General features: G+C 71.0%; 52 protein-coding genes and 2 tRNA genes (1 of these 54 only partly in view). 18 read left to right on the top strand and 36 right to left on the bottom strand.

The window, feature by feature from the left end:
• Positions 1–136 precede the first annotated feature (136 nt).
• The 9 genes from J2X60_RS05230 to J2X60_RS05190 all read right to left on the bottom strand — a co-directional run bounded on the left by J2X60_RS05230 (position 137) and on the right by J2X60_RS05190 (position 10,427).
• Positions 137–1,093 carry an aldo/keto reductase gene (locus tag J2X60_RS05230; RefSeq protein ID WP_309886686.1) on the bottom strand — a complete coding sequence of 319 codons (957 nt, stop codon included), beginning with the start codon at positions 1,091–1,093 and terminating at the stop codon, positions 137–139.
• Complete coding sequence (locus J2X60_RS05225) at positions 1,090–1,416, bottom strand: L-rhamnose mutarotase (RefSeq protein ID WP_309886685.1); 327 nt, start codon at positions 1,414–1,416, stop codon at positions 1,090–1,092. Before J2X60_RS05225 ends, J2X60_RS05230 begins: the two co-directional genes overlap by 4 nt.
• Positions 1,416–2,741 (bottom strand): alpha-L-fucosidase, encoded by a 1,326-nt coding sequence (locus J2X60_RS05220; RefSeq protein ID WP_309886684.1) that lies wholly within the window; start codon positions 2,739–2,741, stop codon positions 1,416–1,418. Before J2X60_RS05220 ends, J2X60_RS05225 begins: the two co-directional genes overlap by 1 nt.
• Before the next feature lie 32 nt (positions 2,742–2,773).
• Positions 2,774–3,694 (bottom strand): carbohydrate ABC transporter permease, encoded by a 921-nt coding sequence (locus tag J2X60_RS05215; protein ID WP_309886683.1) that lies wholly within the window; start codon positions 3,692–3,694, stop codon positions 2,774–2,776.
• On the bottom strand, positions 3,687–4,655 hold the full coding sequence (locus J2X60_RS05210; RefSeq protein WP_070417844.1) for a carbohydrate ABC transporter permease: 969 nt from the start codon (positions 4,653–4,655) through the stop codon (positions 3,687–3,689). Before J2X60_RS05210 ends, J2X60_RS05215 begins: the two co-directional genes overlap by 8 nt.
• Before the next feature lie 105 nt (positions 4,656–4,760).
• The gene (locus J2X60_RS05205) at positions 4,761–5,999 is read right to left on the bottom strand and encodes a sugar ABC transporter substrate-binding protein (RefSeq protein WP_254790869.1); all 1,239 of its coding nucleotides are present in this window, start codon (positions 5,997–5,999) and stop codon (positions 4,761–4,763) included.
• Positions 6,000–6,123: 124 nt separating this feature from the next.
• Positions 6,124–7,458 (bottom strand): enolase C-terminal domain-like protein, encoded by a 1,335-nt coding sequence (locus J2X60_RS05200; RefSeq protein ID WP_309777024.1) that lies wholly within the window; start codon positions 7,456–7,458, stop codon positions 6,124–6,126.
• Positions 7,459–7,722: 264 nt separating this feature from the next.
• On the bottom strand, positions 7,723–8,307 hold the full coding sequence (locus J2X60_RS05195; RefSeq protein ID WP_309777025.1) for a TetR family transcriptional regulator: 585 nt from the start codon (positions 8,305–8,307) through the stop codon (positions 7,723–7,725).
• Positions 8,308–8,366: 59 nt separating this feature from the next.
• On the bottom strand, positions 8,367–10,427 hold the full coding sequence (locus J2X60_RS05190; protein ID WP_309886682.1) for an MDR family MFS transporter: 2,061 nt from the start codon (positions 10,425–10,427) through the stop codon (positions 8,367–8,369).
• A 184-nt stretch (positions 10,428–10,611) separates the two neighbouring features.
• On the opposite strand from J2X60_RS05190, the gene J2X60_RS05185 reads away from it, so the two are divergent.
• Together J2X60_RS05185 and J2X60_RS05180 are read left to right on the top strand one after the other, a co-directional pair.
• Entirely contained in the window at positions 10,612–11,592 is a 981-nt protein-coding gene (locus tag J2X60_RS05185) for a phosphotransferase (protein ID WP_309886681.1), read from the top strand.
• A gap of 25 nt (positions 11,593–11,617) precedes the next feature.
• Positions 11,618–12,037, top strand: coding sequence for a hypothetical protein (locus J2X60_RS05180; RefSeq protein ID WP_309777029.1), 420 nt, complete (start codon positions 11,618–11,620; stop codon positions 12,035–12,037).
• 33 nt (positions 12,038–12,070) lie between these two features.
• Here J2X60_RS05180 and J2X60_RS05175 read toward each other — a convergent pair whose 3' ends face one another.
• From J2X60_RS05175 to J2X60_RS05160, 4 genes are all read right to left on the bottom strand, one after another.
• Positions 12,071–13,519 (bottom strand): flotillin family protein, encoded by a 1,449-nt coding sequence (locus tag J2X60_RS05175; protein ID WP_070417837.1) that lies wholly within the window; start codon positions 13,517–13,519, stop codon positions 12,071–12,073.
• 145 nt (positions 13,520–13,664) lie between these two features.
• Entirely contained in the window at positions 13,665–14,492 is an 828-nt protein-coding gene (gene nadE, locus J2X60_RS05170) for an ammonia-dependent NAD(+) synthetase (RefSeq protein ID WP_139199207.1), read from the bottom strand.
• Between the two features lie 39 nt (positions 14,493–14,531).
• Positions 14,532–14,711 (bottom strand): hypothetical protein, encoded by a 180-nt coding sequence (locus J2X60_RS05165; RefSeq protein ID WP_070417835.1) that lies wholly within the window; start codon positions 14,709–14,711, stop codon positions 14,532–14,534.
• Positions 14,712–14,894: 183 nt separating this feature from the next.
• Positions 14,895–16,991 (bottom strand): choice-of-anchor G family protein, encoded by a 2,097-nt coding sequence (locus tag J2X60_RS05160; RefSeq protein ID WP_309886680.1) that lies wholly within the window; start codon positions 16,989–16,991, stop codon positions 14,895–14,897.
• Between the two features lie 417 nt (positions 16,992–17,408).
• Here J2X60_RS05160 and J2X60_RS05155 point away from each other — a divergent pair, with 417 nt between their 5' ends.
• Positions 17,409–17,852 (top strand): MarR family winged helix-turn-helix transcriptional regulator, encoded by a 444-nt coding sequence (locus tag J2X60_RS05155; protein WP_070417833.1) that lies wholly within the window; start codon positions 17,409–17,411, stop codon positions 17,850–17,852.
• Positions 17,853–17,992: 140 nt separating this feature from the next.
• Positions 17,993–19,426 (top strand): MATE family efflux transporter, encoded by a 1,434-nt coding sequence (locus tag J2X60_RS05150; protein WP_309777036.1) that lies wholly within the window; start codon positions 17,993–17,995, stop codon positions 19,424–19,426.
• Between the two features lie 109 nt (positions 19,427–19,535).
• On the opposite strand, the gene J2X60_RS05145 is transcribed toward J2X60_RS05150, so the two are convergent.
• Positions 19,536–19,703: a hypothetical protein gene (locus tag J2X60_RS05145; protein ID WP_309777037.1), complete on the bottom strand. Its 168-nt coding sequence runs from the start codon at positions 19,701–19,703 to the stop codon at positions 19,536–19,538.
• Between the two features lie 364 nt (positions 19,704–20,067).
• On the opposite strand from J2X60_RS05145, the gene J2X60_RS05140 reads away from it, so the two are divergent.
• On the top strand, positions 20,068–21,207 hold the full coding sequence (locus J2X60_RS05140) for an AI-2E family transporter (RefSeq protein ID WP_309777039.1): 1,140 nt from the start codon (positions 20,068–20,070) through the stop codon (positions 21,205–21,207).
• 275 nt (positions 21,208–21,482) lie between these two features.
• Here the strand turns inward: J2X60_RS05140 and argG are convergent, their stop codons facing one another.
• The 6 genes from argG to J2X60_RS05110 form a co-directional block, all read right to left on the bottom strand.
• Positions 21,483–22,925, bottom strand: a complete 1,443-nt coding sequence (gene argG / locus J2X60_RS05135) for an argininosuccinate synthase (RefSeq protein ID WP_070417830.1) — start codon at positions 22,923–22,925, stop codon at positions 21,483–21,485.
• Between the two features lie 57 nt (positions 22,926–22,982).
• Positions 22,983–23,057 (bottom strand) — tRNA-Arg (locus J2X60_RS05130).
• A 13-nt stretch (positions 23,058–23,070) separates the two neighbouring features.
• A complete protein-coding gene (locus J2X60_RS05125) occupies positions 23,071–24,174 on the bottom strand; it encodes an alpha/beta fold hydrolase (protein ID WP_309886679.1) in 1,104 nt (367 codons plus the stop codon).
• A gap of 139 nt (positions 24,175–24,313) precedes the next feature.
• A complete protein-coding gene (locus J2X60_RS05120) occupies positions 24,314–24,808 on the bottom strand; it encodes an HNH endonuclease (protein WP_070417828.1) in 495 nt (164 codons plus the stop codon).
• 391 nt (positions 24,809–25,199) lie between these two features.
• Entirely contained in the window at positions 25,200–26,135 is a 936-nt protein-coding gene (locus J2X60_RS05115; protein WP_309886678.1) for an NlpC/P60 family protein, read from the bottom strand.
• Between the two features lie 272 nt (positions 26,136–26,407).
• Positions 26,408–27,103 carry a metal-dependent transcriptional regulator gene (locus tag J2X60_RS05110; RefSeq protein WP_022906596.1) on the bottom strand — a complete coding sequence of 232 codons (696 nt, stop codon included), beginning with the start codon at positions 27,101–27,103 and terminating at the stop codon, positions 26,408–26,410.
• A 186-nt stretch (positions 27,104–27,289) separates the two neighbouring features.
• Here J2X60_RS05110 and serC point away from each other — a divergent pair, with 186 nt between their 5' ends.
• On the top strand, positions 27,290–28,405 hold the full coding sequence (gene serC, locus J2X60_RS05105) for a phosphoserine transaminase (RefSeq protein ID WP_071302082.1): 1,116 nt from the start codon (positions 27,290–27,292) through the stop codon (positions 28,403–28,405).
• A gap of 81 nt (positions 28,406–28,486) precedes the next feature.
• Here serC and J2X60_RS05100 read toward each other — a convergent pair whose 3' ends face one another.
• On the bottom strand, positions 28,487–29,254 hold the full coding sequence (locus J2X60_RS05100; protein ID WP_309886677.1) for a DUF3027 domain-containing protein: 768 nt from the start codon (positions 29,252–29,254) through the stop codon (positions 28,487–28,489).
• Entirely contained in the window at positions 29,254–29,631 is a 378-nt protein-coding gene (locus J2X60_RS05095) for a cold-shock protein (RefSeq protein WP_022906598.1), read from the bottom strand. Before J2X60_RS05095 ends, J2X60_RS05100 begins: the two co-directional genes overlap by 1 nt.
• A gap of 56 nt (positions 29,632–29,687) precedes the next feature.
• Here J2X60_RS05095 and J2X60_RS05090 point away from each other — a divergent pair, with 56 nt between their 5' ends.
• From J2X60_RS05090 to J2X60_RS05070, 5 genes are all read left to right on the top strand, one after another.
• The gene (locus J2X60_RS05090) at positions 29,688–29,987 is read left to right on the top strand and encodes a hypothetical protein (protein ID WP_309777048.1); all 300 of its coding nucleotides are present in this window, start codon (positions 29,688–29,690) and stop codon (positions 29,985–29,987) included.
• Between the two features lie 28 nt (positions 29,988–30,015).
• Positions 30,016–31,776 (top strand): helicase-associated domain-containing protein, encoded by a 1,761-nt coding sequence (locus tag J2X60_RS05085; protein ID WP_309886676.1) that lies wholly within the window; start codon positions 30,016–30,018, stop codon positions 31,774–31,776.
• Between the two features lie 57 nt (positions 31,777–31,833).
• Positions 31,834–33,531 (top strand): DNA repair helicase XPB, encoded by a 1,698-nt coding sequence (locus J2X60_RS05080; protein ID WP_071302086.1) that lies wholly within the window; start codon positions 31,834–31,836, stop codon positions 33,529–33,531.
• A gap of 51 nt (positions 33,532–33,582) precedes the next feature.
• Positions 33,583–34,278 (top strand): response regulator transcription factor, encoded by a 696-nt coding sequence (locus J2X60_RS05075; RefSeq protein WP_017888045.1) that lies wholly within the window; start codon positions 33,583–33,585, stop codon positions 34,276–34,278.
• Positions 34,279–34,358: 80 nt separating this feature from the next.
• A complete protein-coding gene (locus tag J2X60_RS05070; RefSeq protein ID WP_309777100.1) occupies positions 34,359–36,068 on the top strand; it encodes a HAMP domain-containing sensor histidine kinase in 1,710 nt (569 codons plus the stop codon).
• A 267-nt stretch (positions 36,069–36,335) separates the two neighbouring features.
• On the opposite strand, the gene J2X60_RS05065 is transcribed toward J2X60_RS05070, so the two are convergent.
• The 7 genes from J2X60_RS05065 to J2X60_RS05035 all read right to left on the bottom strand — a co-directional run bounded on the left by J2X60_RS05065 (position 36,336) and on the right by J2X60_RS05035 (position 42,208).
• Positions 36,336–37,223, bottom strand: a complete 888-nt coding sequence (locus tag J2X60_RS05065) for a hypothetical protein (RefSeq protein ID WP_309886675.1) — start codon at positions 37,221–37,223, stop codon at positions 36,336–36,338.
• A gap of 274 nt (positions 37,224–37,497) precedes the next feature.
• Positions 37,498–39,117, bottom strand: a complete 1,620-nt coding sequence (gene groL / locus J2X60_RS05060) for a chaperonin GroEL (RefSeq protein ID WP_070417818.1) — start codon at positions 39,115–39,117, stop codon at positions 37,498–37,500.
• A 238-nt stretch (positions 39,118–39,355) separates the two neighbouring features.
• On the bottom strand, positions 39,356–39,559 hold the full coding sequence (locus J2X60_RS05055; protein WP_022903461.1) for a cold-shock protein: 204 nt from the start codon (positions 39,557–39,559) through the stop codon (positions 39,356–39,358).
• A gap of 203 nt (positions 39,560–39,762) precedes the next feature.
• Positions 39,763–40,344, bottom strand: coding sequence for a LytR C-terminal domain-containing protein (locus tag J2X60_RS05050; protein ID WP_309886674.1), 582 nt, complete (start codon positions 40,342–40,344; stop codon positions 39,763–39,765).
• Positions 40,341–40,637, bottom strand: a complete 297-nt coding sequence (locus J2X60_RS05045) for a DUF3263 domain-containing protein (protein ID WP_229085283.1) — start codon at positions 40,635–40,637, stop codon at positions 40,341–40,343. Before J2X60_RS05045 ends, J2X60_RS05050 begins: the two co-directional genes overlap by 4 nt.
• A gap of 96 nt (positions 40,638–40,733) precedes the next feature.
• Complete coding sequence (locus J2X60_RS05040; protein WP_309886673.1) at positions 40,734–41,735, bottom strand: DUF2332 family protein; 1,002 nt, start codon at positions 41,733–41,735, stop codon at positions 40,734–40,736.
• The gene (locus J2X60_RS05035) at positions 41,735–42,208 is read right to left on the bottom strand and encodes a GNAT family N-acetyltransferase (RefSeq protein ID WP_309886672.1); all 474 of its coding nucleotides are present in this window, start codon (positions 42,206–42,208) and stop codon (positions 41,735–41,737) included. The genes J2X60_RS05040 and J2X60_RS05035 overlap by 1 nt, the downstream gene beginning before the upstream one ends.
• Before the next feature lie 57 nt (positions 42,209–42,265).
• On the opposite strand from J2X60_RS05035, the gene msrB reads away from it, so the two are divergent.
• The 3 genes from msrB to J2X60_RS05020 all read left to right on the top strand — a co-directional run bounded on the left by msrB (position 42,266) and on the right by J2X60_RS05020 (position 44,200).
• The gene (gene msrB / locus J2X60_RS05030; protein ID WP_070417813.1) at positions 42,266–42,670 is read left to right on the top strand and encodes a peptide-methionine (R)-S-oxide reductase MsrB; all 405 of its coding nucleotides are present in this window, start codon (positions 42,266–42,268) and stop codon (positions 42,668–42,670) included.
• A gap of 36 nt (positions 42,671–42,706) precedes the next feature.
• Positions 42,707–42,782: transfer RNA gene (locus J2X60_RS05025), tRNA-Thr, on the top strand.
• 62 nt (positions 42,783–42,844) lie between these two features.
• The gene (locus J2X60_RS05020) at positions 42,845–44,200 is read left to right on the top strand and encodes a CHAP domain-containing protein (protein WP_309886671.1); all 1,356 of its coding nucleotides are present in this window, start codon (positions 42,845–42,847) and stop codon (positions 44,198–44,200) included.
• 211 nt (positions 44,201–44,411) lie between these two features.
• Here the strand turns inward: J2X60_RS05020 and J2X60_RS05015 are convergent, their stop codons facing one another.
• Positions 44,412–45,443: an aldo/keto reductase gene (locus J2X60_RS05015; protein ID WP_309886670.1), complete on the bottom strand. Its 1,032-nt coding sequence runs from the start codon at positions 45,441–45,443 to the stop codon at positions 44,412–44,414.
• A 53-nt stretch (positions 45,444–45,496) separates the two neighbouring features.
• Positions 45,497–46,297 carry an alpha/beta hydrolase gene (locus J2X60_RS05010; protein ID WP_309886669.1) on the bottom strand — a complete coding sequence of 267 codons (801 nt, stop codon included), beginning with the start codon at positions 46,295–46,297 and terminating at the stop codon, positions 45,497–45,499.
• A gap of 34 nt (positions 46,298–46,331) precedes the next feature.
• On the opposite strand from J2X60_RS05010, the gene J2X60_RS05005 reads away from it, so the two are divergent.
• On the top strand, positions 46,332–47,093 hold the full coding sequence (locus J2X60_RS05005) for an NAD(P)H-hydrate epimerase (RefSeq protein ID WP_309886668.1): 762 nt from the start codon (positions 46,332–46,334) through the stop codon (positions 47,091–47,093).
• 21 nt (positions 47,094–47,114) lie between these two features.
• On the opposite strand, the gene J2X60_RS05000 is transcribed toward J2X60_RS05005, so the two are convergent.
• Positions 47,115–48,056, bottom strand: a complete 942-nt coding sequence (locus tag J2X60_RS05000; protein WP_309886667.1) for a 2-deoxy-5-keto-D-gluconate 6-phosphate aldolase domain-containing protein — start codon at positions 48,054–48,056, stop codon at positions 47,115–47,117.
• Between the two features lie 64 nt (positions 48,057–48,120).
• Between J2X60_RS05000 and J2X60_RS04995 the strand changes: the two genes are divergently transcribed.
• Positions 48,121–49,023 (top strand): neutral zinc metallopeptidase, encoded by a 903-nt coding sequence (locus tag J2X60_RS04995; protein ID WP_309886666.1) that lies wholly within the window; start codon positions 48,121–48,123, stop codon positions 49,021–49,023.
• Between the two features lie 19 nt (positions 49,024–49,042).
• Here J2X60_RS04995 and J2X60_RS04990 read toward each other — a convergent pair whose 3' ends face one another.
• Complete coding sequence (locus J2X60_RS04990; RefSeq protein WP_070417807.1) at positions 49,043–49,987, bottom strand: thioredoxin domain-containing protein; 945 nt, start codon at positions 49,985–49,987, stop codon at positions 49,043–49,045.
• Positions 49,988–50,230: 243 nt separating this feature from the next.
• On the opposite strand from J2X60_RS04990, the gene J2X60_RS04985 reads away from it, so the two are divergent.
• Together J2X60_RS04985 and J2X60_RS04980 are read left to right on the top strand one after the other, a co-directional pair.
• Positions 50,231–51,331: an ABC transporter ATP-binding protein gene (locus J2X60_RS04985; protein WP_070417806.1), complete on the top strand. Its 1,101-nt coding sequence runs from the start codon at positions 50,231–50,233 to the stop codon at positions 51,329–51,331.
• Positions 51,332–51,491: 160 nt separating this feature from the next.
• On the top strand, positions 51,492–52,799 hold the full coding sequence (locus tag J2X60_RS04980; protein ID WP_092385133.1) for a DUF4032 domain-containing protein: 1,308 nt from the start codon (positions 51,492–51,494) through the stop codon (positions 52,797–52,799).
• A 138-nt stretch (positions 52,800–52,937) separates the two neighbouring features.
• Here the strand turns inward: J2X60_RS04980 and rlmB are convergent, their stop codons facing one another.
• The 3 genes in view from rlmB to ispD are tightly spaced (at most 28 nt apart) and all read right to left on the bottom strand, a layout consistent with a single transcriptional unit that may run on beyond the window.
• Positions 52,938–53,948, bottom strand: coding sequence for a 23S rRNA (guanosine(2251)-2'-O)-methyltransferase RlmB (rlmB, locus tag J2X60_RS04975; protein ID WP_309886665.1), 1,011 nt, complete (start codon positions 53,946–53,948; stop codon positions 52,938–52,940).
• 28 nt (positions 53,949–53,976) lie between these two features.
• Positions 53,977–55,386, bottom strand: coding sequence for a cysteine--tRNA ligase (gene cysS, locus J2X60_RS04970; RefSeq protein WP_071295881.1), 1,410 nt, complete (start codon positions 55,384–55,386; stop codon positions 53,977–53,979).
• Between the two features lie 17 nt (positions 55,387–55,403).
• Positions 55,404–55,607, bottom strand: partial view of a 2-C-methyl-D-erythritol 4-phosphate cytidylyltransferase gene (gene ispD, locus J2X60_RS04965; RefSeq protein ID WP_309886664.1) — the end only. It continues 972 nt past the right edge of the window; the window shows 204 of its 1,176 coding nt (coding positions 973–1,176); its start codon lies off the right edge, out of view; it ends in the stop codon at positions 55,404–55,406.

Below are 55,607 nucleotides of genomic sequence, written 5' to 3'. Positions count from 1 at the left end.
CGTGGCCGGGCACGACCCGGCGCACAACCGAAGTCACCCCGAACCGCGCATCCGCGTGGCTCGGGGTGACTTTCGTTGTGCGCACGCGATCGGCGCCGGCGATCGGCGCGGGCCGCCGCGCGGCGGGGCGCCCGCGTCAGGCGGCGAGCAGGCCCGCCGCGCGCAGGTCGTCCCAGAGCGCCTCGGGTACCCTCGCTGCCGCTCGAGCGACGTTCGAGCGCACCTGCTCCGCCGACTGCGCACCGAGGGCGATCGCCCGGACGGCAGCCGCACGGCGCGGGAACGCGAGCGCGGCCTCCGGCAGCGTGACACCGTGCCGCTCGCACACGTCGGCGATCGCGTTCGCCCGTTCGACGAGCGACGCCGGCGCCACCGCGTAGTCGTACGTCGCCGAGGCGTCCGGCCGGTCCCGGCCGAGCAGCCCCGAGTTGTAGACGCCGACCGCGACCACGGCGACCCCGAGGTCCTCGCACCGTGCGACCAGCGACGCCGCCGGCTGCTCGAGCAGCGTGTACCGCCCGGCGAGCATGACCACGTCGCACATGCCGGTGGAGACCGCTGCCTCGAGGGCCTCGACAGAGTTCGACCCGACGCCCACCGCTCGGACGACCCCCTCGTCCCGGAGCTCGACGAGCGTCGGCAGCGCCTGCGTCAACCCGTCCCGCAGTGAGTACACGTCCGGGTCGTGCAGGTAGGCGATGTCCACGTGGTCGAGCCCGAGCCGCCCGAGGGACTCGTCGAGGGACCGCCGCACGCCCGACGGCGAGGGGTCCCACTGCCGGACCAGGTCGTCCGGCACCGCGAACCCGCCGGAGTCCAGGTCGTCCCCGTCGCCTCGCCCGGGTACGAGCAGGCGTCCGACCTTCGTCGACACCAGGTAGTCGGACCGCGGCCGTTCGGCGAGTGCCGCTCCGAGCCGCCGCTCGGACAGCCCGAGCCCGTAGTGCGGCGCAGTGTCGAAGCCACGGACCCCGGCCTCCCACGCGGCGTCGACCGTGGCCCGCGCCTCGTCGTCGGACACCTCGCGCAGCAGGTTGCCGATCCCCGCACCACCGAACCAGAACGGTCCGCGGTCGAGGTCCGGGGCCGTCACGCGTCCACCTGGTCCGCGAGCGACCACACCCGGGGGATGCCGTCGTCGTCGCCGGAGTAGTCGTCGTCCGCCTCGAGCAGCGGGTTCACCACGGCCTGCCAGTCGGCGTTCACGGGGTCGTCGGCGAGCGCCCTCCGCATCACCCGGTAGTCGTCGACCTCGACGAGGTGCACGAGGTCCTGCCCGTCCCGCCAGATCGTCCAGTCCTGCACGCCGGCCGCGCGGAGCCGTGCCGCCAGCGCGGGCGGGACCGAGGCGTGCACGCGTTCGTACGCCGCCTCGCTCCCCGCCCGCAGCCGGGTCCTCGTCAGGATGCGCTGCATCAGTCGCGCAGGAAGAGCTCGACCACGGGCACCGCCACGTCCGGCCGGACGATCGGCAGGGTGAGCGTCAGCGTCCCCGCGGGCTGCCCGCCGAGCCCGGTGTTCTGCGCCCGGGTGCCGGGCGCGATCTCGCGGTAGTGGATCTCCGACGCGTCGTTCAGGAGCTGGGCGTACTCGACCCGGCCGGCGAGGTCGGCGAGGTGCACGTGCTCGAACGGCCACGTGAAGAGGTGCAGGTACAGCCGGTTCCCGTTCTGCGTGTAGACGGTGCCCGCCGGCGCCCGGAACGACGACGGTCCGGCGCCGTACACCGACCGCGCGTGCTGGTGCATCCACGTACCGATCCCGGCGAGCGCCGTCCGGGCGACCCTGTCGAACTCGCCACGACCGGTCGGCCCGACGTTGAGGAGCATGTTCCCGTTGTTCGAGACCCCGTCGACGAGCATGCGCACGAGCAGGTCGGTGCTCTTGACGTTCAGGTTGTCGCGGTCGTACCCCCACGAGCCGTTGAGGGTCTGGCAGGCCTCCCACGGCACCTGCACGCCGTCGACCTCCATCGGCTTGTCCGGCTGGTACTGCTCCGGCGTGACGATGTCCCCGGGCAGGTCGAGCCGGTCGTTGACGATGATGCCGGGCTGGAGCCGCTTGGTCAGCGCCAACAGCTCCTCGGACCCCCAGTCGTCGCGGCCCTTGCCGCCCCAGATGTCCTCGTGGTCGTTGTCGCGGTACGAGAAGTCGTAGAACAGGTAGTCGATCCGCCCGTAGTCGGACAACAGCTCCGTCACCTGCCCGTGCAGGTAGTCCCGGTAGCGCGCCATGTCCCGGCCCTCGTTCAGCGCGGCGATCGCCTCGTCGCCATCGTCCCGCCTCGGGTGCACGCCGTCGATCGTGAAGTCCGGGTGGTGCCAGTCGATGAGCGAGTGGTAGAACCCGACCCGCAGTCCCTCGGCGCGGACGGCGTCGACGAACTCGCGCACGATGTCGCGGCCGAACGGGGTGTTCGTGGACTTGTAGTCGGTCAGTGCGCTGTCCCAGAGTGCGAAGCCCTCGTGGTGCTTCGTGGTGAGGACGACGTACTTCATGCCCGCCTCACGTGCTCGTCGCGCCCAGTCGGCGGCGTCGAACAGGTCCGGGTCGAAGTGGTCGAAGTACTTCTGGTAGTCGGCGTCGGTGATCCGCTCGCGGTTCTTCACCCACTCGTGCCGTGCCGGCAGGGCGTAGAGCCCCCAGTGGATGAACATGCCGAACCGGTCGTGGGTGAACCACGCGGGCAGCCCGGAGGGGTCGGTCGCGGTCTGCGGCTCTGCAGGTGCGGTGATGGTCATGTGGCCAGTGTTCCTTTCAGGAGTACAGCACGTCACCGGCCGCCGAGGCCGCTGGTGACGATGCCCTTGACGAGGTGCTTCTGCAGCAGGACGAGGAGGATCACGGTGGGGAGCATCGAGATCACCGAGGCCGCCATCACGAGGTTCCACTCGGACCCCTGCTGCCCGAAGAACTGCTGCAGGCCGAGCGGGATCGTGCCGTGGGCCTCGACGTCGTTGACCACGACGAGCGGCCAGAGGAACGAGTTCCAGTAGGAGATGAACGAGAAGACCGCGAGCACAGCCATCGTCGGCCGGGCGAGCGGCAGCATCACCGAGACGAAGGTCCGGACGGCGCCGGCGCCGTCGACGCGTGCTGCGTCGTCGAGCTCCTGCGGCACGGTGAGGAAGAACTGCCGGATGAGGAACGCGCCGAGCGCCGTGAACGCCCACGGGACGATGAGCGCCTGGAAGGTGTCCACCCACCCGAAGCCCTGCATCATCACGTACATCGGGATGACGAGGACGTCCTGCGGGATCATCAGCGTCACGAGGAAGAGCAGGAACACGGTGTTCCGTCCCCGCCAGCGCAGCCGCGAGAACGCGTACCCGGAGAGCACGGCCACGACGACGTTGATCACGGTGCCGGCAGCCGCCACGAAGATCCCGTTCAGGATGAATCGGGCGAACGGCAGGTAGGTGAACGCCTGGACGTAGTTGTCCCACTCGAGCGAGCGTCCCCAGAGCGTCGGCGGCGTGGTGAACACCTGGTCCGCCGGCTTGAGGCTCGTCGCCACCATGTAGATGAGCGGCGAGACGAAGAGCAGCGCGACGAGGCAGAGGAGCGCGTAGCCGATCGCGTGCCGGAGCCGTCCGGGCCGGGGTGCCGAGGCGGTCCGGGGCACGGACCGCGGGTTGACCGTGCGGTTCGACGTCGTGAACCCGCTCGTGCGGGGCTTGGTCAGCTCACTCATAGTGCACCCACCGCTTCTGCCCGAGGAACTGGACGGCCGTGATCCCGAGGATGATGACGAACAGCACCCAGGCACCGGCAGAAGCCAGCCCGAGCTGCTGGTTCTGGAAGCCCGTGTTGTAGATGTACTGCACGAGGGTCTCCGTCGCCGTGCCCGGTCCGCCCTTGGTGAGGACGAACGGCTGCACGAACACCTGGAACGAGGTGATCAGCGTCATCATCGTGGCGAAGAACACCGACGGCGAGATGAGCGGGAACTTGATCGCCCAGAACGTCTGCCACGCGTTCGCGCCGTCGAGCTGCGACGCCTCGATCTGGTTCTCGGGCACGGCGTCGAGGGCCGCCGAGAAGATGAGCATGTTGTACCCGAAGCCCTGCCAGACGCTCATGGCGACGATGGCCAGCATCGCCCAGTGCTCGTCGGCGAGGAAGTTCGGCGCGTGCACGCCGACCGTCGACTGCAGGGAGGCGTCGATCGCGCCGCCCGGCTGGTAGAGCATCCGCCAGACCACGACGTTCGCGACGATCGGCGTGATGGTCGGGATGAAGAACAGCACGCGGAAGACGTGTCGACCGGCGATCCGCGGCGTGAGCCAGGCGGCGAGCCCGAGCGACACGACGAGGTTGAGCGGCACGTACAGCACCACGAACAGGGCCGTGTTGAGCGTCACCGTCCGGAACACCGGGTCGGCGAAGAGCCTGGCGTAGTTCTCGATGCCGGCGAAGCTGCGCTCGCCGAGCATCGGCCAGTTCATGAAGCTGACGACGAGGGAGGCGATGATCGGGAACGCCGTGAAGACGACCAGCCCGATCGAGTGCGGCGCGGCGAAGGCGGCGCCCCACCACGAGCGCCGACCGACGACGCCGTCGGCGTCACCGCCCTTGGGCCGGGGCGTCGCGGTGCCCGTCGCGACCGCGGTCGCGACGGCGGGGACCGCCGGTGGATCCTGGATGGTGGTCATGCGACGACCTCCTCGTCGTTCGCGGGTGCTTGCTGTCGGGGTGGCGGACTGGAGGCGCGGGGCGGGGTCGACCCGCGCCTCCAGTCCGTCAGTCGGTCGCGTCGGTCACTGCGTGCCGAGCTGGCCGGCGATCGAGGACATCGTGTCCTTGCCGGACGTCTGTCCGTTGACCGCCTGGAGCGCGTACTGCGTGAAGAGCTGGCCCAGCTGGTCGCTCTGCTTGTTGCCCGGGAGCGGCGAGGACTTGGCGAGGGCCGCCTTGAGCGCGGTCTCGGCCCCGTCGATGCCGGCGCTGGAGTACCACGCGTCCTGCGCCGCGGTGCGGGCCGGGAAGGCACGCCCCTGCTCGGCGAGGGACGTCAGGACCTTCTCGCTGGTCATCGTCTGGACGGCCTTGAACGCCTGCTCCGGGTACTTGCACTGCTTCGAGACGCCGAAGCCGGAACCGGCGGCGAAGGTCGACGGGCCCGAGGTCCCGGCCGGCAGCGTCGTGACGCCGAGGTCGAACTTCACCTTGGCCTTCTGGCTGATCAGCGACCACGGACCGTCCGTGTACATCGCGACCTTGCCGGCGGCGAAGTCGTTGCCGGGGGTCGACGCGTCGGACGACGCCTGGGTCGCGTAGCCCTTCTTCACCAGGCTCGCGAGCCAGTCCAAGCCGTCCGCGAACTTCGTGTCGGTGGCGTCGATCTTGCCGGCCTTCGTGATCACCCGGCCGCCGTTGTAGCCGTAGATCATCGACTCGAGGTTGAGGTCGCCCACGGTCGAGCCGAACTCGGTGATGCCCTTCGCCTTGAGCGCCTCGCCGGCCTGCTCGAAGTCGTCGGTGGTCCACCCGGGCTCGGGGTCCGCCACGCCGGCCTGCTTGAAGAGGTCCTTGTTGTAGAACATCAGGATGGGCCCGGTGTCGTACGGCAGACCGTAGAGCTTGCCGTCGACCTTCATGCCGTCGAGCGCCGTGCTGTCGTACGCCGACAGGTCGAGCCCGTCTTTCTTCGCGAGGTCGTCGAGCGACAGGAGCGATGACGTGTAGTTCGCCGCGCGGAGCGACTGCATGCTCACGATGCACTGGGCGCTGCCGGCGCTGAGCTGCGTGCTGAGCTTCGTGAAGTAGTTCTCGAACGGGGCGCCCTGGATCGTCAGGGTGATGCCGTCCTCGCTCTTCACGGTGTCGGCGACCTTCTGCCAGGCGGCCTTGTCCTCCTTCCCGGCGATCCACATGGACCAGGTCATGGCGTCCTTGGACTGGCTGCCGCCGGCACTGCTGCCGGAGGAACAACCAGCGAGGACGAGCGCGGTGGCGGCGGCTGCCGCCAGCCCCGCGACGATTCGGCGTCGGTGCATCGGAGTCTCCACTTCGTCGTGGTGATCAGGGTGAGGGTCGGTACTGGAGGGACGTGGTGCGGGTCAGGGGCGTCGGACGTCGCGATCGGGGTGCGTCAGGCGACGCGGACGGGGTCGATGTACGTCATGCGACGCGGACGGCGTCCGGGACGCTCGCGTCGACGGCGGCCCAGACCGGGCCGTCGGGGAACGCGTGGTCCTCGAGCGTGGCGGCGTGCATCTCGGTGCCCGCGCCGGGAGCGGTGGGCGGCCAGTAGCGGCCGTCGTGCACGTCGACCGGTGTCACGAAGTGCTCGTGCAAGTGGTCGACGAACTCGATGCAGCGGGTGTCGAGGTCTCCGGTGAGCGCGACGGCGTCGAACATCGAGAGGTGCTGCACCGCCTCGCACAGACCGACCCCGCCGGCGTGCGGGCAGACGCGGACGCCGTACTTGGCGGCGAGGAGCAGGATCGCGAGGTTCTCGTTGACCCCGGCGACCCGCGTGGCGTCGATCTGGAGCACCGACATCGCGTCCGCCTGGATGAGCTGCTTCGCGATCACGCGGTTCGCCATGTGCTCCCCCGTCGCCACCGGGATCGGTGCGATGCGGCGGGCGATCTCGGCGTGTCCGAGGACGTCGTCGGGGCTCGTGGGTTCCTCGACCCACGCGATGTCGAACGGGCGGAGCCGCTCGATCCACGTGACCGCCTCGTCGACGTCCCAGCGCTGGTTGGCGTCGATCGCGATCCGGATGTCCGGACCGACCGTGGCGCGGGCGATCCCGAGCCGTCGGACGTCCTCGTCGATGTCCCCGCCGACCTTGAGCTTGATCTGGGTGAAGCCCTCGTCGACGGCCTCGCGGCAGAGGCGGGCGAGCTTCTCGTCGTCGTAGCCGAGCCAGCCGGGCGTGGTGGTGTACGCCGGGTAGCCCTCGTGCTCGAGGCGGCGTCGGCGCTCGGCACGGAGCGGCACGGCGGCCTCGAACAGCTCCCGTGCGTCGGCCGGGGTGATGGCGTCGGAGAGGTACCGGAAGTCCACCAGGTCGACGAGCTCGTCCGGGCTGAGATCGGCGAGCAGCGCCCAGAGCGGCTGCCCGGCACGCTTCGCCCGGAGGTCCCAGAGGGCGTTCACCACGGCGCCGATCGCCATGTGCATCACGCCCTTCTCGGGCCCGAGCCACCGGAGCTGCGAGTCGTGGACGAGCGTGCGCCACGTCCCGCCCATGTCCGCGAGGACCGACTCGGCGTCCGCGCCGACGACGTGCTCGCGGAGGGCGGCGATCGCTGCTTCCTGCACCTCGTTGCCGCGGCCGATCGTGAAGACGAAGGCGGTGCCGACGTGCCCGTCCAGGGCGTCGGTCGCGATCTCGACGTAGGCGGCGGAGTAGTCGGGCGCCGGGTTCATGGCGTCGGATCCGTCGTGGTCCCGGGAGGTCGGGAACCGGACGTCGCGGACGCGCAGACCGGTGATGCGGCTCATCGTGTCTCCTACCCGTTCGGTCTCCGTCGACCGAACGGACTCATCGAAACATCCGATGTCTCTGCTGTCAAGGTCCGATTTCTAGATGTTTCAGCCACGATGCGCAGTGATTGATCGGACGACAGCACGCGACGGCAAGGAGACAGACAGGAGGCGCGGTGCGGTTCGGACCCGCACCGCGCCTCCTGTCACGGCCGCCACGCCGCTGGCGCGTCGCGCCGGAACCGGCCGGTGGGGCCCACCTCCTGGACGTGGTCGCGCTGCTCAGACGGCGGCGAGCCGCCCCATCTCCGCGACCACGCCGCGGAGCCGGTCCGCGAGCTCGTCGCGGGACGCGACCGAGAACCGGTGCGCGACCTCGATGACGGCGGCCATGACGAGCGTGACGGCGGTCCGCGCCGCCTCGGCGTCGGTGCGTGCGGCGGCGACCTCGACGATCGCCGACCGGGCCTCGGCCATCCACTGCAGCATCGTCGGGACCATCTCGGACCGCGCCTGCACGAGCGACTTCATCCGGCGGCGGTCCTCGGGCAGGGTCACGGTCTGCGCGACGAGATCGCAGAGGTCGGACACGAGCGTGCCTGCACCGGCGAGGAAGGTCGCGCGGGCAGGGTCCGGGACGGTGGTCGCGGGGAGGCCGAGGGCGGCGTTGCCCTTGGACGGGAAGTAGTTGAAGAACGTGCGGGGCGAGACGCCGGCGGCGGCGCAGATCTCCTCGACCGTGACGCCGGCGAGCCCGCGATCGGTGACGAGCTCGAGCGCGGACCGGTGGATGGCGGCCCGGGTCTGCTGCTTCTTGCGCTCCCGCAGGCCGCTGTCGCCGGGGGCGGGGGCTTCGGTGGTGGTCACGTGGTGGCTCCTCGGACGGACGACGGGGCCTCCCGCGGTGGCGGGAGGCCCCGTGCGGCCTAGCGGTCCGACGCGCCCCGCTGGACGGGGATCGAACCGGTGACGGGAGCGGTCGGCGAGCCCATGGTGTCGGCGGCCTTGACCGCCTGGACCTCGAGGTCGTCAGCCGTGCCCTCGTTGTCCGCCTGCTCCTGCAGGGCCGAGCTCTTGCGGAGCGGCGGCGCCTTGAAGAACCAGCTCAGGACGAAGGCGAGCAGGATGACCGCGAAGCCGACCCAGTAGACCGTGACGGCCGACGAGTTGAACCCGGTCATGAACGGTCTGGTGAGCGCGGCGTCTGCACCGTTCAGGTAGGACGTGTCGCTCGTCTCGCTGCTCGACGCGCCCTTGTCGCTCGTGCCCTTGTCGATCTGCTTCGACAGCGCCGGTACGAGGTCGTCCACCCAGTACGTGCGCTGGGCCGAGTCGGACCAGTCGACGACGAGCTTGCCGTCCTGCACGGACGCGTGCGCCTTGTCGGCGGCGGCGGTGAGCGCCTGCTGCTGCACGGCCTCGGGGGCGCCGGCCGTGGCCTGGGTCACCTGCGCGGTGGCTTGGTCGAGCCCGGACTGGACCTGCTGCTTGATCGGGGTGACGATCGGGTTCCAGATCTGGTCCATGACGCCCTGGTTCGCCTCGGCGCTGGCGACCGTCGGGTTGAGCGCGGCGTCGAGTGCACCGGTCAGGTTCTTCTGGTCGGCCGTGGCGTGCAGGATGTTCGCCGGCATGATCGAGAACAGGACGCTCAGGAGCACCGCGGTGCCCAGCGTTCCACCGATCTGGCGGAAGAACGTCGCCGAGCTGGTCGCCACGCCCATGTCACGCGGCTGCACGGAGTTCTGCGAGGCGAGGGTGATGCTCTGCATGAGCTGACCGAGGCCGAGCCCGATGAGGAACATGCCGATCATCAGGAACCAGAGCGGCTTGTCGATGGTCATGAACGTCAGGACGACGTAGCCGAGCGAGACGAGCGCGGTGCCGATCACCGGGAAGATCCGGTACTTGCCGGTGCGGGCGACGATCTGGCCGGAGGCGATCGACGCGATCATGAGCCCACCGATCATCGGCAGGGTCGCGAAGCCCGACTCGGTCGGGGTGAGACCCGTGACGATCTGCAGGTACAGCGGGATGGTCAGCATGGCACCGAACATCGCGAAGCCCACGAGGAAGCCGAGGATCGTGGCCATCGAGAAGACGCCCGAGCGGAAGAGCTTCAGCGGGATGATCGCGTCGTCCTTCATGAGCGTCTCGATGACGAGGAAGGCGACCAGGCCGAGGGCACCGATCACGTAGCAGGCGATCGCGGCGGCCGAGCCCCAGCCCCAGGTGCGGCCCTGTTCGGCCACGAGCAGGAGCGGGACGAGGGTCACGATGACCGAGGTCGCGCCCCACCAGTCGATGCGCGGCTTCGCCTTGGCGTCGCCGAACTTCGGCAGGTGCAGGAACGCGATGACCATGAGGAGCGCCGCGATGCCGATCGGGACGTTGATCAGGAAGACCCAGCGCCAGCCGGTGACGCCGAGGATGGTCGACGCGCCGGAGAAGAGCCCGCCGATGAGCGGACCGATCACCGAGGAGATGCCGAAGACGGCGAGGAAGTAGCCCTGGTACTTGGCACGTTCGCGGGGAGCGAGGATGTCGCCCATGATCGCGAGCGGCAGGGACATCAGCGCACCGGCACCGATGCCCTGGAAGGCACGGAACGCGGCGAGCATGATCATCGACGTCGACATGGTCGAGAGCAGCGAGCCGATGATGAAGACCGCGATGCCGAAGATGTAGAGGGGACGACGGCCGAAGACGTCGGAGAGCTTGCCGTAGATCGGCGTGGTGATCGTCGACGCGATCAGGTAGGCCGTGGTGACCCAGGCCTGCTGGTCGAGACCGTGCAGGTCGTCGCCGATGGTGCGGATGGCCGTGCCGACGATCGTCTGGTCGAGCGACGAGAGGAACATGCCGGCCATGAGGCCGTAGATGACGAGGAGGATCTGGCGGTGCGACATGATCGGCTTCCCCGGCTGGCCGGCCGGGGAGCTCTGTCGTCCGCGCGACACCTCGACGGGTGCGGTGGCAGTAGACATGGGGGTCCTTCAGGGGTGCGTGTGGTGGTCGTGGTCGCGAGGGACGCCGGGGCGTCGTGGCGGGCCGATGACGGCGGGTCAACCTTGCAGACGCTGCAACTTTACACCATGAGCACCTTTGCTACCTCCGCAATCTTTCCCGTTGTGCATGTTCGTGAACGCCTCCTCAGGTACCGTGGGCCGCATGGGGCGGACGACGTGGACCGATGTGCCGGCAGTCCTGCGGGAGCGCATCGAGACGGTGCTCGGGGGTGCGGTGGCGCGGGCCGAGTCACAGGCGGGTGGGTACTCCCCCGGTGGCGCCGACCGGGTGGTCACCGCGGACGGTCGACGAGCGTTCGTGAAGACGCTCTCGCGGTCGCGGAACCCGGACGGCTTCGGGATGCACGAGCGTGAGGCCGAGGTCATGGGCCACCTGCCCGGTTCGGTGCAGGCGCCTCGGCTGATCGACACCGTGCGCGAGACCGTCGACGGCGACGACTGGATCGCCCTCGTCATCGAGGACGTGGCCGGACACCACCCCGGCACGGCGGGCGACGGGTCTGACGTCACCGCCGTGCTCGACGCACTCGACACGCTGCCGACCGCCACCGGGACGCTCGCACAGCTCCCGCGCGTCGCGGACGACCTCGTCGAGGACTTCGGCGCCTGGGACCGGATGGCCGCTTCAGGCTTCCCCGACGTCGTCCCGGCGCACGTGGTCGCCGCTGCCCCTGCGATGGCGCGGGCGGCACGCGACGCCGCGGCGGCCGTCGACGGAGGATCCCTGGCGCACGTCGACTGCCGCGCCGACAACCTGCTCGTCGACGCGGACGGTGTCGTCTGGGTCATCGACTGGCCGTGGGCGGCCGTCGGCGCGCACTGGCTCGACCCGCTCACCTACCTGCTCGACGTGCTGGTGCGCGGCGAGGACGCCGACGTCGAGCACCACCTCGCCAACCACCGGGTGTTCGCGGGGGTGCCGGCGTCGAGCGTGGACGCGGTCCTCGCCGGGCTCGCCGGGACGTTCTTCGAGAAGGCGTCCCGCCCGGCGATCCCGCACATGCCGACGCTCCGGGACTTCCAACGACGCGAGGGGCTGGCGGCCGCCGAGTGGCTGCTGCGACGGTGGGGAGGACTGCCGCCGGGGGAAGAACCCACGTACCCCGCTGTCCAGGAAGCGTGACCCGGTCGAGCGTACCGTCCCGCACATGACTGACGAGCACGAAGGCCAGCGTCCGGAAGACGACGCTGCGCGGCTCGGACTCGTCGTCGTCGGCGAGGCAGCAGCACTGCACTCGGGCGACGAGGCGGCCCTGGACGCGAGCGAACAGAACATCCGCGACACCATCGACGAGATGATCGACGAACCGTTGACCGAACGGCAGGAGCAGGTGGTCGAACGACTGGCGTCGGCCGGGGGCACGCTCACCGCGGGCCTCAGCGGTGCCCTCGCCGCGCAGACCGGCCGGAGCGTCGACGACGTCCTCGAGGGAGCCGCCCGCAGCGTCGTCTGGCAGCAGCGTCTGGCGGACCAGCGCCGGGACGGACACGACGGCTCCGGTGAGCGCGAGGACGCCGGCGGGCAGCAGCGCGACCGCCGCGACGACGACGGGCGCGACGAGGACTGACCCCCGCCGCGCCCGCACCGGACGACGGATCGGCTACTCGGCCGCCGCGGACTCCTGCTCACGAACGACGGCGCGGGCTGCGGCCTGCCCCGTCGTGGTGCTCTTGACGATGTCGCTCAGCGTGAAGCCGGCCGTCGTCCCGAGCAGGGCGTCGACCTCGCTGAACTGGCTGACCACGCTCTTCGAGAGTGCTCCGGCACCGTCGGAGGACACCACGGTCAGCTTGTCGATGTTGCCCATCGGCGCCGCGAGCTCACGGGCGATGCTCGGCAGCGTCTCGATCGCCTTCACCCGGAGGACCGCCTCGGAGTGCTGGGCGAGCGCGTCCGCCTGCGCCTTGGTGGCGTCGGCCTCGGCCTGGCCCTTGGCGCGGATGGCGTCGGCGGCGGCCTCCCCCTCGGCGCGGGACGCGTCGGCCGCGAGCTTGCGCGCCTCGGACTCGGCCTGGGCCTCGGCGGCGATCGCCTCGGCCGAGATGCGTCGGGCCTCTGCCTGGGCACGGGCGGTCTCGACCTGGGCAGCGGCAGCCGCCTCGGCCTCGACGCGGGTCTTGCGCGCCTGTGCCTCGGCCACCGCGGAGACCTCGGACTCGAGCTCGGCACGGCGGAGTTCGGCACGCTTCTGCGCGGTCAGCTGCTCCTGCTCGACGACGCCCTGCGCCGCGCGGGCCTGGGCGAGCGGGCCGGCGGCGGCGGCTTCGGCGGAGGCACGGTCGGCGTCGAGCTGCAGCGCGGCCCGACGGATCGCGAGGGTGTTCTCCGCCTCGGCGATGGCCTGGTCGGCCGTGGCACGGGCCTCACGCGCTTCGCGGTCGGCCTGGGCCTCGGCGTTCTCGGCCTCGAGCCGGACCCGCGCGCGCTCGGCACGTCCGAGGTCGCTGATGTAGTCGTTGCGGTCCGAGATGCCCTTGATCTCGAACGAGTCGACGTCGAGTCCCTGGCTGTGCAGGGCGTCCTTCGCGACGTCGAGCACGGCGACGGTGAGCTGGTCGCGGTTGCGGATGATGGTCGACACGTCGGTCGCACCGATCGAGGCACGGAGGGAACCGGACAGGACCTCGCGCGCGAAGTCGTCGATCTTCTTCTCCTGGCCGAGGAACCGCTGCGCGGCGGCCCGGATCGACGCGTCGGCCTCGCCCACCTTGACGAGCGCCACGGCCTCGACGTCGATGGTCACGCCGCGGGAGTCCTGCGCGTTCACGTTGATGTCGATCGCGCGCGAGCTCAGCGAGATCTTGGCGACGCGCTCGAAGAACGGTCGGACCAGGACACCGGCGCCGAGGACGACCTTGATCCCGGACTCGACCGTCTCGGTGCCGTCGGGGTTCTTCACCTTGCGGGAGCGCTTGCCGGTGATGATGAGCGCTTCGTCGGCGCCGGCGTTGCGGTAGACGAGCTTCGCGTAGATCAGCACGATGACCGCCAGGACGACGACCCCCACGACGATCAGCGGGACGGCTCCGAGCGCGAACAGGACTTCCATGACTCCCCCTCGTGGAACAGGCCGCAGCCTGGATTCCGCATCTGTTGTTCCGTTGGCTCCCATCGTAGGAGAACGCACGGACAGACGGGAGGCGCGGTGTGGGTCGGACCCGCACCGCGCCTCCTGGACGGAGTCGCGTCAGCGCCTACGCGCCCGCACGCCACCAGTCGTCGAAGGGCGTCGCCGGGACCTGGCGCTTGTGCTCCGTCGCCCGGTAGCGCGACTCGATCGCCTCGGCGACCTCGATCGGCACGTCGTGGCCCTGCAGGTACGCGTCGATCTCGGCGTACGACAGCCCGAGGTTCGCCTCGTCCGTCTGGCCGGGCGTCTCGTCGAGCAGGTCGGCGGTGGGGGCCTTCTCGTACAGGCGGGCCGGGGCGCCGAGGTGCTCGAGCAGCTGCCGGCCCTGGCTCTTCGACAGCCCGGTGAGCGGGGTGAGATCGACACCGCCGTCGCCGTACTTCGTGAAGAAGCCGGTCACGGCCTCGGCCGCGTGGTCGGTCCCGACGACGAGGAGCCCCCGCTGCCCGGCGACGGCGTACTGCGCGACCATCCGCATCCGGGCCTTGACGTTGCCCTTCACGAAGTCGCTCAGCTCCACGCCCGAGGCCGCGGTGTCCTGCACGACCCCGTCGACACCGTGCTCGATGTTCACGGTGATGCCCGGGTCGGCCGCGATGAACTGCAGCGCGAGCTGGGCGTCGTCCTCGTCGGCCTGCACGCGGTACGGCATGCGGACGGTGGTGAACTCGGCGGGGTGCCCCTCGGCACGGAGCGACTCGACGGCGAGCTGGGTCAGGCGCCCGGCGAGCGTCGAGTCTTGTCCGCCGCTGATCGCGAGCAGGTAGCCCTTGGCGCCGGTGGTGAGCAGGTAGTCCCGGAGGAACCCGACGCGACGGGCGATCTCCTGCTCCGGGTCGATGGTCGGCTGGACGTTGAGGTCCGCTGCGATGGCGGCTTGGAGTTCACGCACCACCCCAGTATCCCGCTGCATCCGCCGCGTGCACAGGGTTCAGTGGACGCGATCCGCGCCGACCGGACGGATGGTGTTGTCGTGGTCGGCCCCGATCGCGCAGGTGCAGACGACGCCGATGGTCTCCTGCGCCCGGGTGAGGACGAAGCGTTCGACGTGCGGGGGCCCGACGTGGCGGTCGAGCGGGTGGGTGTCGTGGTCGTGCACGGTGGTCCTCACGTCGCGGTCGGAAGCGGTCGGAAGCGGTGGATCGAGTCGGCCGACAGGGAGGGGCCGACAGCGGGACGAGGGGTGCCGGTGCGGTGGTGGCCCGAACCACCACCGCACCGGCGGGTCCGCGGCGACCCGAACGCGCCGCGGACCCGGGAGACGGGCGCCGGTACCCGCCGGCGCCCGTCCGGGTCAGGCTCGACGCATGCGCCGCGCGACGAGCGTGCCGCCGCCGGCCGCGAGGAGCAGCCCGGCGAGGAGCACCAGCGGCACCAGCTCGGCACCGGTGTAGGCGAGGCTCCCGGTCCCCGTGCCGTTGCCGGCCGCACCAGCACCGGCACCGCCGGCACCGCCCGCACCGCCGGGGCCGCCTGCGCCGCCGGGGGTCCCCGGCGTCCCGGGCGTACCGGGCGTACCGGGCGTACCCGGGTCGGTCGGGTCGACCGGTGCTGCTGCCACCGCGAAGGTCACCGCAGCGGGGTCGCTCACGAGGGTGCCGATCGTCTCGACCGCCTCGGCCTCGTGGTCACCGACGGCGACCCCGGGGAACGTGACCGTCCACGTGCCGTCCTCGTCCGCGACGGTCGACTGCGTGCCCTCGTCGTCACCGTCGAGCGTGACGTCGACGTCGGCGCCCGGCTCCGCGGTGCCCGTGACCGGCACCGAGGTGGTGTCGTCGTCCGCCGGGACCGTGTAGTCCGTCCCGTCCTCGGGCGAGGTGATGGCGATGCCCGCGAACGGGTCCGCCTGCACGGTCGCCGTCGCGAGGTCGACGGTCGCCAGGTCCGCCGCCGGCAGGAGCTGCACGCGGACGGCCCGGACCGTGGTGGCCCCGGTGTCGTCGGCGGTCGGCTCGGTGAACGCCGGGGCGGTCTGCGAGTTGATCGTGACGGAGACGAGCTGGTTCACGACGTCGAGCAGCGGGTCGAGCGCCGTGACGGTCGACGTGATGGTGGTGAGCAGGGTCTGCACGGTGTCCGCCACGAAGTCCCCGCCGAGCACGTCACCGAGGATGCCGGTCAGCGCCGGGACGATGGTCGAGCCGAGCAGCGGCTGCAGCAGCGGGTCGAGCGTGCCGAGCACCGGGCCGAGGATCCCGTCGCCGGTGACCGTGAGCGTGGCGCCGTCACCGGTGCCGAGCAGGTCCCCGACGGTGGTGTCGACCGTGAGGGTCAGCCCCGCCACGTCGGCTCCGAGCAGGTCGACGCCGGTGTCCACGACGAGCTGCACGTCGGCGACGTCCAGGGCGTTCGTGAGCGTCGTGGTGAGGAGGGCCGGCAGCTGCTCGGTCAGGATGTCCGAGATCGCGCCGGTGATCTGCGCGTTGATCGTCGCGTCGTCGAGCAGCGTGGTGTTCGCCGGCAGGTCGTTCAGCGTGTAGAGCTGCGCGAGGTCGATCGTGACCACGCCCGAAGACAGGTCGATCGTGACCGGGCCGTCGGTGAGCGGCTGCTGCGTCGCGGTGGCGAGCGCACCCTGCAGGTCCACGTCGGCGGTGAGCTGGGCGGTGGTGTCGTCGAGCGTCAGGACCCCGAGCCCGAGGGTGTTCACGGCGTCGGTCACCGGGTCGAGCAGCGCCGCGGTGAGGTCGGTGGTGAGACCGTCCTCGCCGATCGCCGCGTTCACGGTGTCGTCGGTGGTGCCGAGCGTCGTGTCCAGCGACGTCACGAGCTGCTGGACGGCGGGGCTGACGAGCCGGACCTGTGCGCCGGCGACCTGGTAGTCGGTGGTGACGTCCGGAGCGCCGAACGTCCGCGTCGCCTCGGCCCGGGCGGACAGGGCGCCGAGCCCGACCGAGAGCTCGCTCACGATGCCGTCGACGTCGAGGTCGCCGAGCAGCGGGGTGAGGTTCACGGTGGCGCCGGCGCCGGGGGTGCCCGGACCGACCTGGATCGCGCCGTCCGCGCCGACGGCTCCGGCGGCCGCGACCGCCGAGGTGGTGTCCGTGCTCGCGACCTGGCCGGCGACGCCGACGTTCACGAGACCGTTCTGGCCGAGCAGCTGGATGCCCCCGGGGACGTTGATCCCGATGCTGTTCAGCACCGAGAGGTCGAGCGGGTCGGACTGCCCGGCGGTCGCCCCGCCGGGAGCGGTCGCGCCGAAGGACCCGGCGAGCGCCGCGACGCTGTCGAGGTCGACGGAGCCGCTGCCGGAGAGCAGACGGCCCTCGGCCTGGGTCGCGTCGGTCGCAGCGGCGTGTGCGGGGAGGGCTGCTCCCCCGATGATCACGGCCGCGACGGTGGCCGTGGCGCCCGCGCGGAGCGCGAAGCGTGTTGCAGTGCGTGGCATGGTGCCTCTTCCTCCAGGCGGAGGTCGTCCGCCTGCTGATCCATCTCCCGCTGGTGGGGCGGGAGATCCGACGGGCGCGCTGGTGGGGCGGCCCGGAGTCACGGGTGCGCGTCGTGCTGCGCGCGGGCGCGGCTATCCGGGGTGATCACCCCCGGCGAGGCGGGGAGCGGTGCAGGCAGCGTCCACGGACGGGCGCATCGATCGTGCGCGCATCGTTCGTCCTCGTGCCATGTCCTGATCCCCCCGGGTGGGCTCGGCGGCGTCGTCGAGCTGAGGATGAGCGGTTGGTGAGACCGCGTTTCCTGTGCAATCTACAAGGGGGGTCCCCCGTCGTGGCGATACCCCCGTTCGGGGCACGCCGTGAACGGATCAGTTCGAGTGTTGACAGTTAGAGGTCGAACGGTTAGCGTTCTGATCATGACGCAGCAGGCACCCCGGTTCGACACGCCCCTCCAGCAGATGCGCTGGATCGGGTGGGCGCAGCGCAAGGCGGCCGAGGAGTGGGTCCGCGAACGCGACCTCACCCAGGAGCAGAGCTTCGTGCTCGGGTACCTGCAGCACACGCCCGGCGCGATCCAGCGCGACATCGCCGACATCACCCGGACGAGTGCGGCCAGCGTCTCGAGTCTCCTGCAGGGACTCGAGCGCCGCGGGCTCGTCGAACGCCGGGCGGACGCCGAGAACGCCCGGACGAAGCGCGTCTTCGCCACCGACGAGGGGATCGCCCTCATCGCCGGCTTCGAGGACGCCATGATCGCGCTCGACGACGTCCTGCTCGCGCCGCTCGACGCCCACGAGCGCGCCACCCTGCAGGAGCTCCTGCACAAGGTGACCGCGGAGCTGCCGGAACCCACCCGGTGACCTGACCCGCGCCTCCAGGCCCGTCCAGGAGGCGCGACCCACCCCCACGCGTCGGCGTCCGCCGATCGCGTCATCAGTCCTGCCCTGCGGCGCCGACCGACGGTCGGCGCGCGCTCCGCCCTGCCCAGAAGGAGGCAGCCATGAGCACCACAGCACCCGACACCGCCGCGGCGAAGAACCGCTGGTACCTGTCCGCCGCCCCGATCGGCCGCGCGCTCGTCCACCTGTGCGTCCCGATGGCCGCCGCGATGGTCGTCAGCGCCGTCTACAACGTCATCAACGCCGGTTTCATCGGATCGCAGCACGACACCTCGCTGCTCGCCGCGATCACGTTCGGCACCCCGCTCCTCGGCATCATCATGGCCGTCGGCGGCGTGTTCGGCGTCGGTGGCAGTGCCCTCATGTCGCGCATGCTCGGGGCCTCGGAACACGATCCCGCCAAGGCCGAGGACATCAAGCGCGTCGCCTCCTTCGCCCTCTGGGGAGCCGTCGTCACCGGTGTGGTCCTCGCCGTGCTCGGCCTGGTGTTCCTGCACCCGCTCGTCGCCGTGCTCGGTGCCGACGCCGCCGCGGTGCCCGCCACGAGCGCGTACGTCTCGGTCATGCTCGCGTTCGTGCCGGTGCTCGCCGCGTCGTTCGCCCTGGAGCAGATCGTCCGGTCCGAGGGGGCGGCACGGCAGGCCATGGTCGGGCTCGTCCTGTCGACCGTCGGGAACCTCGTGTTCGACGTGCTCTTCATCCTCGTCCTGCACTGGGGCGTCGCCGGTGCCGCACTCGCCGTCGGCCTCGGCAACGTCGTGGCGATCGGCTACTGGATCGTCTGGCTCCAGCGGAACAGCGCGAACGTGAGCTTCGCACCGAAGTGGTTCACGCTGCGGCCGGACATCCTCGGGCCGGTGTTCGGCATCGGCTCGAGCGAACTGCTGCAGTCCGGGTTCCTCATCGTGACGACCCTCGTGCTGAACAACCTCGCGGCCGTCTACGGGGACGACCCGCTCGCGGCCATGGGCGTCGCCGTCCGCATCGCCCAGGTCCCGGAGTTCCTCGTGATGGGCGTGACCATCGGCGTGCTGCCGCTGCTCGCCTACGCCTTCGGCAAGGGCGACGCCGTTCGGCTCCGAGCCGCACTCCGCGGTGCCGCGTTCACCGTCGGGACGATCGTCCTGCTGTTCTCCGGCACGGTGTTCGTCTTCCGCGAGCAGGTCTTCACGGTCTTCTCCGGCGACCACTCGGTGCTCGCGATCGGCCTGACCATCCTCACGGCGCAGCTCGTCGCCACGATCGTGAACGGGTTCACCGGGCTGCTGACCTCGCTGTTCCAGGCCACCGGGATGGTGTTGCCGGCCATGGTGCTGTCGATGGCGCAGGGCGTGCTGTTCATCCCGATCGTGATCGTCGGGAACCTGTGGTTCGGGCTCGCCGGGATCATCTGGGCACTGACCGTGACCGAGGTGCTCGTGTTCGTCGCGGCGCTGGTGCTCTGGCTCGCGTCGCGCGGGCGGATCGCCCGCGGTCTCGCCGAGGGCTCGCCGGAGCGGGCGGACGCCGCGCTCGAGGAGGCGGCGGCGGTCTGACGGGACGCCACGACGGACGGGAGGCGCGGTGCCGGCTGGCACCGCGCCTCCCGTCCGTCGGGTGGCCGCGACAGCTCGTCGCTGGCCGGCCGGCTCGTCGGCGGTCAGTTCAGAGCTGCTCGCCGAGGAAGTCCGCGTAGGACGGCTCGTCCCAGGTCGGTCCGACCGCGCGGAGCGTCTCGTCCGCGCCGCCGAGGCGTGCGGCGAGCAGGCCGGCGATGTCCTCGGGCGAGCGCATGCCGTGGCGGTGCCAGTCCTCCTGGCGACGGACGGTCACGCGAGCACCAGCTCGACGACGGACACGGCCAGTGGGCCGAGGGGAGTGCGGGGCGAGCCGACGAACAGTTCGGCGGGGTGCGAGCACACGTGGACAGTGGCGGTCACGTCGACCAGCCCTTCGTCGGAGTGATGCGCACTCCGGATCCGATCGGACCGTCCCGTTGCGCCAGACCCCGCAGACCGCGAGGAGCATCAAGACGACGGAACCCTGAGTCGGTCCGATGTCCCCCAGCGTACTGTCGCTTGACCGTCGGCACGAGAACCGTCCGGAACGCGCACCGGGCGCCTGCCGCCGTTGCCCCGGCCCGGATCTCCGCGTCCCCGGTACGGTGGGCGGGCACACCCGTACCCCGAGGAGCCCCATGCCCCTGTTCGGCACCCCGCAGCCCCCGCACCCCGACGCACCGCCGAGCCAGGTGGCGAAGCAGTGGTCCGACTCGTTCGGCGCTCTGGCCACCCGCTGCCTGCAGATCATCGTCGTGCTCGTCGTCGTGATCGGCATCGTCTACGCCGCCGCCACGCTCAGCGTCGTCACGATCCCGGTCCTGCTCGCCCTCATCATCGCGTCGGCCATGCACCCCGTCGTGTCCTGGCTGCGGCGGCACCGGGTGCCGTCCGTGCTCGCGACCCTCGCCGTCCTGATCGGCGTGCTCGTCGTGCTCGGCCTCGTCGGCTGGCTCATCGTCGTGGCCGTCATCTCGCAGTGGCCCGACCTGCAGAAGTCGGCCCTGAGCGGCTTCGACCAGCTCCAGGACTTCGTGTCGACGCTGCCGATCTCGATCGACCAGTCGCAGATCGACGATGCCGTGAAGGGCATCCAGGACTTCGTCACCAGCTCGCAGTTCGGCTCCGGCGCGCTCGCGGGGGCATCGGCCACGGCGAACTTCCTCACCGGTCTCGTGCTGATGATCGTGGTGCTGTTCTTCTTCCTCAAGGACGGTCCGGCCATCTGGGAGTTCCTCCTCCGTCCCTTCACCGGTGCCCGCTACGACCGAGCTCGCCGGGTGGGTGACCGGGTCGTGCAGACGCTCGGCGGCTACGTCCGCGGGACCGCCACCGTCGCCGCGGTGGACGCGATCGGCATCGGCGTCGGCATCACGATCGTCGGGGTGCCGCTCGCACTGCCCCTCGCCGTCGTCGTGTTCATCACGGCGTTCATCCCGATCGTCGGTGCGACGGCGGCCGGCATCCTCGCCGCCCTCGTCGCCCTCGTCGCACTCGGCCCCGTCCAGGCGCTGATCGTCGTCGGCATCGTCGTCCTCGTGAACCAGCTCGAGGGCAACCTGCTCCAGCCCGTCCTGATGGGCAAGACGCTCAAGCTGCACGGCCTCGTCATCCTGATCGGTCTGACCGCCGGCACGGTGCTCGCGGGCATCACCGGCGCGATCATCTCGGTGCCGCTGCTCGCCGCCGCGTGGGGCGTCGTGCAGGTGTGGGACGGGCCCGACAAGCCGGCGCGCCCGTGGCGGCAGAAGCGCGTGGAGTCCGCCGAGGCGCGCTGACGCGGGCGGGCGGGGGCGCTCGGGCGGTCGGGGCGTCCGGGGCGTCCGGGGCGCCGCCGTCCCGGAACGACAACGTCGATGTCGTACGACGTCGACCATGTCGTTCCCCCGCGGACGCAACAGTTGCACCCGCCCGGCAGCGACGTCGTCGATGTCGTACGACGTCGACAATGTCGTTCGAATCCGGCCCGTCCGCCGACCGAGGCGCAGCACAGCACGACGAAGGGGGCCTCCGCACGTTGCGGAGGCCCCCTTCGTCGTGGTGCAGACCGGCGTCAGTCGGTGCCGGAGTCGAACGCCGCACCCTCGGACGCGAGGTCCGTCGCACGACCGAGCGCGTCATCGGCATCCGAGGTGACGACCGCGCCGCCGAGGATCTCCTCCGACTCACCCGACTCGAGCTCACCGACGAGGTCGCCCGTCGCCCCGCCGATGAGCCCGGCGGCGGCGTACTGCTCGAGGCGTGCCCGCGAGTCGGCGATGTCGAGGTTGCGCATGGTCAGCTGGCCGATGCGGTCGTCCGGGCCGAACGCAGCGTCGCCGACACGCTCCATCGAGAGCTTGTCCGGGTGGTACGACAGCGCCGGGCCCGTGGTGTCGAGGATCGTGTAGTCGTCGCCGCGACGCAGGCGCAGCGTGACCTCGCCGGTGACGGCCGAGGCGACCCAGCGCTGCAGCGACTCACGCAGCATGAGGGACTGCGGGTCGAGCCAGCGCCCCTCGTACATGAGGCGACCGAGACGGCGACCCTCGGTGTGGTACGACGCGACGGTGTCCTCGTTGTGGATCGCGTTGAGCAGGCGCTCGTAGGCGATGTGCAGCAGTGCCATGCCCGGCGCCTCGTAGATGCCGCGGCTCTTCGCCTCTATGATGCGGTTCTCGATCTGGTCGGACGCGCCGAGGCCGTGGCGGCCACCGATCGCGTTCGCCTCGTAGACGAGCGCCACGGCGTCGGCGTACTCGACACCGTTGATCGCGACGGGGCGACCGGCCTCGAAGCGGACGCTCACGACCTCGGTGGCGACCTCGACGTCGTCACGCCAGGCGGCGACGCCCATGATCGGCTCGACGATGTCCAGGCCGCTCGAGAGCTCCTCGAGGCTCTTCGCCTCGTGCGTGGCGCCCCAGATGTTCGCGTCGGTCGAGTAGGCCTTCTCGGTGGAGTCGCGGTACGGGAAGCCCCGGGCGACGAGCCACTCGCTCATCTCCTTGCGGCCGCCGAGCTCCTCGACGAACTCGGAGTCGAGCCACGGCTTGTAGACGCGCAGCCGCGGGTTCGCCATCAGGCCGTAGCGGTAGAACCGCTCGATGTCGTTGCCCTTGTACGTGGAGCCGTCGCCCCAGATGTCGACGCCGTCCTCCTTCATGGCGCGGACGAGCATCGTGCCCGTCACGGCGCGACCGAGGGGCGTCGTGTTGAAGTAGGTCTTGCCGCCGGAACGGATGTGGAAGGCACCGGTCTGCAGGGCGACGAGGCCCTCTTCCACGAGGGCGCTCTTCGCGTCGACGAGTCGGGCGATCTCGGCACCGTACTCGTGGGCACGACCGGGGACGGCGTCGATGTCCGGCTCGTCGTACTGGCCGATGTCGGCCGTGTACGTGCAGGGCACCGCTCCCTTCTCGCGCATCCAGGCGACCGCGCAGGAGGTGTCGAGACCTCCGGAGAACGCGATGCCGACTCGTTCGCCGACGGGGAGACTGCTCAGGACCTTGGACACGACGTCAATCGTACGGGGAGTCCAGCCGGTACATCGACTGGTGCCGCTGGCCGGCGCTGGTGCCCCTGGAGGGACTCGAACCCCCAACCGTTTCCTTAGGACGGAACTGCTCTTCCATTGAGCTACAGAGGCTGGCCCACCCACTCTAGCGGCGGAACGGCTCCAGGAAGGCCCGGAGCTCGTCGGCGAACAGCCCCGGTTGCTCGAACGCCGCGAAGTGCCCGCCCCGGTCGAGTTCGTGGTGGTACACGAGGTTCGTCGTCCGCTCGAGCCACTCCTTCGGCGCCCGCACGAGGTCCCCCGGGAAGATCGAGAACCCGGACGGCACCTCGACCCGACGCTCGAGCTGCGCCGCCGGCACCGCCGCGTTCGCGTGGTACATCCGCATCGCCGACCCGATCGTCGCCGTGGCCCAGTACTCGGTGAGCAACGCCAGGACCTCGTCCCGCGTGTACACCGACCAGAGGTCCCCGCCGCAGTCGCTCCACGAGCGGAGCTTCTCGACGATCCACGCCGCGAGCCCGGCCGGGGAGTCGTTCAGGCCGACCGCCGCGGTCTGCGGCTTGGTCCGGTGCATCATCGCGTAGGCGCCCTCGTCGGTGCGCCACCGCTCGGTCTCGGCGACGAACGCACGCTCCGCCTCGGACAGCGTCGACGGGTCGAGCCCGGGCCAGGCGAGCCCGCCGTCGATCCGGTGCACGGCGACGACCCGCTCGGGGTGGTCGAGCGCGAGGTACCGCACGACGTGCGTGCCGATGTCCCCGCCGGACACCGCGAACCGCTCGTACCCGAGGTCGGTCATCAGCGTCGCCCACATCCCGGCGACGGCCCGTGCGTCGATCGGCTGCGGCGGGGCGTCGGAGAACCCGTAGCCGGGCATGTCCGGCACGATCACGTCGAACCCGGCGTCGACGAGCATCGGCAGCACCTTGCGGTACCGCCACCCGGAGTCCGGCCAGCCGTGCGCGAGCAGCACGGGCAGCGCACCCGGCGTCGCCGCGCGGGCGTGCAGCACGTGGATGCTGATGCCGTCCACCTCGACCCGGCGCGACGGCAGTGCGGCGAGCGCCGCCCGGTGCGCGTCGAAGTCGAACCCGTCCGCCCAGTACTCGACGAGCGGGCGCAGCTCGTCGACGTCGATGCCGAGCGACCACCCGGTCCCGGCGGGCGCGTCCGGCCAGCGGGTCGCGCGCAGGCGCGCACGCAGGTCGTCGATCGTCGCGTCGTCGATCTCGGGGGTCTCCGTCATGGCGGCACGCTACGCCCGCCCACCGACAGCCGGTCGCCACAGCCGACACGGTCCTGGTCCGGCACCGGGACGGACGGGAGGCGCGGGTCGGGCCCGAGCCGCGCCTCCAGTCCGTCACGGCGTCAGCCGCGCGGTACCGCTACGCGGCCACCAGGTACTCGTCCCACTCGGACTGCGGACGCTCGATGCCCCGGACCACCCACGAGGAGCCGTGCGGCGCCTTCGGACGGAAGCGGAGCCGCCACCCCATCTCCTGCGGGGTGCGGTCGCCCTTGGTGTTGTTGCACGCCAGGCAGCAGGCGACGAGGTTCTCCCACGAGTCCTCGCCCCCGCGCGAGCGAGGCTGCACGTGGTCGATCGTGGTGGCGTGCCGATCGCAGTACGCGCACCGGTTGGCGTCCCGGCGGAGGACGCCCCGGCGCGACACCGGCACGAGTCTCGAGTGCGGGATGCGGACGTACCGGGTGAGGATGATGACGGACGGACGGTCGTAGGTCGACGTCGACCCCGTGACCGGGTGGTCGAGGTCGGCGGCGACGATGGCGGCCTTCTGGTTCATGACCAGCACGAGGGCCCGACGGAACGAGATCACCGCGAGGGGCTCGTAACCGGCGTTGAGGACGAGAGTGCGCATGGGTTCCCTTCCGACGTGCCTGGACGGCTTCCAGGCTGTGCGGGTGCGTCGGACCGGGGTACCGCGCAGGTGACCTCCGCTCGCGCGAACGGCCCCTGAACCACGAAGAGCACCACCCGGATGGGCAGTGCTCAGGTCATGCAGGGGCGTGCTCGTGCACGCAGGCGGTGGTCGACCATATGTCGACGTGCGCGCGCCGACCCATGGTGCGGGTCGTGCGGAACGCTGACATGGGGTCTCCCTGCTCGGACCATTCGGGCCGGTGCACGGTCAGGGTACGTCAGAAACCGGCCCGGCACGAGGGTGCACGGGCCGGTTCCGGCGATGTTCACGGGATCGATGCCCGCGGTCTGCGTCAGATGCCGAAGCGGAGTCAGACGCTGAAGCGGAGTCAGATGCCGAAGCGGACGATGTGGTAGTCGCTGGTCCAGATCGGGCGGATCGACACGGAGCCGCCGGGCTTCGGCGCGTCCATGATCATGCCGTTGCCCATGTAGAAGCCGTCGTGCGCCTCGTTGTTGAAGATGACGACGTCGCCCGGCTGCGCCTCGGACTCGGGGATCGTGGTGCCGGCCTGGTCCTGCAGCGGCACGGAGTGCGCGAGGTTGATGCCGTACTGCGCGTACACGAACATGACGTAGCCCGAGCAGTCGAAGCCCGACGGGTCCGCGCCGCCGAAGACGTACGGAGTGCCGATGTACTGCTTGGCGGTGGCGACCACGGCCGGCAGCGAGAACGGGGTGTTCGCGGCGGTCGACGAGGCGACGTAGTCGGAGGCGCTCGGCCCCGTGTACGACGCGTACTGCGAGGCGGTCTGCGCACGTGCGGCCTGGGTGGCCGCGGCCTGCTCGGACGCCTGCTTCGCCGCGGCGTCGGCGGCCTTCTGCGCTGCCTCGGCGTCGAGCGTGGACTGCGCCGTCGCACCGTAGCCGTCGCGGCTCGTGCCGGCGAGGGCGACCGCGTCGGAGACGGAGAAGTTCTGGGCCTCGGTCGTGCGGACCTGACGCTGCGCGGTCGCGGCGTCCGTCCCGGTCGACTGCTGCGTCGCGGCGAACGCCGGGGCGACCGCGACGGTGCCGAACATGCCCGCGGCCACGGTCAGGACGACCGGCGCGAGGAAGCGGCGCTTGCGGGCCGACGAGCTCGCCTTGGTGGAGGCGGCGGTACGCGCGGCCTGGGCGGCACGACGGCCGCCGGGGAGCGGAGCGTCGCGCATCGGGGTGACGGCGCGGGCTGCTCGGCGCGAGAGGGGGGCGTCGGTGGCGTTCGCGGTGTTCGTCGGGTTCGCGGGCGTCTGGTCGTCCGCGGCGGAACCGGTCTGCGTCAAGGGTGTCTCCGGCGTCTCGTCACCACTGCCAGCGGGGGTGATCGCCGACCGTGCAACCCCATCCGTTCGTCATCGTTTCCGATCGAGACAGGAGACGGGTTCGAGACGTCCTGTCACGGGTCCTGGGCCTCGTGGGTGGCCGGCGGACTCGTCGAGTGTACGTGCCGACCGTTACCTTGTCGAGATGAAACCGCCGCTTTGTAACGAATTGGTAAAGAAGCCCTGATCAGGCTGCAGAAACGCGCCCCGCCCCAGTTTCGGGGGCAGACGGGTCAGGAGCGCTCGATGTAGACGTGCTGCGCGACCTCGGTCGGGAGCTCGATGCCCGCGTCCTCGCCGTCGACGCGCACGGCGACGTAGGCCCCGGCGCGCTGTACGCTCGCGACCCGGCCGGGCATGACACCGGCGGACCGCAGCTGGTGGAGGAGCTCCGGTTCGAACTGCACGGGCTCGCCCAGGCGGCGGATGACCCCGGTCGCGACGGCGTCGGTGCCCTCGGTCGCGGCGACGATGTTCTGCACGCCGTCGAGGAAGCCGGGTGCGGCCGGGCCACCGATCTCGGCGAGGCCCGGGATCGGGTTGCCGTACGGCGACTCGGTCGGGTTTCCGAGCATCTCGAGCAGACGGACCTCGACCTGCTCGCTCATCACGTGCTCCCAGCGGCATGCCTCGTCGTGGACGAACGCCCAGTCGAGACCGATGACGTCGGAGAGCAGACGCTCGGCGAGCCGGTGCTTGCGCATCACGTGCGTCGCGCGCGAGCGTCCTTCGTCGGTGAGTTCGAGGTGCCGGTCGCCCGAGACGACGACCAGGCCGTCGCGCTCCATGCGGGCGATGGTCTGCGAGACGGTGGGACCCGAGTGACCGAGGCGCTCCGAGATGCGGGCGCGCAGCGGCACGATCGCCTCTTCCTCGAGGTCGAGGATGGTGCGAAGGTACATCTCCGTGGTGTCGACGAGATCGGTCACGGTCCGCCTCTCATGTCTGGGCCCAGCGCGCCCCACCCTACTTGTTCGAGGCGACATGGAATGACCAACACTTGCAAGGTGCAAGAAAGTCCGTGCGCGATGCGGCCAGGAGGCGCGGCGTCGGCCCGCCCCGTCCGGCCGGTACACGGTCACTCGCGCTGGGATACCGCTCGTTAGGATCGGTGCATGGCAGACATCGTCATCCCCGCCGAACTCCTCCCGACCGATGGCCGATTCGGCTGCGGACCGTCCAAGATCCGTGGCGCGCAGCTCGAGTCCCTCGTGACCCGCGGCGCGACGATCCTCGGCACGTCCCACCGCCAGAAGCCCGTCAAGGACCTCGTGGGCAGCGTCCGCGCCGGCCTCGGCGACCTGTTCGACCTCCCAGAGGGCTACGAGGTCGTCCTCGGCAACGGCGGCTCGACCGCGTTCTGGGACGCCGCCGCGTTCGGGCTCATCGAGCGCCGGGCCGAGAACCTGTCCTTCGGCGAGTTCGGCTCGAAGTTCGCCAAAGCCGCCGGCGCACCCTGGCTCGAGGCGCCGCACGTGGTGGAAGCCCCCGGCGGATCCCTCGCCCCGCTCGAGATCGTCGAGGGCGTGGACGTCTACGCCTACCCGCACAACGAGACCTCGACGGGTGTCATGGCGCCGGTCGTCCGCGCCGCCGGGGACGCCGGCGCCCTCACCGTCGTCGACGCCACGAGCGCCGCCGGTGGTGCCGCGTTCGACGTCAGCGCCACGGACGTCTACTACTTCGCCCCGCAGAAGAACTTCGCCTCGGACGGTGGCCTCTGGCTCGCGCTGTTCTCCCCCGCGGCGATCGAGCGTGTCGAGCGCATCGCCGCGAGCGGCCGGTACATCCCCGAGTTCCTCTCGCTCAAGAACGCCGTCGACAACTCGCGGCTGAACCAGACGCTGAACACCCCGGCGCTCGCGACCCTGATCCTCCTCGACGACCAGGTCCGCTGGATCAACGAGTCCGGCGGCCTCGCCTGGGCCGACACCCGCACGAAGACCTCGTCGTCGACGCTCTACGACTGGGCGGAGTCGGTCGACTACGCGACGCCGTTCGTGACCGACCCCGCAGCCCGGTCGCAGGTCGTCGCCACGATCGACCTCGACGACTCGATCGACGCCAAGGCCGTCGCCGCGACGCTGCGCCAGAACGGGATCGTCGACACGGAGCCGTACCGGAAGCTCGGCCGCAACCAGCTCCGCATCGCGACCTTCACGGCGATCGACCCGGACGACGTCGCGAAGCTCGTGCAGGCGATCGACTTCACCGTGAGCGCCCTGCGCTGACGCGGTTCGTCCTCATGACAGGAGGCGCGGTGCCAGCTGGCACCGCGCCTCCTGTCCGTCCGGGGACCGGTCGGTCGCCCGTCAGGCGCGGTGGTGCTCCGGGTCGACCTCGCCGGCGTCCAGCCGGTCGACCTCGAGGTCGACGTCCGGGTCGACCGGGCGCACCCGCTGGGTGCGTCGGCGGCCGCGGGCCGGCTCGGCCGGTGCGTCCTGCTGATCGGTGTCGTCGGTGTCCGCGTCGTCGGTGTCGTCGTCGTCCGAGTCGTCGGTGTGGTCCTCGGACCCGTCCAGCTCGTCGACGTCCACACCGTCGATGTCGTCGTCGTCCGGCTCGTCGAGGTCGTCCTCGTCGGCGTCGAAGTCGTCCTCGTCGTCCGCTTCGTCGTCGTCGGACTCGTCGTCGTCCGAGTCGTCGTAGTCGGCGTCCTCGTCCGCGTCGTCCTCGTCGCCGTCGAAGTCCTCGTCGTCGTCCTCGTCGTCGTCCTCGTCGGACTCGTCGTCGTGCTCGCCCTCGGCACCGTCGGCGTCCTGGCCGGCCCGGTACTCGGCGAGCCGCTCGGACCACGGCACCCAGTCGGGCGCCAGCAGCGAGCCGTCACCAGGCATGAGCTCGACCTCGAGCACGGTCGGCTCGTCACCGGACACCTGGGCGATCGAGACGGTCCAGCGCCAGCCGGGGTACCCGGCCATGCGGTTGGCGAACAGCACCGAGACGACGCCGTCGCCCTCGTCGACGGTCCCGGCGAACGCGCCGACGGTCGACTCGGGGGTCACCTCGAGCAGCGCCTTGCGGGCGAGCGCGGTGAGGTCCTCGGAAGGGGCAGGAGCAACAGGGGAGGTATCGGTCATCACGCGTCCAACTGGTCAGCGACGTGCCGCAGGATCGCAGCGATTCGGGTGCCGTTCTTCGGGTACCGGCCGTGCCGGAAGTCCCCGCTGATCCGGTCGAGCTCCTTCACGAGGTCCTCGACGATCACGGCCATGTCGTCCGCCGATCGTCGCGACATCTTCGCGAGGGACGGCTGCGGGTCGAGGAGCCGCACGGACAGCGCCTGCGACCCCTTCTTCCCCTGGACGACGCCGTACTCGAGCCGCGAACCGGCCTTCACCGACGTGACGCCGTCGGGGAGCGAGGACGCGTGCAGGAAGACGGGTTCGCCGTCGTCGCCGGTGATGAACCCGAACCCCTTCTGGTCGTCGTAGAACTTGACCTTGCCGGTGGGCATTCGTCGGTCTCCTCGTGATCGTGGAACGGCCGTGGTGCGTCGGATATCCTGGGTCGATGGCCAACCCGACCCGGTCCACCGGGAACACGCAGGACTCCGCGGAGCCCCCGGTGACGTTCAATCGTACCGAACGCGCCCTCGCGTTCATGGTCGGCGGGATCTTCATCGCCGCCTTCCTCTGCATGGCCGCCATGATCGTGATGTGGCTGACCGTCCCCAGCGCCCAGGGATCGATGCCCTGGCCCGTGATCATGGCGATCCCGCTGATCGGCTTCCCGATCGGCATGGTGCTCGTGTTCACCCTCCTCGGCATCACCTGGACCCGTCGGGCCCGAGCGAACCGGACGGCGCGCTGAGGACCGCGTCGGACGAGCGCGGCGGACGATGACGACCACCGCAGACCTCGCCGCCCGGCTCCGGGCGATGCAGGACGACGCCCTCGAACGGCTCGTCGTGGCGCGCCGGCTCCCCGCGGCGGTCCTCGCCGAGACCGGCCCGCTGCGCATCTCGGACTTCTTCGACCTCGCCGAGGCGCTCCGCACCGACGACGCCGTCGACGCCGCGATCGAGCACCTGCCCCGTCGGACGCTGCTCGCGCTGCGTGACGGCGCGGGCTCCGCCGACGACCTCGCCCCGGCGGTCGCGCTCGGCCTGGCGGACGAGGACGGCGGCGTCGACGACGCGGTGTCGGCCCGGCTGGCCGCCCACGACGAGATCGCCGGTCTCCCAGGAGGCGCGGATCACCCCCGCCCCGTCGCTCCGGTGGACGAGACGGGCGACGACGAGCGCGCCCGGACGACCGGCGCGGAGCACGCCTTCGCGACGATGACCGTGCTCGCCGAACTCCTCCGGGCGGTGTCCGAGGGCGCGGTGCGCGAGCTCGTGAAGGGCGGCATCGGCACCCCGCTCGCGAAGACGCTCGGCGAGCGTGCCGGCGCGGACCCCGTCGTGGTCCCCGGCCGCCTGGCGCTGCTCGAACGGATCGGGTTCACGGACACGGGCAACGGGACGTGGGCGACCACGGCGGCGGGCGACGCGTGGCTCGTCGCGAGCTGGCCGGACCGCTGGTCGACGCTGGTGTCGGCATGGCGGGACGCACTCGACCCCGCCGTCCGGAGCGTGCTCGACGTGGCCGGCGACGACCTGCGCGACCTCGTGTCGGCCGGCCGGTGGGCGTACCCGGCGGGCTCGCGCTGGCTCGACGCGGTGCTGCTCGACGTCGCGGGCACCGCGGCCGCACTCGGGCTCACGGTCGACGGCCGCGTGACGAGCACCGGCCGTGCACTGCTGGACGGAGACCCGGCCCCCGCTGCGGAGGACCTCCCCCGCACGGTCGACGCCGTGTACCTGCAGCACGACCTCACGGTCATCGCGCCGGGGCCGCTCGCGCCGGTCGACGACGCCGCGCTCCGGACCGTCGCCGTGCTGGAAGCACCTGGCCTCGCCGCCCGGTACCGCATCTCCGAGGACTCGCTCCGTCGCGCGTTCCGGGCCGGTCACACCCGGCAGGACGTCGTCGCGCTGCTGGAACGGCTGTCCGCGACGGGCCTGCCGCAGCCGCTCTCCTACCTCGTCGACCAGGTGTCCTCGCGGGACGGCAGCATCGTGGTCGACGTCGGCGCCGACGGGGTCGGGGCCCGCGTGCACGGTACGCCCGACCAGCTCGACCTCATCGGGGTGGACGCCGAGCTCCGGCAGCTGGCGTGGGAGCGCAGCGATCTGACCACCCTGCTGACCCGCTACCCGCCGCACGTCGTCCACACGGCGCTCGAGGACCAGCGCTACCCGGCCGTCCTGACGGCCGCAGCCCGCCCGGCGACGGGATCCGTTCCTCCAGGCCGTCGACGCACCACCGGACGCAACCCGGAGCAGGCGGCGCACGCACTCGTGGAACGGCTCCGCGTCACCACCGAGCGCGGCGAGGCCGAGCCCGAGCAGGAGTGGCTGGGGCGGCAGATCGACCTCGCCGTCCGGGGTCGCACGCCGATCCGCCTGACGGTGCGCATGCCGGACGGCTCCGAGCGGCCGTTCTCGATCGTGCCGACCTCGGTCGCCGCCGGACGCGTGCGGGGACGCGACACGGCCGTCGACGTCGAGCGGACGCTCCCGCTCTCCCTCGTGGTGGCTGTGGAGAGCGACGCCTGATCCACAGGTGAGCCGATCCGCGCTGGTTCGCAGCCGAGCGGCCTAGGCTGATCCGTCATGAACGGACCGCTGATCGTGCAGAGCGACCGCACCGTGCTCCTCGAGGTGGCGCACCCCGACGCCGAGGACGCACGGCACGACCTCGCGGTGTTCGCCGAGCTCGAACGCGCGCCGGAACACGTGCACACGTACCGCATCACCCGGCTCGGCCTGTGGAACGCGCGTGCGGCCGGGCACGACGCCGAGAGCATGATCCACACGCTCGAGCACTTCGCGAAGTTCCCCGTCCCGCAGAGCGTCACGGTGGACATCCGCGACACCGTGGCACGGTACGGCCGACTCGTCATCCGGCGCGAAGAGCGTCCGGACGCGCCGGCGATCGCGAACTCCCCGGCCGAAGCGCTCGAGCGCCAGCCGGTCCTGCTCCTCACCGCGTCCGAACCCACGGTCCTCGCCGAGGTCATCCGCTCGAAGCGGATCAAGCCGCTGCTGGGCGACATGCGCTCCCCGGAAGAGGTCGAGCTGCTCCCGTGGGCACGCGGGCAGATCAAGCAGGAGCTCGTGAAGCTCGGCTGGCCGGCCGAGGACCTCGCCGGGTACACGCCCGGCCAGCCGCACCCGATCGACCTCGACACCGACGACTGGCACCTGCGTCCCTACCAGGAACAGGCGGTCGACACGTTCTTCGCACAGGGCTCCGGCGTCGTCGTGCTGCCCTGTGGTGCCGGCAAGACGCTCGTGGGCGCCGGGGCGATGGCGACGGTCAAGGCGACGACGCTCATCCTCGTGACGAACACCGTCTCCGCCCGGCAGTGGCGATCCGAGCTGCTGCGCCGGACCACCCTCACCGAGGACGAGATCGGCGAGTACTCGGGCAGCGTGAAGGAGATCCGTCCGGTCACGATCGCGACGTACCAGATCCTCACCGCCCGGCGGAAGGGCGAGTACACGCACCTGTCGCTCCTCGACGCCCTCGACTGGGGACTCATCGTCTACGACGAGGTGCACCTGCTGCCAGCGCCGGTGTTCAAGCTCACCGCCGACCTCCAGGCCCGGCGGCGACTCGGGCTCACGGCGACCCTCGTGCGCGAGGACGGGCGCGAGGGCGACGTCTTCTCGCTCATCGGGCCGAAGCGCTACGACGCCCCGTGGAAGGAGATCGAGGCGCAGGGGTACATCTCCCCCGCCGCCTGCTACGAGGTGCGCATCGACCTGCCGCACCAGGACCGCCTCGAGTACGCGGCGTCGAGCGACGACGAGCGGTACCGGCTCGCGGCGACCTCGCCGGCGAAGACCCCGGTGGTGCGCGAGCTCATCGAGAAGCACCGCGGCGAGCAGATCCTCGTGATCGGGCAGTACATCGACCAGCTCGACTCGCTCGCCGAGTCCCTGGACGCCGCCGAGATCACCGGTTCGACCCCCGTCGACGAGCGGGAGCGGCTCTACCAGGCCTTCCGCGAGGGGTCGATCGACGTGCTCGTCGTCTCGAAGGTCGCGAACTTCTCGGTCGACCTGCCCGACGCGACGGTGGCGATCCAGGTGTCCGGCTCGTTCGGTTCCCGTCAGGAAGAGGCCCAGCGACTCGGCCGACTCCTCCGCCCGAACAAGGACGGGCTGCCCGCGTCGTTCTACACGCTCGTCACGCGGGACACCGTCGACCAGGACTTCGCGCAGAACCGGCAGCGGTTCCTCGCGGAGCAGGGGTACTCCTACACGATCCTCGACGCCGACCAGGTCCAGGCGGTCGTGGGCTGACGCACCAACCGCTCTCAGGAAACCACTAGGGAACGGTCAGAAGATAGGACCATGAGCGATGGCCCCAAGATCCTGATCGTCGACGACGAGCCGAACATCCGCGACCTCCTGACGACCTCGCTGCGTTTCGCCGGCTTCGCCGTGCGCGCGGTGGGCAACGGAGCACAGGCGATCTCCGCCGTGCTCGAGGAAGAGCCGGACCTGATCATCCTCGACGTCATGCTGCCCGACATGAACGGCTTCGGCGTCACCAAGCGCCTGCGGTCGTCGGGCTACACCTCCCCGATCCTGTTCCTCACCGCCAAGGACGACACCGAGGACAAGATCACCGGTCTCACCGTCGGCGGCGACGACTACGTCACGAAGCCGTTCTCCCTCGACGAGATCGTGGCCCGCATCAAGGCGATCCTCCGTCGCACGATGAACGACGAGGAAGACGCGATCATCCGCGCCGGCGAGCTCACGATGGACCAGGACACGCACGAGGTCACGATCGGCGACGCGCAGATCGAGCTCTCCCCGACCGAGTTCAAGCTGCTCCGCTACCTCATGCTCAACCCGAACCGCGTGCTGTCGAAGGCGCAGATCCTCGACCACGTGTGGGAGTACGACTTCAACGGCGACGCCGGCATCGTCGAGTCGTACATCTCCTACCTGCGCCGCAAGCTCGACCAGTACTCGGCCGAGCCGATCATCCAGACCAAGCGCGGGTTCGGCTACATGCTCAAGGCGTCCAAGGCCTCGTAGGTCGTCCGGATCCCTCGGGGTTCGTCTTCACGGCGGTCGTCCGGTTTCACCGGGCGACCGCTGTCTATCGTTGGGGCAGCATGCACACGCGAATGAGCCGCTGGTGGGACGGGATCTCCCTGCGCACCAAGATCACCGGGATCACGGTGCTCCTGGTGGCGCTCGGACTGCTCGTCGCGGGGCTCGGCACGATGACGGTGCTGTCGACGTACCTCATGGCCCAGCTGGACAACAACGTCCGTCAGACGACGGAACAGCTCGAGGGTCAGAACATCAGCGACGGTGAGCAGTACTGCAAGCTCTCCGTCGTCCTCTCGCAGAGCGCGTACGTCGCCGCGTACGACTCCGCGGGCAAGCAGATCTGCCAGACCCCGGCGTCGAGCCGCCCCGACATCCACGAGCTCGACTTCTCCTCTGCGGCGCAGACCAGTTCGCGCTTCTCGCTGTACGACAGCCAGCACAACCACGAGTGGCGTGCGCAGGTCATCCCGGCATCGCTGCAGGACCAGTCGACCGGCACGACGCAGGCCGGGTACGTCCTGGTCGCGGTGTCGAGCGCCGACACCGACCAGACCGTCCTGCGATTCACCGCCATCTTCCTGAGCTTCGGTGCCTCGGTGATCCTGCTCGGCGCCATGCTCACGCGGCTCCTCGTGACGGCGACCTTCGACCCCCTGCGCGACGTCGAGGACACCGCTGCCCGGTTCGCCGCCGGTGACTTCAACCAGCGCCTCGAAGCCGACACCCCCAACACCGAGGTCGGTCGACTGAACCGGTCCCTCAACTCGATGCTCGAACGCATCGACTCCGCGTTCGAGGACCGGCAGCGCACCATCGACCAGATGCGTCGGTTCGTCGGGGACGCCTCCCACGAGCTCCGCACGCCCCTCGTGTCGCTCCGCGGGTACGCCGAGCTCTACCGGATGGGCGCGCTCCGCAAGGAAGAGGACGTCGCACAGGCGATGGAGCGCATCGAGAAGGAAGCCCAGCGCATGGGCCTCCTCGTGCAGGACCTGCTGCAGCTCGCCCGCATCGACGAGTCGAAGCCGCTCGAGCTCGGCCCGGTCGACCTCGTCGCCATCGCCCGTGACTCCGCGCTCGACACGATGGCGTCGAACCCCGACCGCGAGATCCAGGTGCTCGTCGAGGACTCGGTGACCGGCGAGAGCGTGCCGCACGCGGTCCGTCCGGCGTCAGCACCCGCCTCGGCCCCCGGTTCCGGCGACGGCCCCCCGGCATCGCCGACGTCCGCGAACACGACCGGCCCGATCGCGTTCTCGCGCCAGACGATCGCGCGACTCCGCGCCCGCCGCACCCGCGCGATGGGTGTCGACGGCGCGGCTGCCCCCACTGACGAGACCACCCCGCTGCCCACCGTCGTGCTGCCGAAGCGGCCGCCGATCGTCCTGGCTGAGGAGAACAAGATCCGCCAGATCGTGACGAACCTCATGGGCAACGCCATGCGCTTCACGGAGCACGACGACCCGATCGAGATCGGCATCGGCGTGGACGACGAGCGCGGGATGGCGCACATCGACGTGATCGACCACGGCGAGGGCATCCCGCCGCAGCTGCGCGACAAGATCTTCCAGCGCTTCTGGCGTGCCGACACCTCGCGCGCGCGGGACACCGGCGGCTCGGGGCTCGGGCTCGCGATCGTCTCGGGCATCGTCGCGGCGCACCACGGGTCGGTCGAGGTGTTCGACACCGAGGGCGGCGGTGCGACCTTCCGCGTGTGGCTCCCCCTGCTCCCCCGCGACTACGCCGCCCCCGCGCCCGCCGGCGCTTGACGCCCGCGGGCGGGCGTGCCGCCCGCCGGCGTCCGCGCGCCCGCCCGCCCGCCCGCTGGCCCGAGGTCGCAATACCTGCCGCCCACCCACAGGCCCAGCGGCAGTTCGTGCGACCCGGACGCCCCACGCGCGGCATGTCGCGCGACCTCGCGACGAACCCACCAGCACACGCCGAGGTCGCAATACCTGCCGCCCACCCACGCGCCCGGCGGCAGTTCGTGCGACCCGGACGCCCCACGCGCGGCATGTCGCGCGACCTCGACCAGGTCATGCCCGTGGTCGAGCCGACGATCGCGCGACGAACGCCTGACGAAGCCGCTCGAAGAGGACCGCAGGACGGTCGACGTCCCCTCGATTCACGTGGAGGAAGAGCCATCCCTCCACGGTCATGGAGTTGTCCCGGCGCTGATCGTGTTCGAACGTCGCACGCTCGCGGTGGTGGTCCCCGTCGTACTCCAGCGCGATCCGGAGCTCCGGCCAGCCCATGTCCACCCGCGCCAGGAACCGCCGCGCACGGTCGAACACCTCGATCTGGAGTTCCGGTTCAGGGAACCCCGCGTCCACGACCGCAAGACGCAGCCACGTCTCCATCGCCGACTCAGCACCGACGCGGATGAGTTCGACGGCCGCACGTGCAACGGCGACGGAGCGCTGCCCGGGAAGGATCGTGGCGGCCAGGGCGTCGACCGTCGTCCGGCCTCGCGGTCCGACGAGGAAGTCTCCGACGGCCACGAGCTGTCGGACGCTCAGCAGCCCAGCGCACTCGCGCCACGCATGTTCCGGCCCGCTGACTCGTACGCCGGCCCGCAGCACCACGGCCGCCGCGGATCGACGTCGGTGTCCGACGACACCGGGCCGACGCATGAGCGGGCCGGCGCCGATCGTCGTGACGTGCAGGCTGCCCTCGAACTGTCGCGGGAGCGGAGCACCCCAGAGCTCGACAGCGGTCGTGTGACTGAAGTGTTGATCTGGGCGCATCACGAGTGCGAGCGCGGCGACGGGCGACGTCAATGCAGCTGTCGTCCGGACGCCGTGCACCGGGCGGGCGAGGTCCCGCCGGCGGAGTCGACCCGGGTCGACCCCGGCCGCGAGTGCGTCGCAGACCCGGAAGCCGTTCGGATCGAGTTCGTCGGGGAGCGGAGACGGCCGAGGCATGACGAGAGTGTGGCGGTGCGGTGCGAGCCGCGACCATCCTTCGAGCCGAACTGTGGAGAACGTGACGACCCGCGCCTCCTGTGCGGTGAGCGCTGATCGCACAACACGCCGTGGGCGGGACGGTGAGGTCGCACGAACTGCCGCCCGTCGCGCTCTCGGGCGGCAGTTCGTGCGACCTCGGCGCCCGGCGGCGGCCGCACCGCCGCCGGCCTCCCCCCCCGCACGCGGAAGGGCCCCGCACGCGCAGCGTGCGGGGCCCTTCCGTCAGGACTGCTTAGAAGTCCATGCCACCCGTCGGGTCGCCGGCCGGAGCAGCAGGGGTGCGCTCGGGCTTGTCGGCGACGACGGCCTCGGTCGTGAGGAACAGACCGGCGATCGACGCAGCGTTCTGCAGCGCCGAGCGCGTGACCTTGGCCGGGTCGATGATGCCCGCGGCGACGAGGTCGACGTACTCACCGGTCGCGGCGTTGAGGCCGTGACCCGACTCGAGCTCGCGGACCTTGGCGGCGACGACACCCGGCTCGAGACCGGCGTTCAGCGCGATCTGCTTGAGCGGCGCGTCGATCGCGACGCGGACGATGTTCGCACCGGTCGCCTCGTCGCCCTCGAGCTCGAGGGTGTCGAGCACGACGGACGCCTGGATGAGGGCGACGCCACCACCGGCGACGATGCCCTCTTCGACAGCGGCCTTCGCGTTGCGGACGGCGTCCTCGATGCGGTGCTTGCGCTCCTTGAGCTCGACCTCGGTCGCGGCACCGGCCTTGATGACGGCCACGCCACCGGCGAGCTTCGCGAGGCGCTCCTGGAGCTTCTCGCGGTCGTAGTCGGAGTCGGTCGCCTCGATCTCGGAGCGGATCTGACGGACGCGGCCCGCGATCTGCTCCTCGTCGCCGGCACCCTCGACGATGGTCGTCTCGTCCTTGGTGATGATGACCTTGCGGGCCTTGCCGAGCAGGTCGAGCGTCGCGTTCTCGAGCTTGAGGCCGACCTCTTCCGAGATGACCTGGCCGCCGGTGAGGATCGCGATGTCCTGCAGCATGGCCTTGCGACGGTCGCCGAAGCCCGGGGCCTTGACGGCGACGGACTTGAAGATGCCGCGGATCTTGTTCACGACGAGCGTGGCCAGGGCCTCGCCGTCGACGTCCTCGGCGATGATCAGGAGCTGCTTGCCCGCCTGGATCACCTTGTCGACGACCGGCAGGAGGTCCTTGATGTTCGAGATCTTCGAGTTGACGATCAGGATGTAGGCGTCCTCGAAGACGGCTTCCTGACGCTCGGGGTCGGTCACGAAGTACTGCGACAGGTAACCCTTGTCGAAGCGCATGCCCTCGGTGAGCTCGAGCTCGGTGCCGAAGGTGTTCGACTCCTCGACGGTGACGACACCTTCCTTGCCGACCTTGTCGATGGCCTCGGCGATGAGCGCGCCGATGGTCGGGTCAGCGGCCGAGATCGACGCGGTCGCGGCGATCTGGTCCTTGGTCTCGATGTCCTTCGCGTTGGCGAGGAGCTGGTCGGAGACGGCGGCGACGGCCTTCTCGATGCCGCGCTTGAGCGACACGGGGTCGGCACCGGCGGCGACGTTGCGGAGGCCTTCGCGGACGAGGGCCTGGGCGAGGACGGTCGCGGTGGTCGTGCCGTCACCGGCGACGTCGTCGGTCTTCTTGGCGACCTCCTTGACGAGCTCCGCACCGATCTTCTCGTACGGGTCGTCGAGCTCGATCTCCTTGGCGATGGAGACACCGTCGTTCGTGATCGTGGGGGCGCCCCACTTCTTCTCGAGGACGACGTTGCGGCCGCGCGGGCCGAGCGTCACCTTCACGGCGTCAGCCAGGATGTTCAGGCCGCGCTCGAGGCCACGGCGGGCCTCCTCGTCGAAAGCAATGATCTTAGCCATGTGAGTTTCTCGTCCCTCCCGGACGTCGTCATGGGGGTCGTGCTGGCACTCAGCGTGAGCGAGTGCCAACGCCGATTCTGGCACTCGCAGGGGTCGAGTGCAACACCGCCAGGAGGCGCGGGTCGAGTTCCCAGGACACGCACCGACACGAGGGACGGAAGCGATGAACGCCGGTCGCCGCACACGGACGAACGCGCCGCCCCGGACGGGACGGCGCGTTCGCGAGGTGGTTGCCGGGTCAGGCGGGACGGACCGATTCGGCCTGCGGCCCCTTCGACCCGGTGCCGACGTCGAACGTCACTGCCTGGCCCTCCTCGAGGACCTTGTACCCCGACATGTCGATTGCCGAGTAGTGCACGAACACGTCCTGGCCCCCTCCATCGACGGTGATGAAGCCGAAGCCCTTCTCGGCGTTGAACCACTTCACGGTTCCGTTGGCCATGATCTCTTGCTCCCTGCGGTGGTGCTGGTGCGGACGGCGTAGTCGCCGTCTTGGGGAGACTCTTACCGAACAATGCCGACAGGGCAAGAGGTGTGACGTTGTTTCACGTCGATTCCGACAAGAATCAACGTGCTCGAAACACGGCCGTCACAAATGCGCGCATCACGCACCGGAGAACGCGACCAGGAATGCGCCGGGAACGATCAGCCGGCGTAGTCCGCCCCGAGCACGACGCTGATGTCGGCGTTCGGGAACGCCGCCGACTGCTGCACCGCGGTCGTGCCGAGCGACTTCGCGATGCCCTGCGCGACGGCGGCCTGGGCGGCCTGCTGGTAGTACACGATCGTCGAGGTCGCCCCGGTCGTGCCGGCGTCCCCCGTCGACGTCACCTTCCACCCGGCCGAGCTCAGCGCCGCGCTGCCCTTCGCCGCGAGGCCGGTCGTCGACGTGCCGTTCAGCACGACGAGCGTCGTCGCACCCTGGTCGGCCGGGGTGCCCGCGGCCGGTGCCTGCGACGCCGACGAGGACGCGGACGACGACGGCGCCGCCGATGCGGACGCCGACGCCGAGGCCGAAGCCGACGGCGATGCCGAGCCGGTGAACGAGTAGCTGCCGTTCAGGAGCGCGAGGGCGACGACGCAGACCCCCACGATGACACCGGTGGCGAGCGCCGCCCACGCGAACGCGATCCACCCGCGCCCACGCCGCTGCGCACCGCGGTGCGCCCCGACCCGGGGGCCGTCGGCGACGTCGTCGAACCGGTCTCGGGGGTATCTCGTCGTCATCGTTCCTCTTCACGTCCTTCGGGAGCTGCACCGGGCGCGACGAAGCTGCGCGCCGCCCGGGCACTGGTGCGCGCGTACCGGAGCCGCTGCAGCCGGGAGACCAGCTGCGGGTCGTACGCGAGCGCCGCGGGCGAGTCGATCACACGGTTCAGCACCTGGTAGTACCGAGCGGGCGACATGTCGAACTCGACCCGGATCTCCGCTTCCTTCGTGCGGTCGTGCCGTGCCCGGTCGTGCTCGAACGCGAGCACGTGCTTGGCGAGCTCGTCGAGCTCGACGGGTGTGGCGGTCACTGCGGTTCCGATCACGGTGGGGGAACGGGTCTCGCACATCGTAGGGGTGGAGGTCATCCGCACCCTGGCACGCCGCTGGACTGTCGCGAAGACCGGTCACAGGTTCGGATCGGCCAACCACCGGACGCAGACCCCGAACGGGTCCGACACGGCCAGGGCCACGCCGTCGAGCGACGCGGTCGCGAACGCGTCCGGATCAGCGGGGTCGACGTCGTCCGGCAGGGTCGCGGCGACCCCGCTGAGGATCCCCGTGCGTTCCAGCGCGATCCAGTGCACGCCCCGCTCGCGCACCCGGTCGACGAACCGCTGGCGGTCCGCGCCGGGGACGTACACGAGGGTCCCGGTCGTCAGGACGACCGGCACGACGTCGTCCGGCAGGGCCTCCAGTGCGCGGTCGAGGTCGCCCGGCAGGGTGCCCCGGATGCGGACGGGAGGCGCGGCGAGCGTCGCACGCGCAGCCTCGCGCATCAGGGCGGTGCGGTCCGTCGCCTCGGGCGGGACGGCCTCGACGAGCCGGTCGAACGCCCCGGGCCCGGCGAGGTCGATCGGGTTCGGGTCGAGGGCCACCCGCGCCCGGACCTCGATCGGTTCCGCTGCCGGTGTCGGCACCGCGCCGCTGGCCTCCGCGACGAGGTGCAGGCCGGGCTCGACGGAGGCAGTGTGCATCCGGACGACCTCGGACCGCGCCCCGACGACGTAGTCGAGCGTCACCCGGTCCGGGATCGAGCAGAGCCCCGCCGCCGCTCCCGCGTCGACGAGGCCGAGCGGCCGCCCGACCCGCGCGGCGAGCGCCGCGAACAGCGGGACCACCGGGGCGAGGCGTCTGGGGTCGTTGGCCTGCACCGTGGCGGAGGTGAGGGCGCCGAGCAGGGCGGGCCGCGCCTCCTGGACGAGCGCGCGCAGCGCACCGGGGTCCGCCGGATCGGCGCCCAGGCGACGGGCGACCGCGAAGAGGAGCTCTGGCTGCCGCTTCGACTCCGGGACCTCGTCGAGCACGGACACCACCCCGTCGTCCAGCGACCGCGCCCACGCGGCGTAGGACGGCGAGACCCCCGCGATGCGCTCCGCGTAGGCGGCGTACCGCTCCCGCGTGTCCATCAGCGACCGGGACGGTGCATGCCGACGTGGCGGATGCCGGCCTCGTCGTAGGGCGCTCCGAAGCGGACGAAGCCGTGGCGCTCGTAGAGTCCGGCGACGTACTCCTGGGCGTGCAGGACGAAGGGCTCGTGCCCGTGCGCACCGAGCACCGCGGCGACGAGTCGACCGGCGATCCCGCTCCCGCGGTGCCCGGGGTCGGTGGCGACCCGGCCGATCACCCAGGCGGGTGCTGCCGAACCGACCGGGTGGACCTCGTCCGGTGCCGGTCGGATGAGCCGCAGGTACCCAACCGGTCGGTCGTCGGTGCCGAACCACCAGTGCTCGGTGTCCGGTTCACGGTCACGGCCGTCGAAGTCCTCGGCCGTGACGCGTTGTTCCAGTGCGAACACGCGGTTCCGGAGCACCACGATGCCGTACAGTTCGTCCGTCGTCAGACGGTCCCAACGGGCGTGGTGCACGGAATGTTCGGACATCGTCGCGAGTTTACCGAAGTGGTCGTCCAGCAACGGCGACAGGAGCAGGAGGAAACAATGGCATACAACGTCGACAAGTCCGACGCCCAGTGGCGCGAGGAGCTCTCCCCGGACCAGTACGCCGTCCTCCGGCAGGCCGGCACGGAGCGCCCGTGGACGGGTGACCTCCTCGACGAGGAGCGCGCCGGTGTCTACACCTGTGCGGCGTGCGGCGCGGAGCTGTTCAAGAGCGGCACGAAGTTCGACTCCGGCTGCGGTTGGCCGTCGTTCTACGAGTCGGTCGACCCCGACGCGGTGCAGCTGCTCGAGGACAACTCCCTCGGCATGGCACGCACCGAGGTCCGCTGCGCGAACTGCGGCTCGCACCTCGGCCACGTGTTCCCCGACGGGTTCGGCACGCCGACGGGTGACCGCTACTGCATGAACTCGATCTCGCTGAACTTCTCCGAGAAGAGCGAGTGAGGCCCCGGCGCGTCCGCCGCTAGGATGGGCGCGTCAGCCGGCATGGCGCAATTGGTAGCGCACCGTACTTGTAATACGGGGGTTGCGGGTTCGAGTCCCGCTGCCGGCCCCACCAACACCCCCCCGATCTGGGGTAGACAGATCTGTTGACCGTCGGATGCTCACCCTGCCAGGGTGAGCGCCGTGAAACAACAGCGGAATCAGGGGAATTCAGCACGGGGGAATCGCGGGCTGCGCGTCGTCGCAACCGCCTCCGTCTTCGGCATCGTGGCCGCCGGGCTCATCGTCGCCGGCCCGGTCAGCTCGGCGTCGGCCGACACCAAGACCATCGAGGACAGCATCGGCTGGTACCGGCCGAGCGACTCGTCCTGGCACCTGTCGTTCGACACGCCTCCTGGTGACGAGAGCGACGTCGCGTTCGTGAACGGGCCGACCAACAGCGGCTCGGTCGTGCCGGTGGCGGGCGACTGGAACGGCGACGGTGCCGACTCCATCGCGTGGTACCGCTACAGCGACGCGTCGTGGCACATGTCGGACGACCTCAGCGGCGGCCCGTCCGACGCAGCGTTCGTCTGGGGGCCAGCAGGCGACACGTCCATCACTCCGATCGTCGGGGACTGGGACGGCGACGGCAAGGACACCGTCGGCTGGTACCGACCCTCCGACGGGTCGTACCACCTCGCGAACGCCAACACGACGTCCGCGTCGTCGAGCGCGTTCGTGTGGGGGCCAGCGGGGAACACGTCCGTGACGCCCGTCGTCGGGGACTGGGACGGCAACGGCAAGGACACCGTCGGCTGGTACCGACCCTCCGACGGGTCGTACCACCTCGCGAACGCCAACAACACGACCGCCGACTCCAGCGCGTTCGTCGCTGGCCCGGCTGGCAACACCACCGTGACGGCGATCGCCGGCGACTGGAACGGCGACGGGAAGGACACCGTCGGCTGGTACCGACCCTCCGACGGGTCGTACCACCTTGCGAACGCCAACACCACCAACCCGAGTTCGAGCGCGTTCGCGTGGGGTCCGGCGGGGAACACGTCAGTGGTCCCGATCGTCGGTGACTGGGACGGGAAGGTCACGGCACCGCCGCCCTCGACTGGTCTGCCGAGCTCGCCGACAGCACAGCAGGTCGTCGACTACGCCCGCTCCTACATGGGCAAGACGGTCTACCAGGTGGACACCTCCACGACGGCCCCTTGGCACGGGTACCGCGGCGATTGGTGCGCGTGGTTCTCGACCTGGGCGCTCCGGAACACCACCGGCGGGACCTACTACACGTGGGTGCGCGACATGCGGAAGCTCGGCACGCAGCTGCCTGCCGGTGCCTCGCCGCGCGTCGGTGACATCGTCATCTTCGGCTCGGACCAGCACGTCGGCATCGTGTCGAAGAAGGTGAACGGCGTCTGGTACGTGCTGGACGGCAACGGTCTGAGCACCGGGACGAGTGGGGACTGGACCACGACGAAGGTCGCCGAACGACCGATCTGGAGCCAGGCGCACGACTTCATCCGCGTCGATTACTGACACGACGCTCAGGGACGGTCCCCCGCCACATGCGAAGGCCCCGGGTGGGAACACCCGGGGCCTTCGGCGCGTGGAACACGGATCAGGGGGCGTTCCGAGCGCTCGACGCGGTAACCAGCCGGTCGTGCAGTGATGGTGACACCGCACCGAACACGGTGTCCACATCCCTGGTCAAGCTCGCGGAAAGCCGCACCCGTCGGACAGCGAACGCTCAGCGGCCCCCGGTGATCTTCCGCTCGCGCTGCGCGACGCCCGCCGTGCCGTAGGGGTAGTCGTCGATGCGCGGCGCGCTGACCTCGGTGAGCCGTGCGAGCTCGGCGTCGTCGAGGACGAGGTCGGCGGCACCGAGGTTGTCCTCGAGCTGCGAGACCGTCCGGGCACCGAGGATGACGCTCGTCACGGCCGGTCGGGCGAGGAGCCAGGCCAGGGAGACCTGCGACCGCGAGGCACCGTGCGCGTCGGCGATGTCCGACACCGCGTCGAGGACGGCCCAGGTGCGCTCGTCGCCGTTCCGCGCCTCCCACGCCTCCATCCCGCGCGACGGGTTCTCACCGAGCCGGGTCGCGCCGCTGGGGGCTTCGTCGCGCTGGTACTTGCCGGAGAGCCAGCCGCCGGCGAGGGGCGACCAGGGCAGCAGGCCGATGCCGGCGTCGAGGCAGGCGGGGACGATCTCGTGCTCGATGTCGCGGACGAGCAGGTTGTACTGCGGCTGCAGCGTCACGGGCGGCGCCCACCCGTGCCCCTTCGCCTCGTACACGGCCTTCGTGATCTGGTACCCGAGGTAGTTCGAGAACCCGTAGGAGCCGATCTTGCCCGCGGACACGGCGTCGTCGAGGAAGCGCAGGGTCTCCTCGATCGGGGTGAGGGCGTCCCACGCGTGCATCTGGTACAGGTCGATGTGCTCGACGCCGAGCCGCTCGAGCGAGGCGTCGAGGGCGACCCGGAGGTGCCGACGGGACAGCCCGAGGTCGTTCGGCCCGTCGCCCTGCGGGAAGCGCCCCTTGGTGGCGAGGACGACCTGCTGCGCCTCGGTCGGGTGCGCGGCGAGCCAGCGGCCGATGATGCGCTCGGACTCGTTGCCGGAGTAGACGTCCGCCGTGTCGATGAGCGTGCCGCCGGCGGCGACGAACGTGTCGATGATGGTGTGCGAGGTGGGTTCGTCGGCTTCGCTGCCGAAGGTCATGGTGCCGAGGGTCAGCGTCGACACCGATGTCCCGCTGTTGCCGAGGAGTCTGTAGTCCATGGCCGGGACGGTACGCGCGACCACCGGGCACAACGAGGACCTGGCAGTACCCGTCAGCGCTGGTCGGACACGGCGGTCTCGGTCAGGAAGGCGATCGCGGCCTGGCGGAAGTCGCGCGACGTCGGCGCGTTGAAGTGGTTCCGGCCCGGGATCTCGAAGAACGAGGCGTCCGGGGCCGTCGCCGCGAGCCGCACGGCACTGTCCTTGATGCCGTCCTCGCTGCCCGCGGCCATCAGCACGGGCTGCGCGGGCGCGTTCGACGGCGTCGGCTCGATGCTGCCCCGCATCCCCTCGACCATCGCCACGAGCGCGCCGAGGTCGTTCCCCTCGACGCCGGCGGCCATCGTCAGGTAGCCGTTCGTCACGCGGTCCTCGATCGGCGTGCCGTCCGCCAAGTACGCCTTCGCCTGGTCGACCCGCACGCGCCGCATCGGGTCGGCGTCGGGGATGCCGCCGAACACCGCACGGGTGATCCGGTCGGGGAGCTGCTCGGCGGTGTGCCACCCGACGCGGGCGCCGAGCGAGTACCCGAGGTACGCGACGTCGTCGAGCAGGTAGGTGTCGATCACGCTGACGACGTCCGCGACGAGGAGCTCCATCGAGTACGCGGACGGGTCGTGCGGCTTCGACGAGGCGCCGTGCCCGCGCTGGTCGAGCGCGACGACGCGGTACCCGGCGCGGACGAGGTCGCGCGTCCACCCCGAGGCGTGCCAGTTCAGCAGCGCGCCGGAGGCGAACCCGTGCACGGCGACGACCGCCGGCGCCTCGGGGTCGCCGAAGTCGTAGGTCGCGATCTTCAGCCCGTCCGGGGACATCACGACGCGGGGACGGGGTGCTTCGGGGACGAGTGACATGTCCCCTCCAGGCTACCGGGGCACTGTGGTCGCCATGGACGGCTACGGCGGCGATCAGATCCGGGCGGCGGAGCGGCCGCACCTCGACGCGGGCGAACCGCTCATGCAGCGTGCGGCGGACGGGCTGGCGCGGATCGTCGGCGGACTGCTCGACGACCCGGCCGTGCGTCCGGGTGACGGACCGGGATCGGTCCTGCTGCTGGTGGGCAGCGGCGACAACGGTGGTGACGCGCTGTTCGCTGGGGCACGCCTGGCGGCGGACGGGAGGCGCGTGACGGTGCTGCGCGTCGGCTCACGCGTCCACGCGGCGGGCCTGGCAGCGGCGCTGGACGCCGGGGCGCGCCTCCTGGACCGCCCGTCCGACACCGGGTCGGTCCGTCCGGCCGCGGACCTCCTCGCAGCGGCCTCCCGGGATGACGCTGCGCGTCTGGCCGCCGTCGCGACCGACGCGGCGCTCGAGGCGGACCTGGTGCTCGACGGGATCCTCGGCATCGGCGTGCACGGCGCGTCCGCGCTCCGCTCGCCGGCGCGCGAGGTCGTCGCGGCGATCCGCCAGCTCGCACGCGACCAGCGCGCACCGTTCGTCGTGGCGGTCGACGTGCCGAGCGGCATCGACGTCGACACCGGCGCGATCGCGGACGACCACGTGCTGCAGGCGGACGTCACGGTGACGTTCGGCGGGGTGAAGGCCGGGCTGCTCCGCGGACCGGGCGCGAGCCTCGCCGGGCGGATCGAGCTCGTCGACGTCGGGATCGGTGCGGACCTGGCGGGCGTGGAGCCGCTGGTCCGCACCTGAGACCCGGGCTCGGACCCGGGGTCAGACCGCGCCGGCGTCCACCCCGTGCTCGATGCCCGGGCGGGCCTCGAGCCAGGTGTCGACGAAGTGGCGGTAGTTCGCCGCGATGAGCCCCTCGGCGGCCTCGGTGTCGAGGTGTTCGCGGACGACGTCCTCGAGCGGTTCCTCCCAGTTGCTGCGACCGATGGCGAACCCGACGAACCCGTCCACCCCGGCGGCGGTGCGCAGCCAGTGGTCGAGCTGCTCCTCGGGGGCGTCCCGGCCGAGGACGATGCACTGCACCGCGTCCCGGCCACCGCGACGCACGGTCCGGACGACCCGTTCCGCGTCCGCGCGCTCGTCGAGGCCCTCGAGCTTCCACACGTCCGCCTCGACCCCGTGGTCCTGCAGGTACTCGATGACCTGCACGACGAGGTCCGGTCGGAGGTCGCGGTCGTAGTCCTCGACCGATGCCCGCTGCTCGTCGGTCGCCGGGACGAGCAGTTCGACCAGGAACGGCCGACCGGCACCGTGCAGCACGCCAGCGATGTCGGCGAGCTCCGATGCCTGCCGCTCGCGGCGGTCCGCGTCGAAGTCGGGGTTGTCACGCACGAGCACCTTCACCCAGTCCGGGTCGAAGGCGTCCACGTGCGCGATCCAGTCCTCGCCGTACTCGAGCTCGAACCACTCCCGGCCCGACCGCTCGATCGGCATCGCGAGCTGGAGGCCGGCCTCCTTGACGAGCCGGGCGACGTCGGCGCCGTAGCGCTCGTCGACGAGGACGCCGGTCCGCTCGCGGGACGCACCGGCCGCGAGCGCCGTGAGGACACCGCGGTAGACGAGCTGCTTGCCGGCGCGCACGCGCTCGGCCTCGGCGTCGTCGAGCGGCTCCCCGCCGGACTCGTCGTAGGTGTGCTCGAGGAGCGAGGACCGCTGGTCCATCGCGAAGAGGAAGAGAGGGTGGGTTTCGTCGAGGACGGGCATGCCGTCCGGTCTACTCCTCCCGCCGATGCGGGCACCGAGCACCGCCCACCCGTACATTCGGGGCATGACGTTCAACGACGACTCGCAGCTCACGGGCGGGAAGGTCAAGCGGCGCGGCCGCACCACCGCGATCGCGGGTGGCGGTGTCGTCGGTGTCGGCGCGATCGTGGTGCTGCTCATCAACGTCTTCACCGGCGGCGACCTCGACCTCGGCGCACTTCTCGGCGATGGCGGCGGGACGACCCAGATCCAGCAGCAGGGCGAGTCGGTCGACGCATCAGCCGAGTGCCGGACCGGACGCGACGCGAACCTGAAGATCGACTGCCGCATGGAGGGCGCGGCCGAGTCGCTCGACGGCTACTGGACGGCCGAGGCCAGGAAGCTCGGCATCACGTACACGTCGCCGGACTTCTACCTGTTCGACGGCTCGACGAGCACTTCGTGCGGCCAGGCATCGGCGGCGACCGGACCGTTCTACTGCCCGCCGGACCGGGCGATCTACCTCGACACCGCGTTCTACGACGACCTGCAGTCGAAGTACGGCTCCTCCGGAGGGCCGCTCGCGCAGATGTACGTCGTCGCGCACGAGTGGGGCCACCACATCCAGCAGCTCCAGGGTGCTTTCGCGAACACCGACCGCTCCGGGACCGGAGCATCGTCCGGCAGCGTCCGCGTCGAACTGCAGGCGGACTGCTACGCGGGCGCCTGGGTCGGCGACGCCGCGACCACGAAGGACGCGAACGGCGAGACCTTCTTCGAGCCGATCACGCGTGCCGAGATCGAGGACGCACTGTCCGCCGCGAGCGCCGTCGGCGACGACAGCATCCAGGAGCGCTCGAGCGGTCGGGTCGACCCGGACTCGTTCACCCACGGGTCGAGCGAGCAGCGCCAGAACTGGTTCCTGCGGGGCTACCAGCGCGGCGCGACGGCGTGCGACACGTTCAGCGTGCCGGGTTCGTCCCTGTAGTCCGGGTCAGCAGCCCGGGTCAGTTCGACGGCGAGGCGCTCGGCGTCGCGGACCGGGTCGGGGTGGCACTCGGCGTAGGCGTGGGCGTCGGCGTCGGGGTGGCGTCGCTCGCACCGGCAGCCGTCACCACGAAGGTCCGGAAGTCGTCGTTCGTGATCGGCGAGGTGAGCTCGTAGCGCTGCCCGTTCACGAGCACGAGGGGCGTTCCGGGGAACTCCTTGAGCGTCGACCCGGGGATGTCGCCGCCGGTCACCGCGGTGGTCCGCTCGTCGATCCACTTGCTGTAGGTCTGGTCCTCGATGCACTTCGTGATCGTCGACCGCTTCTGCAGCCCGTCCACGCCCGTCACGACCTTGGTCAGCTGCGCGTCGGTCAACCCGGCGGTGCCCTCCTCCGGCTGCTTCGCGAAAAGCGCCTGGTTGACGGCGAAGAACTGGTCCGGCGAGCTGTCCGCGACGCAGGCGGCGGCGTTCGCGGCCCGGAGCGAGTACTTCGTGCCCTGCGACCGGTTCGAGAGGATCGCGATCGGGTGGATGTCCACCGTCGCCGCACCGGAGTCGACGAGGTTCTGGATGTACTCGCCGTTCGCGTCCTCGAACTGGCCGCAGATCGGGCAGAGGTAGTCGACGTACATCGTGATGCGCACCGAGCCGGCGGCGTCCGTCGAGGTCGGCGCGGGCGACTGTGAGGACGCCGTGACCGCCTTGAGGTCCTGCCCGATCGTGATGCCGCCCTGCGAGGTGTTCGCCGGGCCGGGGCCCGCGGGCTGCACGGAGTCGACGAGGACGAGTGTCACGACGGTCGCTGCGGCGAGCAGGACGACGCCGATGCCGATCTGCAGGCCGAGTCGGAGTCCGCGCTGGCGGCGCTTCTGCTGGGTGCGGGCACGCTGGGCACGCTGTCGTGCGGCTTCGCGTCGTTCGTTCCGCGCGGCGCGGGCGTCACCCTCGGGGCGGTTGGTCATGCGTCGAGTGTCCTCACGTTGGTCGTCGTCCGTACGGCTTCCCCCGGCAGGCCGGACGGACCCGCCGATCGTACCGGGACCCGATGGGAACCACCCAACCAGGTGTGAGCACTGGCGCTCCCGGGGCAGATCGTGTTGTATGAACCTCGATGGTCGACGGCGACCATCCGGGGCCCCCACGGGCAACCGCTTCACTCGGATCGTCCGGCACGTACCTGCCGGTGAAGGAAGGACCGAACGCTCATGGCGTCCGTCACCTATGACAAGGCAACCCGTCTCTACCCCGGAGGCAACCGTCCCGCGGTCGACTCCCTCGACCTGGACGTCGCCGACGGCGAGTTCCTCGTCCTCGTCGGCCCCTCGGGCTGTGGCAAGTCCACGTCCCTGCGCATGCTGGCCGGCCTCGAAGAGGTCAACTCCGGCTCGATCCGCATCGGCGACCGCGATGTCACGGACGTCCCGCCGAAGGACCGCGACATCGCGATGGTGTTCCAGAACTACGCGCTGTACCCGCACATGACCGTTGCCGAGAACATGGGCTTCGCGCTCAAGATCGCCGGCGTCGGCAAGGACGAGCGCGCCACCCGCGTGCAGGAAGCCGCGAAGCTCCTCGACCTCGAGCAGTACCTTGGCCGTAAGCCGAAGGCGCTCTCCGGTGGTCAGCGTCAGCGCGTCGCGATGGGCCGCGCGATCGTCCGTCAGCCGCAGGTGTTCCTCATGGACGAGCCGCTGTCGAACCTCGACGCCAAGCTCCGCGTCCAGACCCGCACCCAGATCGCCTCGCTGCAGCGTCGTCTCGGCGTCACCACGGTCTACGTCACGCACGACCAGACCGAGGCGCTCACCATGGGTGACCGCATCGCGGTGCTCAAGGACGGCATCCTGCAGCAGGTCGGCTCGCCGCGCGACCTCTACGAGAAGCCGAACAACGTCTTCGTCGCGGGCTTCATCGGCTCGCCGGCGATGAACCTCCTCCCGGCCGACGTGGTCGAGGGCGGCATCAAGTTCGGTTCGCTCAACCACCCCATCGACCGCGACACGCTCTCCAACGCGCGTTCCGGGAACATCACGGTCGGCATCCGCCCCGAGGACGTCATCGTGGCGCAGTCGGGCGAGGGCCTGCCGGTCACGGTCGACGTGGTCGAGGAGCTCGGCGCCGACGGCTACCTGTACGGTCACGCCGACGTCAAGGGTTCGCGCGTCGACATCGTCGCCCGCGTCGACGGGCGTTCGCACCCGTCGATCGGTGACACGATCGTCGTCACGCCGAAGCAGGGCCACGTGCACGCCTTCGACACCGAGTCGGGCGAGCGGCTCGACGACAAGGCCGTCGTCAGCGCGTAACGCTGGAAGGTCCCCACAGGAGGGGGGGGGGGGGCGGGGGCCCCCCCCCCCCCCCCCCCCCCCCCCCCCCGGCGGGCCCCCCCCCCCCCCCCCCGGGGGGGGGGGGGCCCCGGGGCCCCCCCGCCTCCCGTCCGTCGCACACGTACCAGAGGAACCAACCGTGCCCGACTCGATGTCCATCACCGCCGCCACCGTCGACCCCGGACTCCTCGACCTGCCGTGGGACCTCCCCCTGGCGGACTGGCCGGACGAGACGATCGTCGCGCTCCCGAAGGGCATTTCGCGGCACCTCGTGCGGTTCGTGCAGCTCGGCGGGTACGTCGTCGCCGTGAAGGAGACCGGCGAAGAGGTCGCCCGCTCGGAGTACGAGATGCTCCGCACCCTGCAGCGCATGGACGTGCCGTGCGTCGACCCCGTCGCGGTGATCACGAACCGGGTGAGCGCCGACGGCGAGGCCCTGCACCCGGTGCTCGTCACCCGGCACCTGCGCTTCTCGCTGCCGTACCGCGCCCTGTACTCGCAGACACTGCGGCCCGAGACGGCCACCCGCCTGGTCGACGCCCTCGCGCTCCTGCTCGTGCGGCTGCACGTCATCGGCTTCTACTGGGGCGACGTCTCGCTCTCGAACACGCTGTTCCGACGTGACGCCGGTGCCTTCGCGGCGTACCTGGTGGACGCGGAGACCGGCAAGCTCTACCCCGGCGGCCTGTCGAACGGGCAGCGTGAGAACGACCTCGAGGTCGCGCGCGTGAACATCGCCGGCGAGCTCCTCGACCTCGAGGCCGGCGGTCGACTCGACGAGAACGCCGACGCCGTGGACGTCTCGAACCGGATCGTCGCGCAGTACCGGACCCTCTGGAAGGAACTCACCGGCACCGAGCAGTTCGACGTCAAGGAACGCTGGCGCATCAACGACCGCGTCGAACGGCTCAACGCGCTCGGCTTCGACATCGAGGAGCTCTCGATCCACACGACCGAGGGCGGGTCGCAGGTGCGCATCCAGCCGAAGGTCGTCGACGCCGGACACCACCAGCGACGGCTCCTGCGCCTCACCGGGATCGACGCCGGCGAGAACCAGGCGCGGCGGCTCCTCAACGACCTCGACTCGTACCGGGCGCGCAACGGCCGCGACCTGCTCGACGAGGAGATGGTGGCGCACGAGTGGGTCTCGCGGGTGTTCGAGCCGGTGATCCGCTCGATCCCGCGGGACCTGCGCGGCCGGCTCGAGCCCGCCGAGGTCTTCCACGAGCTGCTCGAGCACCGCTGGTTCATGTCGCAGGAAGAGGAGCGGTCGGTGTCGCTCCCCGAGGCGACGACCGCGTACATCAACGACGTGCTCCGGCACCGTCGCGACGAGCGGCTGCTGATCAACCCGCCGACGTCGTCGATGACGCTGCCGATCCCGGTCGTCGACGACGCGGTGCCGGCGTCGCCCGACGACGTCGAGGACTGGCGCGCCGGGGTCTGACGGGCGCGGGGTCGCCCCGGGCACGCCCGCGCCCCGGCGCGCGCCCACGCGCCCGCGCGCCCGCGCGCCTCGCATGGTGAGCAGGAATGGTCGCCTCCCGAACCGGGAGGCGACCATTCCTGCTCACGAAGTGCGCGACTACTCGGCGCGACGGCGCCGGGCGACCTCCCACAGGGTGACGCTCGCGGCGATGCCCGCGTTGAGGGACTCCGTCGCGCTCGAGATCGGGATCGAGACGATCGCGTCGCAGGTCTCGGTGACGAGGCGTGAGAGGCCCTTGCCCTCGGAACCGACGACGATCACGATCGGTCGGTCGGCGAGCTCGAGGCCGTCGAGCTCCACGTCGCCGTCACCGTCGAGGCCGAGGACGAACAGGCCCATCGACTTGAGCGACTTGAGGGTCTGCGTGAGGTTCGGGGCCATCGCGACGGGGGTCCGGGCGGCCGCACCGGCCGAGGTCTTCCACGCGGACGCGGTCACACCGACCGAACGGCGCTGCGGGACGACGACACCGTGTCCGCCGAAGGCCGCGGTGGACCGGATGATCGCACCGAGGTTGCGCGGGTCGGTGATGCCGTCGAGGGCGACGAGCAGCGGGACCTCGTCCTTAGCGAACGCCCGCTCGGCGACGTCCTCGGCCACGGCGTACTCGTACGCCGGGACCTTGAGCGCGACGCCCTGGTGCACGCTGTCGTGCCCCGTGATGCGATCGAGCTCCGGACGCATGATCTCCATGATCGGGACGCCTCGGTGGTTGGCGAGCGCGAGGATCTCCTTGACGCGGTCGTCGACCTCGATGCGGGAGGCGATGTACAGCGTCGTCGAGGGGGTCTTCGTGCGCAGGGCCTCGAGCACCGAGTTGCGGCCGGTGACCAGCTCGGAGTCGTCGGTCTTCCGCTGCGGCGGACGACCGGTGCGCTGCTGCGGCGAGCTCGACGCACCGTGGCGCCCGCGAGCGGCCTCGAAGCGCTCCTTCGCCGCCTTGCGCTTGCCGGCGGGGTGGTACGGACGGTCCTCGGCCTTCGGCGTGGGCTTGCGGCCCTCGAGGGCCTGCGCGCCCTGACCGCCGGAGCCGACCTGCTTGTTGCCCTTGCGACCGGTCCGGACGGCGCCCGGCCGTCCCTTCTTGCTGCCCGAGACGTTCTTCATTGCTCTCTCCTGTCCGGCACTGCCGTTGTCAGGCGATGCTCCAGCGTGTACCTGCTGCGGTGTCCTCGATCGTGATGCCCGCGGATGCGAGGTCGTCGCGCACGCGGTCGGCCGTGGCGAAGTCGCGTGCGGCCCTGGCGTCGGCGCGTTCCTGCACGAGGCGTTCGACGAGTGCTGCGAGCGGTGCGGCCGATGCGTCGTGGCCACCACCCGACCAGTGGGCGGCTCGCGGATCGATGCCGAGCACTTCCACCATCGCAGCCACCTGATGGTACGCGGTTCCGAGCGCTTCCGCATCGTCCGCGTCGAGGGCGGCGTTCCCGGAGCGGACGGTCTCGTGCAGCACGGCGAGGGCCTGGGGCACCGAGAGGTCGTCGTCCATCGCCGCGGCGAAGGCCTCGGGCACCCCCGGGGCGTCGGCCAGCCGGACGCCCTCGAGCCGCGGTGCGGCCCGGGTCAGGAAGCCCTCGATCCGGTCGAGCGCCGCCTCGGCCTCGGCCAGGGAGCCGTCGTGGTGGTCGATCGACGAGCGGTAGTGCGCGGCGCCGAGGAAGTACCGGACGACCACGGGACGCGCGGACCCGAGGAAGTCCGCGGCGAAGATCGAGTTGCCGAGCGACTTCGACATCTTCTGCCCGTCGACGGAGACGAGGCCGTTGTGCAGCCAGTAGGAGGCGAACGCGTCTCCGGCCGCCGTGGACTGCGCGAGTTCGTTCTCGTGGTGCGGGAAGCGCAGGTCGAGTCCGCCGCCGTGGATGTCGAACGCCGGGCCGAGGTAGCGCCGGGACATCGCCGAGCACTCGATGTGCCAGCCCGGGCGGCCGGGGCCCCAGGGCGAGTCCCAGTTCGCCGTCGACGGCTCCCCGGGCTTGGCGCCCTTCCAGAGCGCGAAGTCGCGGGGGTCGCGCTTGCCGCGGGGGTCGGCGTCGGTGGCCTCGACCATGTCCTCGCGCCGCTGCCGGGTGAGCGCCCCGTAGGACGCCCAGCTGCCGGTGTCGAAGTAGACGTCGCCGGAGCCGTCCGCCGCCGCGTAGGCGTGCCCGCGGTCGATGAGCTTGGTGATGATGTCGTGCATCTGCGGGACGCTCGCGGTGGCCCGGGGCTCGTACGTCGGGGGCAGGATGCCGAGGGCGTTGTACGCGGCCGTGAACTCGAGCTCGACGCGGTACGCCCGGGCGAACCAGGCCTCGTCGGTGCCGTGCGCGAGGTCGAGCACCTTGTCGTCGATGTCCGTGACGTTCCGCACGAGCGTGACCCGGAGGCCGCGGTGGGTGAGCCAGCGGCGCCAGATGTCGTAGACGAGAGCGGAGCGGAGGTGCCCGATGTGCGGCGACGACTGCACGGTCGGACCGCACACGTACATGCTCACCTGTCCGTCGACCAGCGGGACGAGGTCGACGACGGCAGCGGCGCGGGAGTCGTAGAGGCGAACGGTCACGCGTCCAGCCTAGGACGTCAGACCGGTCGGACGACGGCTGTCGCGATCGCGGCGAGCCCCTCGCCGCGGCCGGTGAACCCGAGACCGTCCGTCGTCGTGCCGGAGACCGCGACCGGGGCCCCGACGACGGCGCCGAGGGCGTCCTGCATCTCGGTCCGACGTGCGCCGATGCGCGGGCGGTTCCCGATGACCTGCACGGTGACGGACACGGGCACCAGACC

The sequence above is a fragment of the Curtobacterium sp. 320 genome, assembly GCF_031455235.1.
Lineage (GTDB): Bacteria > Actinomycetota > Actinomycetes > Actinomycetales > Microbacteriaceae > Curtobacterium.
The sequence above is the reverse complement of the archived record's forward strand: the minus strand, read 5'-3'. Positions and strand labels throughout refer to the sequence as shown.

What these genes read in the sequence shown, in the direction of transcription:
- serC (WP_071302082.1), top strand. Translation starts at nt 27,290, where the DNA reads ATGGCAGACATCGTCATCCCCGCCGAACTCCTCCCGACCGATGGCCGA.
- J2X60_RS05205 (WP_254790869.1), bottom strand. Translation starts at nt 5,999, where the DNA reads ATGCACCGACGCCGAATCGTCGCGGGGCTGGCGGCAGCCGCCGCCACC.
- rlmB (WP_309886665.1), bottom strand. Translation starts at nt 53,948, where the DNA reads ATGAAGAACGTCTCGGGCAGCAAGAAGGGACGGCCGGGCGCCGTCCGG.
- J2X60_RS05150 (WP_309777036.1), top strand. Translation starts at nt 17,993, where the DNA reads ATGAGCACCACAGCACCCGACACCGCCGCGGCGAAGAACCGCTGGTAC.
- J2X60_RS05095 (WP_022906598.1), bottom strand. Translation starts at nt 29,631, where the DNA reads ATGCCCACCGGCAAGGTCAAGTTCTACGACGACCAGAAGGGGTTCGGG.
- msrB (WP_070417813.1), top strand. Translation starts at nt 42,266, where the DNA reads ATGGCATACAACGTCGACAAGTCCGACGCCCAGTGGCGCGAGGAGCTC.
- J2X60_RS05225 (WP_309886685.1), bottom strand. Translation starts at nt 1,416, where the DNA reads ATGCAGCGCATCCTGACGAGGACCCGGCTGCGGGCGGGGAGCGAGGCG.
- J2X60_RS05075 (WP_017888045.1), top strand. Translation starts at nt 33,583, where the DNA reads ATGAGCGATGGCCCCAAGATCCTGATCGTCGACGACGAGCCGAACATC.
- J2X60_RS05215 (WP_309886683.1), bottom strand. Translation starts at nt 3,694, where the DNA reads ATGAGTGAGCTGACCAAGCCCCGCACGAGCGGGTTCACGACGTCGAAC.
- J2X60_RS05070 (WP_309777100.1), top strand. Translation starts at nt 34,359, where the DNA reads ATGCACACGCGAATGAGCCGCTGGTGGGACGGGATCTCCCTGCGCACC.
- J2X60_RS05185 (WP_309886681.1), top strand. Translation starts at nt 10,612, where the DNA reads ATGGGGCGGACGACGTGGACCGATGTGCCGGCAGTCCTGCGGGAGCGC.
- J2X60_RS05190 (WP_309886682.1), bottom strand. Translation starts at nt 10,427, where the DNA reads ATGTCTACTGCCACCGCACCCGTCGAGGTGTCGCGCGGACGACAGAGC.
- J2X60_RS05080 (WP_071302086.1), top strand. Translation starts at nt 31,834, where the DNA reads ATGAACGGACCGCTGATCGTGCAGAGCGACCGCACCGTGCTCCTCGAG.
- J2X60_RS05100 (WP_309886677.1), bottom strand. Translation starts at nt 29,254, where the DNA reads ATGACCGATACCTCCCCTGTTGCTCCTGCCCCTTCCGAGGACCTCACC.
- J2X60_RS05160 (WP_309886680.1), bottom strand. Translation starts at nt 16,991, where the DNA reads ATGCCACGCACTGCAACACGCTTCGCGCTCCGCGCGGGCGCCACGGCC.
- J2X60_RS05085 (WP_309886676.1), top strand. Translation starts at nt 30,016, where the DNA reads ATGACGACCACCGCAGACCTCGCCGCCCGGCTCCGGGCGATGCAGGAC.
- J2X60_RS04985 (WP_070417806.1), top strand. Translation starts at nt 50,231, where the DNA reads ATGGCGTCCGTCACCTATGACAAGGCAACCCGTCTCTACCCCGGAGGC.
- J2X60_RS05040 (WP_309886673.1), bottom strand. Translation starts at nt 41,735, where the DNA reads ATGGACACGCGGGAGCGGTACGCCGCCTACGCGGAGCGCATCGCGGGG.
- J2X60_RS05000 (WP_309886667.1), bottom strand. Translation starts at nt 48,056, where the DNA reads ATGCCCGTCCTCGACGAAACCCACCCTCTCTTCCTCTTCGCGATGGAC.
- J2X60_RS05175 (WP_070417837.1), bottom strand. Translation starts at nt 13,519, where the DNA reads ATGGAAGTCCTGTTCGCGCTCGGAGCCGTCCCGCTGATCGTCGTGGGG.
- J2X60_RS05065 (WP_309886675.1), bottom strand. Translation starts at nt 37,223, where the DNA reads ATGCCTCGGCCGTCTCCGCTCCCCGACGAACTCGATCCGAACGGCTTC.
- J2X60_RS05015 (WP_309886670.1), bottom strand. Translation starts at nt 45,443, where the DNA reads ATGGACTACAGACTCCTCGGCAACAGCGGGACATCGGTGTCGACGCTG.
- J2X60_RS05055 (WP_022903461.1), bottom strand. Translation starts at nt 39,559, where the DNA reads ATGGCCAACGGAACCGTGAAGTGGTTCAACGCCGAGAAGGGCTTCGGC.
- J2X60_RS04995 (WP_309886666.1), top strand. Translation starts at nt 48,121, where the DNA reads ATGACGTTCAACGACGACTCGCAGCTCACGGGCGGGAAGGTCAAGCGG.
- J2X60_RS05050 (WP_309886674.1), bottom strand. Translation starts at nt 40,344, where the DNA reads ATGACGACGAGATACCCCCGAGACCGGTTCGACGACGTCGCCGACGGC.
- J2X60_RS05125 (WP_309886679.1), bottom strand. Translation starts at nt 24,174, where the DNA reads ATGACGGAGACCCCCGAGATCGACGACGCGACGATCGACGACCTGCGT.
- groL (WP_070417818.1), bottom strand. Translation starts at nt 39,117, where the DNA reads ATGGCTAAGATCATTGCTTTCGACGAGGAGGCCCGCCGTGGCCTCGAG.
- J2X60_RS05200 (WP_309777024.1), bottom strand. Translation starts at nt 7,458, where the DNA reads ATGAGCCGCATCACCGGTCTGCGCGTCCGCGACGTCCGGTTCCCGACC.
- J2X60_RS05220 (WP_309886684.1), bottom strand. Translation starts at nt 2,741, where the DNA reads ATGACCATCACCGCACCTGCAGAGCCGCAGACCGCGACCGACCCCTCC.
- J2X60_RS05010 (WP_309886669.1), bottom strand. Translation starts at nt 46,297, where the DNA reads ATGTCACTCGTCCCCGAAGCACCCCGTCCCCGCGTCGTGATGTCCCCG.
- J2X60_RS05140 (WP_309777039.1), top strand. Translation starts at nt 20,068, where the DNA reads ATGCCCCTGTTCGGCACCCCGCAGCCCCCGCACCCCGACGCACCGCCG.
- J2X60_RS05155 (WP_070417833.1), top strand. Translation starts at nt 17,409, where the DNA reads ATGACGCAGCAGGCACCCCGGTTCGACACGCCCCTCCAGCAGATGCGC.
- J2X60_RS05090 (WP_309777048.1), top strand. Translation starts at nt 29,688, where the DNA reads ATGGCCAACCCGACCCGGTCCACCGGGAACACGCAGGACTCCGCGGAG.
- J2X60_RS05035 (WP_309886672.1), bottom strand. Translation starts at nt 42,208, where the DNA reads ATGTCCGAACATTCCGTGCACCACGCCCGTTGGGACCGTCTGACGACG.
- J2X60_RS05180 (WP_309777029.1), top strand. Translation starts at nt 11,618, where the DNA reads ATGACTGACGAGCACGAAGGCCAGCGTCCGGAAGACGACGCTGCGCGG.
- J2X60_RS05210 (WP_070417844.1), bottom strand. Translation starts at nt 4,655, where the DNA reads ATGACCACCATCCAGGATCCACCGGCGGTCCCCGCCGTCGCGACCGCG.
- J2X60_RS05005 (WP_309886668.1), top strand. Translation starts at nt 46,332, where the DNA reads ATGGACGGCTACGGCGGCGATCAGATCCGGGCGGCGGAGCGGCCGCAC.
- J2X60_RS05120 (WP_070417828.1), bottom strand. Translation starts at nt 24,808, where the DNA reads ATGCGCACTCTCGTCCTCAACGCCGGTTACGAGCCCCTCGCGGTGATC.
- J2X60_RS04990 (WP_070417807.1), bottom strand. Translation starts at nt 49,987, where the DNA reads ATGACCAACCGCCCCGAGGGTGACGCCCGCGCCGCGCGGAACGAACGA.